The sequence below is a fragment of the Beggiatoa leptomitoformis genome, assembly GCF_001305575.3.
In the GTDB taxonomy this organism is placed as follows: domain Bacteria; phylum Pseudomonadota; class Gammaproteobacteria; order Beggiatoales; family Beggiatoaceae; genus Beggiatoa; species Beggiatoa leptomitoformis.
Genome location: NZ_CP012373.2, coordinates 3,171,934 through 3,229,604, shown reverse-complemented (window position 1 = coordinate 3,229,604; position 57,671 = coordinate 3,171,934). Strand labels below are relative to the sequence as shown.

Here is a 57,671-nt window from a genome sequence, read left to right as displayed (position 1 = left end):
CCTAGTAATGGAATACTGGATTGATGCACTTGGCACAACCATTTTGCGGTTAGCTCGCTCCAACGCTCGCGGTCTGTCACCATTGCAGGAGAGCCTGTGACTAAAACACCAGCTACGTCATCTAATTCATCAGGTAAGGGTTCGCCTTCGAACACTTCAACAATTTCTATATGATCAGGGCTAAATCCTAAGCATTGAATAAACCACTGGTCAAAGTCACCACGCCGTTTAATAAGGGCTGGGAACGTTTTACCTGTTTTAACAAGAAATAATTTTTTCATGACGGCTACGCTCGCGTTTATGAATAAAACCTAGCTTTATTGAATACGCGTTATTATAAAAGCCTGTGCAGTAAAAGATGAATCCTTTAATAGAAATCCTAAGTCTGATACGGGTAATCTGTTGTTAAGCAGCAACACTGTGAAGTGTATGCGGTGTAGGACGCGCCCGGTCAACAAAGTGTTTCATATAGCGGTCTTGTAAATTGTCTAAATCCAAAAAAATAAACACATCTGCAACCTTAAAATCTGCATCCCAGTAAGGCTCACCACAAATTTGCGCACCCAGTCGTAAATAGGCTTTGAGTAAAGAAGGAATATCTAGGTTAAAAGTGTCTTCTACTGTTTTACGCAGTGGAATTTTGGGGGTTACACGTAATTGGTCGTCACTGAAGTAGCGTTCACGAAAGCGGTCAAATAAGCTGTGATGGTCGGCTGTTGGCATTGGAATACTGGCGCATCCCATTAAATAATCAAACCCTTCTTCTACCATAAAGCGGGCAAGTCCAGACCAGAGCAGGGTAATAACGCCCCCCGTGCGATAGTCAGGATGTACACAAGTCCGCCCAATTTCCATAAACCGTCCTTCTCGCTGAAGAACTCGCGACAAATCAAATTCAGATTCGGAGTAAAACCCACCCGCAAGTCGTGCTTGTTCACTAGTTAGAATACGTGTGCAACCAACCACTTGATGCGTATCTGATTCACGAACCAATACGTGCTGACAATAATCATCAAATATATCAATATCATAACCAGATAGGCTGGTGTTAAGTGTCGCGCCCATTTCTTCAGAAAACACTTGATAACGCAAGGCTTGGGCTTGTCTAACTTCAGTTTTATCGGTAGTAATAGAGACATAGCATTTTTGCTTGTCATAAACACCGCGTACAATCGTGCTACTTGTATTCATACCAGAACCCTGTTGATGTGCTGTGGATTCTTTACAGTAACAAGGCAGAATTGCACTGTTTTTACAACAAGATGACAAGAGAATGAAAGTTTTATGAGGGGTTAATGACAATTAAAAATGGCGGGGTTGGTTGGTATCACGCTGTTCTCTCTCTAAATCTTTATTTATCCAGTATTAGCCTATTTTTTAGGCACACAGCATTTTAATATCCTGTGTGCCTGTTGGTTCTGAAAAAGCATATTCAGACGTGGTTATTTTTCTGTCGCTGAGGTTAATTCAAATAACCAATTGTCTGTGTTTAATCGCATCATATCTGCTTTATATGTAACCGTTTTTCCGTCTTGATCTAATACATCTACAGCAGGAATCATTAAATAATTATTGTCATAAACGGCGCGGTCAGCGCGTGGGTGTTCTGAGCCTAGTTGCCCCCGAATTTCACCGTAAAATGCGTTTGTAACGGTATGAACATTAAAATATAACAAGCCTTTACGTGCTAAGGCTTCTAAGCCTGCAATGGTATAGACTTGACCTACTTGTCCAATATCATTAGGGCAACCTTCGGGTAATGGTAAGGTAAAAGATTGTCCTAATTCTGGCGGTGGCGGTGCTTGTGTTACAAATACAATATCTTTATTAGTGAGTTTCATGGATAACTTGCCATTAACGACTTTTGTTGCAACGTCTCCAAAATGAATAATATAAGGGCCTAATACGTTGGGCGAACCACAATGTATATGTATTGCCGTTAATTGGCTGGCATCCAAATTATTAATTGTTAGCTCTACCTGTGCATAGCTGAGGTTTTGGACAAAACTGACAGTGCCTTGACCGCTTGCCTGTGAACCATTCGCCTCACCCAATTCTTGTTTTGGGCTTAAATTAGCCGTGTAATGGGTAAAACTATCTGTTCCAAAAGAAATGCTACTTGCTGTTGGTGCTGATTTGTATTGTGTGAGTGGGTAAAGTTGCCCACGCATTTCCCCATAAAATGGGTTAGTCACCGTATGCAGATTGAAATAGAGCAGGCCTTTTTTTGCCAAGGCTTCTAAACCTGCAATCGTATATACCTGACCTAGTTGCCCGTAGTCATTCGGACACCCTTCAGGTAAAGGAAGTGTAAAAGATTCTCCTGCATTTGGCGCGGGCGGTGGCATGGTAACAAACACAATATGTTCATTTGTCAGCGTTGCCGCAAAATGTCCATTAACAATCGTATCTGTAAAATTACCAAACACCGACAAATCTGCAATGATAGGACCAAGCACATTAGGTGAACCACAATGGATATGAAAAGCGGTAATTTGATTGACATCAACGTCTTTAATAAAAACATCTAATTTCGCAGTGCTAAGATCATCTGCAAAACTCAATCGACCATAACCTTGTGCGGGTGAGTTATTTTCCTCCCCCAACTCTTGTTCCGCACTTAAAAAAGCTTCGTATTCCGTAAATGTATTTACACCAAAAACAGCTTGTTGTGAGAAAACAGCCGATGTCCATAAAAACAGACTCGTCGTCAGCAGTAAAAAACTGTGGATAACTTTTTTCATTTTAATTAAGCTCCTACACGCATTTTACATGATTGAGGTAAAGTCGCAGCTAACCAGTTAATCGTTAAAATAGCCTGCTCAGTTTAATCGTAGCAAAATTGCAAAGAAAAATAAGCAGAGCTATTAAAAAATTCTTAAATAAATCCATTGATTAATTCAACGGAAAAGCCAGTTGAATGCAACATCCGCCTAGTGAGGCAGAATTTGTGATTTTAATATTGCCATGATGCTTATCCATGCAGACTTTGACAGAAAGGAGTCCTAAACCAGAACCATTATTCTTAGTGGTAAAAAAGGGTTCAAAGACTTTTTGACGTAAGTTCTCAGGAATACCGGTGCCGTTGTCATGCACTTCTATGAGTAATTGCTGATGGGTTAATGCCGTTTTAAATAGGATAACGCCTTCAGGATGTTGAATGGCATCCGCTGCATTAATAATTAAGTTAATTAACGCCTGTTTGATAAGATTTACATCAACTAAAACTTGTGGCAATTGCATGGGTTCTAGGCGCACCGTGCATTTTTTCACCCGCTGATGATGCTTCGTTAGTCCTATGATTTCTTCAATAAAATTATTAATATCAATCAATGTAACGTCTCGTTGTAATGTCTCTTGTTCAACACTCACCAATGACGTGGATAAATTCATCAAGGCTTGTAACCCTACTTCTACGCTATTCAGTAATTGCTGTTGTTTGTCCGTGATATTTAAACTGGGTGACTCTTTAATCAGTTCAATCGCTCCTGACATGGAAAAGAGATAATTATTCATATCATGTGCAACAGAAGCCGCAAAAATGCCTGCTGTCGCACGACGTTCTGATTGAATTAACAAATTTTGTTGGTGCAATATTTGATTTTGGTACTCTTCAATGCGTTTGAGTGTTAATAGCAAAATGACAGAAATAAATAAGGTCGTGACAAAAACAAAAACCGTTCCTTTCCATTGTTCTATAGACGTTAATTCTTGAATAGAAAAGGCAAAGTGTGAAGCAATTTCACTGGATAACCAGATATATAACAAGCAATAAAGTAAATAGAGCGATGCAAAAGCAAATGTATATAAATAGGGGTTAAACAAGGAGGATGATTTAACTTCTTCGCTTATCGGAGAGAGAAAAAAAGACATGATGGATATCCTTTATACGTTATTAATACTACGAATAGATTTATTAACTGAATATTTTTCAAGGTAAATCGCCCTCTCAGATTCCTATCACACTGCATTCTTATCTTAGAATTTGGCAGGATAAACATACTAATAATAAATGTTCCTTAATATTACGCATTTTTAAAAACCAATCATCTTGTTCTATTAAATACCATCCTATTCTTAACAAAATCATTTTGTAACCATACGTTACCGTCATCGTTTTGTAAAATAGAGCGTGCATAATTTTTCCATCATTAATCTGGTTAGAAAAAATGATTACCTCTGTTCCCAATCAACAACACTATTGAAATAATTAGTTAGGCTCATGATATTGTCATTATAGTTGAGCGTTATACTAGGATATAAAGGTTAAGCAAACAATTATTCATTATCGATGCTTACTGAATATTTCATTAATGGTGAATGAGATTGAGAATAGACGATTATAATACGGCTGTATTAATAGATTCAGCGTGTTGGCAACAGCAAACACGTCTATCGCTGCCCACAGTGACCCTAAAACAAGGTGTACCAAACCCTTTAGGTCATTTTCAAACCTTATATTTATTGCAAGGCGATTTTATTCACGTCGATAATCCGCCCTGTTTACAGATAACGGATAATCTGCCAACACCCGTTTGTACATTACAACCCGAACAAGCGCATACGTTGCGTATTTTTCATCTTAACGATTTACATCATGAATTGCGTTCAACTCATCAACAACAGGGGGATACGCGACGTTTTTCACAAATAGTGAAATATGTTAATACCGCACGCGCAATGGCGGGTAAAACCGAAGATGTTTTGTTTATCTCCGCAGGAGATGACCATATAGGCAATCCCTTCGACGAATTATTAGGGGCGGATACTAACAGTTTCCAACTCAGTGCTGCTTATCATGTTTATTCAGCCGCAGGCATGGATGCCTGTGCGATTGGTAATCATGAATTAGACCGAGGGTCGGCATTACTGGCAAAAGCCATCGAACAAGATGCGCGTTTTCCCGTATTGTCAGCAAATTTATATGGTTCATGCTATTTACAAGCGCAACATTATCATCCAGCCATTATTGGCGTTACAAAAAAGGGATTGCGCGTAGGCATTATCGGGCTTACAACGGTTGTTGCGACTCGTTTAGGCACGGCGGATGACCCCCGTTTTTATGCACAAGATGTATTGATAACGTTAAAAAAAGTATTACCCGTGCTTGCACCCCATGCGGATGTAATTTTACTGTTATCTCACGTGGGATATAACGGTGCTGTAGGAGGGGTAGTTAGACATCTATTGGCATGTGGTGATGTTGATATTGCGCAAGCCGCAACCGCCTTATTAACACACAAACCGATTATTTTAATCGGTGGACATACGCATACCTTATTAAATACAGACCATTTAAACAGTTATCATCATCAAATACCTATTGTGCAAGCAGGGGCTTATGGCAGTCATTTAGGGGAAGTCGCCATTACCCTGCAACCAAGGGTAACAGGTATAAAACCCACAATAACAGCCTGTTTACACTCAATAAAACCACATGATGATACGGCAAGAACACAAGCAGACTACAATCCCGCGTTATACGAGCAAGAAACCGATGTAGATAGCGTATTTGAAGAAAATATCATGCGTCCCTTGTATGCAAAGCTACAAGATAAACTTGAAGAAGTAATTGGTTATGCAGGTGATTTAGCAGATTTATGCACAGAAAACATCATACAGGAACGTTATCGTGGACAACTTGCCATTGCTAACTTTATGAATGATGCCATTGTTGCGCGAAGCCTTCACTTTCCACCCCGCTTAGATGGTTCGCAACAAGTAGATTTTGCTGCATTTAATGCGTCGGGTGTCTGTCAGGGGATAAAGCCTGCCCACCCGATTACCTTTGATGATTGGTATAAAGTTATGCCCTTTGCCGACTTAATTGTTGTTGTGACCATGACAGGCGCGCAAATTAGACAATTATTAATCAGCAATGCACAACGTTTAGTCCGCCCTGAACAACAAGTAACAAAAAATGATTTAGTAGGATATGCCGTTTCTTATGGGTTTTTACATTTTTCCCGCCAAGTGCGTTACCAAATCGTACTAGGCGATACAGCAGCAGATGCAACGGCACAAGCGATTTATATACAAGGTAAACCCATAGAAACAGTCTTAGAAAAAAACTTTCATGTTGCATTTGGCGATTTTGTCGCCTTGCGGGGCGCAGGTGGAGAATATTGGAAAGGACAAACAACTAAAAATCATCGTCCTGCCATTGGCTTTGATGTCACAGCATTAGCAAAAGAAGAAACAGGATTGGTTTATCACAACGAAATAATTAAATTTATTCGTGAATATGGCGTAGTAGATAGCTTATCGGGAGTCGTTAAAGATGAACGACTAGAAATTATCTAAAACAAATAACCAGCAGATTAAGGAGTAAAACATGCAGGCCTCAACAGACTATCAGAGGAGTTTTTTAGAAAAACTAAGAAAAAGAACTTGGGGAAAAGACATTTACACCCCAGCGATTGGTGAGTGGTTCATAGAAGTAGAAGAATCAACGACCGAAGGACAAAAACCACTCGCCTTTAAAAAAATCACCGCAATCCAAGAGAACCAAATTTTTTGCGGGGAAGAACGTTATTGGACTCAACATCATGGCAAGGCAGGCAAAAAAATTGGCGACAGCCCTAACAAATGCATTGTTTTAACCATGATTACTGCTGAGTTATTAGAACAATTTGCCGCCAATCTACAACAAACTCAAAAAACCGAAACGCTCCAAGATAACTTACGCCTGCAAATTTTGAGCTTAAGCCAAACTATGTATAATCAAACGGTTAATGGTCAATTCAGCACCAAACTGTTTTCTGACGTTGTCGACCAATTGATGACCCTACGCGACAAGCTAAAAGACGCAGAAAACCCCAAAATTTTTTAATGCGCTGATTATCCTTTAACAACATCATTAAAGTCAGGTATTTCTAGCCATACGCTTCGTAATGCGTCGGCTAGTTTATCTGCTTTGGTAGAAGACTCACCAACCATCACGCACCACTTATCCTCTTCAGGTATAAACTGCACAGCAAAAGATTTCCCTGTTCTTTTTAAATACTTACGTAGGTTTTTATCCAAATTCATTTCATTTTCTCCTGTTATAAGCCATGTATCATATTGCAATCAAACTGTTTCAAAGCCATTCCATTTAGAGATGCGTTATAAAGACGCAATAACGTTTAACAAGGTAAACATACCAATTATCAATAAAATCATAAAGAAATAGGCTTTTAATAATTCACTTTGACTTTTCATCTTTCACCCACTTGCGTTATAACAGCATAATTCAATGACAAGCTGTATTATCCCTACTCGGACATGACAAGAAGATGACAAGCTGATGACAACGGTCAGCACAAATTTATTTGCATTTACATAGCAATGCGAATAAATTCGCACCTACACGATGAATTTTAGATTAAAATTCAACCAGACTTCATCTCTTTTAACCATCACGCATAACCCCATAAGCCCAAACAGCGCGACACAAAGTCATAAGCTTAACGCGATATTGTGTAAACAGTTTGACAACAGGCTTGATTAACCCATCATGATTAACAAATAAACTTCTTTTACTCCCAGAGGATTGTATGCGAGCGTTTTTCCTTTTTACCCTACTACTGGTTTCTAATGCACCCACTTTTGCGACCGAACAAAACAACGGCAACGTTACCGTTGGACATGGTATGTCCATGTATGGCGATTTAAAATATCCCCCTAACTTTAAGCATTTTGAATACGCTAATCCTGACGCGCCCAAAGGGGGAACGGTACGTTTAGCCGATATAGGCACATACGACAGTTTTAACCCATTTATCATAAAAGGCATTCCACCAGCAGGTATTGGTGGTTTATTTGAAACCCTAACAGTTAATAGCGATGATGAAGCCTTTTCTGTTTATGGACTCATTGCTGAAACGATTGAAGTTCCTGAAGATAGAACATGGGTCGCCTATCAATTACGCTCGATTGCCCGCTTTCATGATGGAACACCGATTACCCCTGAAGATGTAATTTTTTCTTTTGAAATTCTTAAAGAAAAGGGCAATCCGTTTTACCGTTCCTACTACGAAAATGTCACTAAAGTAGAAAAGGTCGACGAACACAAGGTTAAATTCACCTTTATCAATGGTACAAATAAAGAGCTTCCCCTGATTATGGGACAACTCCCCATTCTTTCAAAAGCCTATTGGAGTACTCGCGAGTTTGACAAAACCACACTTGAAGCCCCTTTAGGGAGCGGTGCTTATAAAATTGACACATTTGAAGCAGGGCGTTTCGTCGTTTACAAACGAGTACCCGATTACTGGGGGGCGAATTTACCCGTTAATTTAGGACAAGAAAATTTTGATACCATTCGCTACGACTATTACCGCGATAGTACCGTTGCATTACAAGCCTTTAAAGCAGGGGAATATGATTTCCGTTCTGAATCCACCGCAAAAGATTGGGCGACTGCTTACGACTTCCCCGCTGTAAAAACAGGCTTAGTTATTAAAGAAGAAATTACTCACGAAATCCCCACAGGCATGCAAGCCTTTTTCTTCAATACCCGCCGTCCCCTATTTGCAGACCCCAAAGTCCGTGAAGCAATCGGCTATTTATTTGATTTTGAATGGTCAAATAAAAACCTGTTTTACAATGCTTATACCCGCACCGACAGTTTTTTTTCCAACTCAGAACTTGCCGCGCATAACCTCCCCAGTGCAGAAGAACAGGCGATTTTAGAACCGTTTAAAAACAAAATTCCCGAACATATTTTTACAACGGCTTATCAACCCCCAAGTAGTGATGGCTCAGGCAATATCCGCGATAACATTCGCAAAGCACTTGGACTATTAACCGACGCAGGATGGGAATTTAAACAAAACCGTTTAGTCAATAAAACAACGGGTAAACCGTTTGATTTTGAAATTTTACTAGACAGCCCTGCTTTTGAAAGAATTTCCCTACCGTTTGCCAAAAACTTAGAACGGGTAGGCATTAAAGCGACCATCCGCACAGTAGATTCCAGCCAATACAAAAACCGTTTAGATGATTTTGATTTTGATATGATTGTTGCCGTTGTTGGACAATCGCTTTCTCCCGGTAATGAACAACGCGATTATTGGGGTTCAAACAAGGCAGATATTAAAGGCACACGCAACTACGCAGGGATTAAAGACCCTGTTATCGATGCACTCATAGAACAAGTGATTGCAGCCCCAGACAGGGCAAGCCTTATTGCACACACCCGCGCATTAGACCGTGTTTTACTCTCAGGCTATTACGTAATTCCACACTGGCACATTCGCACATTTCGCGTGGCATATTGGAACAAATTCATGCACCCAAACATTGCCCCAAAATATGGACTAGGATTTAATACTTGGTGGATTGATAAAGAAAAAGCGCAACAATTGGATGCAAAACGCGGGAAATAGTCGGGTGAGCATTACCCATAAATCCTGAGAATTCTGATTCAGACAGCAGTAGGGTGGGCAGTGCCACCCTATGCAACTTTCAATATCTTTATTTAACAGGTATATATGTACCCTGCATTGATAATAATCCCAAATCAATAACCGCAATTTCTGCTAAATCTTTTAGTGCAAAGTTAGGCGCGATAAATTCAAATAAACCCGATTCGTGATGAATCCCTTGTGGGTCAACAATCTCGTTTTGCGTCCGTCCAGTGCCACGAAAATGTTCAAAAATACTTAGTTTCTGTTCTAATAATTCCCGATACGCCCAATCTGCCCCGCCTGTTGCTTTAATTTCTTGATAAGACGCGGTTTTTAACCGCTCCTTGCCTATTTCAGGATAACCTAACACAAAAGATTTATTTGCATCACTACGGAAAAAGAAACCGTTGGGGGAAAAGTCACCTTCGCTCTTTTTGTTTGCGTCAACCGTTGCATCCGTGGCGAATCGTTGAAAAACAGTAAAAAGATTATCCCATGTAGGAATAATCACAGTTTTACGCCATTCTGCGGGTAGTTCACCATTCAACACTTCAGATTGTGTGATTTCGTCAGGAAAACGAAAGACTATCGCAACCATCGGTACATCCCGTTGCCAATGAATAATATCTTCTGCTTCGTAACCAATATCTAAGTAAATATCTAACAGCGATTTGCCATAAATCCCGTCTGGTGTGGTAACAAAAGCAATGGGTTTAGTGCTTAAAATTGCGCTGTTTAACAATTGGTTATTTGCATCCAACACGTATTTACGTGGGGCAATGCGTGTGTAATAACGTGTCTGTTGTGTCAATTGTTCATAAGGCACGCTGGGGCGGTCAATTTTTTGCGCTTCGGTTACAACGCTTTGTAATTCTGTGGATAATTTATCCATCGCAGGATATAACAACGCACGTTGTTCTGCATAAACCGTTTGTCCTGTTCCGTAACTAATAAAGCACAGTAGTAGTAAAACACGTTTTAGCATTATAAAACTCCTTATAGTGTATCTAACCATTTAATAAAACTTGTATTTAATCACTGGCTGCACCAGCAACGTGATTTTACAGTGCTAACCAGATTTGTGAAATAGGACAAGTTCAATAGGAGGCTTAAAGTTGGATAAATCTCCCTGTGGATAACTTAAAAAAATTATTTATAAATAGTGAATTAGCTTTTTTACATTCCTTTCTCTATTCCTTCGCAATATATCAATCAGTATCCCTGTGGATAACTCAGAATTTAAATTTAATATCATTAAGTTAAGTGGTAAAAACTTATTTGTTGTTTAGCTACTTTTATGTTTTTTGTTGTTTTTTTGCCTACTTTTTAGCGTTTAGCTGTTAGTAACTTGTTAGTAACTTGTGGATAACCTGTTAGTAACTTGTGGATAACTTCGATAAATAAATGGTTCTACAGAGTTATTCTAGGGATGTTCAAGCAGTTATCAACAAAGTTACTAACAGGATAACTATTTAAATATAAATAAAAATTCTGAGTTATCCACAGTTTTTTATGACATAACTATTACAATAAAATCTATTTAAACAAATTAAAGATTAAAGAAGGGAATCTGTGGAAATCTTTGGAACAGGTATTTAAGGACTGATAAAAACCGAATGGCTGAGAGAGGAACAAAGCGGGGATAAAAAATAATAGTGAAGCAAATATTTTTCACTTTTTTACTTATGTCATAATATTGCGGATATATTGTTGTTTACTTAGACGGTCTGGGAACTGAACGCTGCATGTCATTTTCTTTTCATAACTTATTATTTATATTTAGTATCAATGTGATGTGTTTTATCAGTGCTTGCGCCCCCCAACCGCCTGCGCCATCACAGGGTCATTTAAACAACACCAGTTTGCCTAAGACCAAAGCGAATATTCCGCCCCCCGTGATTCAAACCCCTCCCCTACCACCACCACAGCCTGTACAGCCCTTAGAAACTTATTCAGTAACCGTTGATAGTGTGCCTGTAGAAAAGCTCCTGCTTGCCCTTGCTAGAGATGCTAATTTGAATATCGACATTCATCCCGGTATTGAAGGTATTGTTTCTTTAAATGCACTAGACCAAACCTTGCCACAACTGTTGGAACGTATTTCACAACAAGTGAGTTTGCGTTATGAAATTTCAGAAGACCGTGTATTAATCGTCAGACCTGATAAACCTGAGTTACGGACGTATAAAATTAGTTACGTCAATATGAGCCGTGAATCCACCAGTGAAACCGCTATTTCAACGCAAGTTGCTAGTACAGGCACGGTTGCTGTTGGAAAAGGGGGTACGACTATTACGTCAGGCAATAATTCCATTTCTAGCATTAAAAATGTATCTAACAATAATTTTTGGAAAACGTTACAAGAAAATGTGTCTAATTTATTAAACGATAAGGAAAGTACAGGCGCGGAGAAAAATGGCAATGTGACGATTAACCCTGAAACAGGCATTTTGACGGTGCGGGCAACCTATAAGCAGCATGAAGACATTCAACGTTTTTTAGATGACGTGATGAATAGCGCGCAACGACAAGTATTAATCGAAGCGACTATTGCAGAAGTGACTTTAAATAATCAATATCAAGCAGGGGTTGATTGGCAACGAATCAATGGTAATTTCAGCTATGCGCAACAACTCCTCGCGGGCAATTTGGCACAACCCCCCGCGTATAGTTTCACTTATAGCAATCCTGATAGTGGAACTGGGAATATTTCTGCTACGGTCAAAATGTTGGAAGAGTTTGGCACAGTAAAAGTACTTTCCAGTCCAAAACTCATGGTGCTGAATAATCAATCGGCTATTTTAAAAGTGGTTGATAATCGGGTTTATTTTACGGTTGACGTAACGATTAGCGATACAGATACACGTTCACGCACGGCTTATTCTACAGCGATTAACACCGTCCCCGTTGGATTAGTCATGAATGTTACCCCACAAATCAGTGAGATAGGACAAGTTACGCTGAATGTACACCCGACTATTTCACGGATTATTGGTTTTGTAAACGACCCTAACCCAGAGTTAGCGAGCGCAGGTATAACCAGCCAAGTTCCTGAAATTCAAGTACGGGAAATTGAATCGATTTTAAGGGTTAATAATGGTGATGTAGCGATTATTGGCGGTTTAATGCAAGATACGACAGAACAAGGTAAAATGGGCTTACCCGTCTTGTCCAATCTGCCATTGGTGGGCGATGCGTTTAGCTATCGCAATGATGAATATAATAAAACGGAATTGATTATTTTCTTACGTCCTGTTGTGGTAAAACAAGCCAGTTTAAATGGCGATTTGTCAGAATATCAACACTATCTACCCGATACAATGCCCGATAAAAACCGCGCTACGGGATTAACAGGGCATTAGGCAAACTTAATAAAGTAACGTAACGGATACCATCCCCCTAAGCAATGTTATCCGTCATGTATCACAAATTGATTAACCCCTGAAAATGCCATTTTCTAATAATTACTGTCCTACCCGCACTTCCCCATTTCGCAACGCCTGAATCACTTGCTCACGTTCCCCAACGGCCATAACCTGTCCGTTATCCACCACAATCAGCCGCTCAACCAACGATAACAAGGACTGGCGATGTGTGACAAGGATTAAGGTTTTATCCGCTAAATAGGGCGATAAACGCGCTTTTAACGCCTCCTCCGTACTGCTATCCATTGCGTTGCTTGGTTCATCCAATAATAAAATCGGTGGATTTAACAAAAACGCACGTGCCAAAACAATCGCTTGACGCTGTCCACCTGATAAACCCTCGCCCCGTTCACCAACGCGCATATCAAAACCCAAGGGATGACGATTAACAAAGTCAGTCACCCCCGCCAAGGTTGCGGCACGCAATACCTGCGCGTCATCCGCATACGGCGCGCCAAGGACAATATTATCGCGCACAGTGCCATAAAATAAGGTTGGGTCTTGCGCGACATAGCCCATATTACGGCGTAAATCTTCAGGGTCTATTTGTCGACTATCCACCCCATCTACTAAAATACTACCTGATTCAGGTGGATATAAGCTAAGTAATAACTTTGCAATCGTACTTTTTCCCGAACCAATGCGTCCAATAATGCCAACCCGTTCACCTGCTTGAATACCAAAAGAAACCGCTTGCAAAACCGTTTGTGCTTGTTGTGGATAACTAAACGCCACCTGTTTAAATTCAATATTTCCCTGCAACAGGGGACGATGTACAAAAGGATGATTTAATGGTCGTTCTAACGGCATCCGCATCAAGCGGTCTAATGATTTAAATGCTTGTAACGACTGATGATAACGGGTGATTAAACTGACTACCTGCGCCATTGGGGCTAATGCACGTCCTGTAAGAATTGTCGCCGCGATTAATGTTCCCGTTGTAATTTCCTTATCCGCAATTAAATAAACCCCATAGACCACTACAATAACGCTAGTGAGTTGTTGAATAAAAACTGAAAAATTAACGGATAACGCCGATAAATATCGTACTTTCAACCCACCTTGTGCTAACTGCGCCATTAACAATTCCCAACGGCGTTGCATATTGCCTTCCGCCCGCACGGTTTTGAGCGTTTCCAATCCACTTAAGGTTTCCACCAACACCGCTTGTTTTTGCGCGCTTGCCTGCGTGGTTTGCTGAATAACTTTACGTAAAGGCAACTGTAGTAATAAGCTAAATAGAATAATCAAGGGTATAGCAAATAAAGGCAATAAAGCCAATGCGGGATGTAATAAGCCCCAAATTGCAACCACAAACAGCAACGCGAAAGGCAAATCAATAACCGCTGTTAATGTTGCGGAAGTAAAAAAATCTCGGAAAGATTCAAATTCATGTAACTGATTGGCAAAAGCACCAACAGAGGTTGGATGCGCACTTCGTTGTGAGCCTAACACTTGCTCAAAAACGCGACTCGATAACACAATATCTGCACGTTTACCAGCAACATCAATAAAATACCCGCGTAAACTGCGCATTAAAAAATCAAATACAAACACAATCAACATACCAATCGCCAAAACCCATAATGTTTCTAAAGCATTATTCGGTACAACGCGGTCGTACACATTCATAACGAATAAAGGCGAAGCCAAGGCGAATAAATTAATCAGCAACGACGCTAACAATACTTCGGTATAAAGTCCCCATGATTGCCATAATGTTCCCCAAAACCAACTTCTTGGGCGCGGTGCATGTTCTGCCTCTGCCGTGCGTTGGTCAAAAGCATAAACAGGGCGCGCAAATAGCACCGACCCGCTATAGTTTTTCGCCAATTCACTCAGTTCTATTTCACTACTGCCTTCACCAACCGCAGGAAAGATGACTTGTACACGTTTTTTACCCACCTGTTTGAGTAAAATGCACGCTTGCCCGTCAGTAAGCAGTAACACCGCAGGCAAATACAATGCACTTATGCTGGCTAAGGGTTGCGCGGCTAAACGGGCGGACAATCCTGCTCGCTCAGCCGAACGGATAAACGTTGCAGGGGAAAATTGATTGTTTTCTAAGGGTAATCCTGCCCGCAGTGCATCCGCTGAAAAAGGCTTGTTATTCAACTTGGTTAATATCACTAAACAGGCAAGCAAAGGGTCATCAAGTAATGTATCAGAGGACATGAGAATGGTTGTTTTCTATGCGATAAAGTGATGCAGTCATTAAGTCACAAAAAGAAAAGAAAGGATATGGCTTAATATCGTCGCAACACGGTGAGGAAATGATAAATATCTGTTATTACTCAACGGTTTTTAATACTTTTTCTACCGCTGCAATTCTTTCCTGACACGCTTTATAAGCCTTACTGGCTTCTTCAACTAAGGGAATTAATTGGTCTATATCTAAGGCTTCTTCTTGGCGCATGGTCTCTGCGATGGTTTTTAGCTTGTTATAATTGCGCTGATAATCTGTGGATTTTTTGGCTGCCATGGTTTTAAGCCTCTACGTGTTCTTGTAAAACTGCATAAGCCGTTTTTATGACATCAACGGTTGCAGCAACATCATGGGTACGCACGATTTTTGCGCCTTTGCTAATCGCTAACACTGCCAGTGCTAAACTGCCATAAAGCCGTTCAGCAACGGGTTTATGCAATACCGTTCCCAGTAAAGATTTTCGCGATACACCAATTAAAACAGGATAGCCCAATGCCGTTAATTGTTCTAAACGATTCATTAATTGCAAATTGTGTTCAGGGGTTTTACCAAAGCCAAAACCGGGGTCTAACCAAATACGGTCTTGCGTGATACCCGCTTGTAAACAGGCTTGTACACGGGTTTGTAAAAAGTCGCAGACTTCGCGGCTCACATCGGTATAAGTGGGATTTATTTGCATGGTTTGTGGCGTGCCTTGTTTGTGCATTAAACACACGGTGATATGGGGCGATGCGGCAACAGTTTGTAAACTACCTTCTTCACCTAATGCAGCAATATCATTAATAATATGCACCCCTGCATTTATTGCGGCACGCATTACGCCTGCTTTATAAGTATCAACAGAGACTTGTACGGGCAATTCTGCTAAGACTTTTTCTATAATGGGCATAACACGGTCTAATTCTGCCTGTTCAGCGACGGGCTGCGCGTTTGGTCTGGTTGATTCTCCGCCAATATCAATTATTTGCGCGCCTTCTTTTACCAAACGTTCGGCGTGTTGTAAGGCGATATCTTGGGCGGTAAATTTGCCACCATCGGAGAAAGAATCGGGGGTGAGGTTTAAAATACCCATCACGAGCGGGGCGGTTAGGGGAACGGTGGTTTGTGTCATAATGGGCATATTCGAGCGTTAGTTTCAGTTATTAAAGTCACATTCATCAAAAAAGTTATCTTCTCTATGAGCCAGCCAAGTGCTTTTCCACAACCGCGTAAACGGTTTGGACAGAATTTTTTACATGATGCGTCGGTTATTGCACGCATTATTCAAGCGTTCGCACCGCAACCCAAACAGCAGATTGTAGAAATAGGGGCGGGACGTGGTGCATTAACATTGCCATTGTTAGAATTGTTAGGGCAATTAAGCGTTGTTGAAATAGATCGGGATTTAGCCACGTTATTGCAACAGACCTGTGCGCCATTAGGGAAATTAACTTTATATCAAGCGGACGCGCTAAAGTTTGATTTTGGACAACTCGCACAGGCAGGTCAATCATTACGGATTATTGGCAATCTACCCTACAACATTTCTACGCCATTGTTATTTCACCTATTAGAATTTACACCCTGCATCAGTGACATGTTATTTATGTTACAAAAAGAAGTGGTTGACCGTATGACAGCAGCCCCTGATACGGCGAATTATGGGCGATTATCCGTAGCGTTACAGTATCGTTGTCAGGTGGAAAAATTATTTGATGTAGGGTCGGGTGCATTTACGCCCGCGCCGAAAGTAGAATCGAGCATTGTACAATTAATTCCTTATCAAACATTGCCCTGCCCTGCAAATGATGAAGCCGTTTTTCAGCGTGTGATTACCAGCGCGTTTGCACAACGACGGAAAACATTACGAAATAATTTAAAAAATCTCCTATCTGATACACAAATTCAGCAAATGGGTATAGACCCACAAACCCGTGCGGAAACGCTAGATGTAGCAGATTTTGTACGCTTAGCGAATTGTTTGTCTGAATCAGGATTAACCGAATTAAAAGACCAGAAAACAACAAAAGTATGACGTTTACGTATTCTCTTGTGTTGGTGTTGTATTTTATTAAAAAGATTACATTATGTAAGACGTACCATATTATGCAGACGCGTATTTTATCCCTCCTTTCTCAGGAAACCGTGAGATGACCCCTCCATTATCTTCTGATATTCAGAAATTGTTGTCGGCTTGTCACCACGACCCGTTTGCCGTGTTAGGACGACATGTAAACGGAAAAAATTGCATGGTGCGAGTCCTACTTCCCCATGCCGAGCAGGTACGATTTTTACATGCGCCCCTATCCCTACAGCGAATAGGCAATACCGACATATTTGAATGGCACGGACAAGCAACAGAAGTACCTGATAATTATCAGATTCAATGGAGCGACCAATACGGCATTCACCAACGTTATGACCCTTATTGTTTTCCCCCGCAACTCACCGAGTTTGATTTGCATTTATTTAATGAAGGAAAACATCGCCATGCGTATCAATTTCTAGGTGCGCATCAACATCAAATTAACACTATAGACGGTATATTATTTGCCGTTTGGGCCCCTAATGCCGAGCGTGTGAGCGTGGTTGGCGAGTTTAATCAATGGGATGGGCGCATACACCCCATGCGAGTACGCGGAAGTAGCGGTGTTTGGGAACTTTTTATTCCTAATCTGGCGACCTGCAATCTTTATAAATTCGAAATCCGACAACGGGCGACGGGTAATATATTTATTAAGTCAGACCCTTACGCACAAGGCTGTGAAAATCGTCCGCACACCGCCAACTATGTAGTGCCTAATTCACAACACGAATGGCAAGACGCAAATTGGCTGGCTAACCGCGCACAGAGCCAATGGTCGCACCGCCCAATGAGTATTTATGAAGTCCATTTAGGCTCGTGGCAACGAAATGAAGCAGGCAAATTTTTAAATTATCGAGAATTAGCCCATCGTTTAGTCGCATACATTGAACGCTTAGGCTTCACACACATAGAATTATTACCTATTGCCGAACACCCCTACGATCCTTCGTGGGGTTATCAAGTGACGGGATTTTACGCACCAACTAGCCGTTTTGGTTCACCCGATGATTTTCGCTATTTTATTGATTATTGTCATCAACATAACATTGGTGTATTACTCGATTGGGTTCCCGGACATTTTCCTAAAGACGCGCACGGACTAGCACGATTTGATGGAACGGCACTTTATGAACATCCTGACCCACGCAAGGGCGAGCATAAAGAATGGGGAACGTATGTTTTTAATTACGCACGCCTTGAAGTTCGCAGTTTTTTAATCTCTAACGCATTATATTGGTTAAAAATTTTTCATATAGATGGATTACGGGTTGATGCGGTTGCCTCCATGTTATATTTGGATTATTCGCGTAAAGCGGGTGAATGGTTGCCAAATCAATATGGTGGACACGAAAATATAGAAGCTATTTCCTTTCTCCAAGAATTAAATAGCGTGGTACAAGCAGAATGCGCAGGCAGTTTAATGATTGCTGAAGAATCGACCAGTTGGGCGCAAGTCACTCGTCCAAGCTCAAATGGCTTAGGATTCAGTATGAAATGGAATATGGGCTGGATGCACGACACCGCTATCTATTTTAGAGAAGACCAACAACATCGTCGTTATCATCATCAACTACTCACTTTTGGTATGTTGTACGCATTTAGTGAAAACTTTGTCCTACCCTTTTCCCACGATGAAGTTGTACACGGCAAAGGTTCATTACTGAATAAAATGCCGGGAGATACATGGCAAAAATTTGCTAATTTACGGTTATTATTTACCTATTTATGGACATATTCGGGTAAAAAACTATTATTTATGGGCTGTGAATTTGGGCAAGAACGCGAATGGAGTGAAGAACGGGCATTAGACTGGGAATTATTAGATAAGCCTAATCATCAAGGAATACAAAATATTGTAAAAGATTTGAACCAACTTTACTGTCAACAACCTGCACTACATCAGTTTGATTTTGAAGGACAAGGATTTACATGGATTGATTGTAGTGATAATAAACAATCGGTGATTGCTTTCAAGCGTCGTGCGGGTGCAGAAGAATTGCTCATCCTTTTCAATTTCACGGCTACACCGCGTTATAACTATCGTATAGGCGTGCAACAATTGGGCGTGTATCACGAAATTTTCAATTCAGATTCCTATCATTATCAAGGCAGTAATATGGGAAATGACGCGATAACCGCAGATAATCAAACGTGGAAAGAATACCCATATAGCGTATCTTTAACATTACCGCCATTAGCGGGGATTATTTTACAGTTAAAGACAAGTTAATTACGGATTTAAAGAGAAAATAAATGATTATTACAATTGAAAATTTTGGGGTGATTAAACACTTTCAATTCGATACGGAAAAGGATTTATATCTATTGTTTGGTAAAAATAGCATGGGCAAATCTTATGCTATTTCTTTAGTTTATTTAATTTTTAAGAATATTAAGCTATTGAATTTTGAATTTAAAATAAAGGAGTCAAGTAAAGAATTAGACGAATGGGGGTATTATAAAAATGAAATGGAAAAAACGCTAATTGAGCTGTTTGAAAAATTTATAAAAACGTTATCAACTTCGTTGGAAAATACTTTTTCTAGCATAGAAAACTTACAAAATAAATTTACAGAAAAATCACCATAACAGGAGTAGCGTTTTTGCTACTTTTGGGAATAGAGAAAAAAGCTAATCAGAATAAAGCAATACAACTTGTTATTTTGAATTTGGAACTCAACAACGATGCGGTTAAGCGGTTCGCAAAAAAACTTCGTGCCACTGAGAATATTCGAGAAAAGGTCTATTCTCATAGGATAGATTTAGTTCGCAACTTTTTTAAGGAATTAGATTCTATTAATGATGTTTATTATTTACCTGCTTCACGGTCAGGTTTATATCAAGCACTTAATGCTTTTGGAGCAATTTTTGCGGAACTTGCAAAGAATCGCAGTTTTACGTCAAAACCAATCAGCATACCTGCTATTTCTGAGCCTGTAGCAGATTACTTTTTGCATTTATCTAATATTACGTCGCGTAAGTCTAACCATGATTTGCAATCTTATATAGAAGAAATTGAAAAAGAAATTCTACAAGGAAGCGTTGAATTTAATAGTGAAACAAAACACTTGTTGTTCACACTCAGTAATTTACCTCTAGTCTTAGATTTATCTGTAACTTCCTCTATGGTTTCAGAAATATCCCCAATTGTTGCTTACTTAAAATATATTCTGTCCACAAACAAGAAACAAAAACCATTAATTTTTATTGAAGAACCCGAAGCACATTTACATCCTGAAAACCAAGTGAAATTGATGGCGGTCTTTGCACGATTGGTTAAAGACAATAAAATCAAATTAGTTGCTACATCACATAGCAATTATATTTTTAACAAAGCCAGTAATTTAGTTATTGACAATAAAATTGACAGGGGAAAATTTGTTGCTGTTTTATTTGCTAATACATCAGAAGGAAGTGAAACAAGAGCGTTAGAAACTGATGAATATGGAATAGAAGACGATAATTTTATCGACACAGCAGAAAGTCTTTATACAGAAAAAATGGCATTATTTGATAAATTAAATGCGCAATAATATGTTTGATGCCATTCATAATAATACTGAGTTATCTCATATAGCTAACGCAACTTAAAAAGCAGCTTAATGTAGGGTGGAATAGCGTAGCGTATTCCACCATAAAACGCCAAAAATAGCTGAGTTTATGCAGAAAGCTTGCACTGTTGTGGAATACGGCTTGCGCCTATTCCACCCTACAATAATCATTTTAAAGTGCGTTAGCTATAGAACCACACCCCGCTTTATTAACCATAAACCCTTGTTAAATTTATCGGTCGCTGTTAAAACGATGGCGTAAAAATCAACGGGCGACTGGGTTTTTCTTTTTCATCCTCCTGTTTTTTCTCTTCTTTCTGTGTTTGCTGTTCGGCTAAACGACGGCGAATATCCGTTTGCAATGTTAATAAGGTCGCGTTGTTTGCTTGCGCGGTCAGCCCTTTTTCAACCAGTGCTAATCCCTCTTGTAACGCTGCTTTTTCCACTCGTTCTTGTGCTAGTTGTGCATAACGATTGGCTATTTGTGTTAATCCTGTTAAGGCTTGGGTGTTTTTTTCGTCTAATAATAATACGTTGTGATAAATATAAATGGCGGTTTCTAATTGCCCTGCTTTAATTTGTTGTGTGGCGGTTTTTAAAAGCGTTTGTAGGGGATTATCCGTGCTTGAATTGGAGGGGAGCGGGGTTGTCGCGGGGGGTTCTGTTGTTGGAACGGGTGGCGGTGTTGGTTTGTTGGTGGGGAGTAGGTATTGTTGAGCCAGCGCGAGTAAATTGGGATGTGTGGGGAGTACTTTTAAACCTTTTTCAATCAGATGTGCGCGTTTTTCAGGCTGGCGTTCTGCACGCGCCATGCGTTCGTATTGTTCAGCAATACGTAATAATCCTGCTTTGGCTTGGGCTTGTTCGGGGTCTAAGATTAAAATTTGTTGATAACTGTTGTAAGCATTATCATCTATTGGTTCAGTGAGTTGTAGCGCGTTTATTTGTTGTTCTGCTTGTGCTAAAAGGGTTTGAATACGTGATTCTCGCGCTAAGGTTTTTTGTAGGGTTAAGAGGTTTTGATGTGTGGGAAAATACGTTAATCCTTGTTGTACAATGGTTAATTCATCAGTCAGTGTGGTTTGACGTTTAGCAAGGTTTACATATTCATCAGCCAGTTGGCTTAATCCTGCTTGTGCTTGGGGATTGCTTGAGTCTAATTGTAGTATTTGTTGATAAGTTTGATAGGCTTCTACCAGTTGGGCTAGTTCTAGTTCATGGGTGGCTTTGTTTAATAAATCAGCTAATTGTGTTTGTTGGTTTTGTTCTTGAATTAGTTGCGATAGTGTGTGTTCTAAATTAACGAGTTCTGTTTGTTGGGGTAATAAACTTAATCCTTGTTGTATTATTTTTAGACTATTTGATAAATCCCCCTTGTTTTTCAGTAGAATAGCTTGTTGCTGGTAGATTGCTGCGAGTTGTTTTAGTCCTTGTTGCGCGGCTTGGTTGCTGGGGTCTAGGCGTAAAATTTGTTGATAAGTTTCATAAACATTATTGCCTGCTGGGCTTGTTAGTTGTTGCGTTTGCCATTGTTGTTGTGCGGTATTGAGTAGTTTGTCTATGGGTGCGGTAAAGGGGCGAAAATAACTAATACTGGTAATGATAATAATGAGTAGGAATAGAACACTAGACCAAATAAAGCGTTGATGTTTAGATGCGGTGGTTTCATCGTTATGCGGGGTGGTGAGTGGGGCAAACGGTTCACCGAGTAGGGCAGCTTTAAAATCAGCAACGCTTTGAAAGCGGTTTTCTAGGCGTACTGCAAGGGCTTTTTCAATGGTTTGGCTCAAAAAGGGGGGAATATTTAAGCCTGCAATGTCGGTGAGGGAAATTAAGGATTCTTCACAAAATCGGTCGGTCGCGGCGGGGGGTAACATGCCACTGAGCAGTTGGTAGAGTAATGCACCACAGGCATAGATATCTGTCCATGCACCAATTTTCCCGCGTCCTGAATATTGTTCTAAAGGTGAATAGCCGTGTTTAAGGACTAAATCTAAACTACGACTGTGTTCGCCCATGATGTGGCGCGCCGCGCCAAAGTCTATGAGAATAGGTACGCCTGTTTTAAGGAGCAGAATGTTGTGTAAGGATATATCACGATGATAAATATGTTTATCGTGAACCACGCTTAATGCGTCTAAGATGGGTAAAATAATATTTAAGGTTTGTTCTGTAGTGATTTTACCACCATTTTTGTCTAAAAAAACGGCTAAATTGTCGCCATCAAGAAAATCCATCACCATATAGCCTGTTTGATTTTCTTCAAAAAAATTACTGACGCGGACGATGTGAGGATGATCAAATTTTGCTAAGTTGCGGGCTTCATCAATAAATAAAGCTAATCCTTGTTGAAAGGCTTGGTCTTGATTTTTGAGCGGAACGATGGTGGACTCCGCAGAGGCACGGCTAGCAAGAGAAGCGGGTAAATATTCTTTAATGGCAACCCGCTTTTGTAACCAGCAATCTATACCAATATAGGTAACGCCAAATCCGCCTTGTCCTAGGGGTTTGCCAACAATATATTGATTTTTTAACAGCGTCTTTGGTTTCAGGTATAATGGATGATCTTTATGTGTTAATGCATTGTAACCACAAGCGAGACAAACCTCTGCTTGTCCCTTGTCGAGCATACAGTTGATGCACAATGTATCTAGCAGGGTTGTGGTAATGACAGTCGGCATTGTTGTTGGTAAAGTCATGGTAAGTAAAACAAAGTTATACCGTATAATATTAGATGTATAAAATATAAATCAAACAAAAAGTTATGTATTGGCGCAGTGCAAAAACAATATAGATTATTGTTGATTTAGTCTTGAATTACCAAGTTTATTTTTGGCTTGTTGTGTAAATTTAGTGTTTTAAAGACAATGTGACCACTGTGCAAGTTTTTCAAATCTAACCCGCATCTAACATCGGTTTTGGATGCTTATAATCGTGAGCAATAATGCTTGCATTAATTCTTATCATTCATCAATCAGCAAAAATAATAAATAATTATGTTTAATATACTGGTTTTACATGGTCCGAATTTAAACTTGCTAGGCGAGCGTGAGCCTAAACATTACGGACGTGCGACGCTTGTCGATATTAATCAAGCCTTACAAAACATGGCACAAGCGCATCGTTTAACAACGTTTCAAAGTAATGCGGAATATCAATTGATTGAACGTATTCACGCTGCACGGCATGAAAATATTGATTTTATTATTATTAACCCCGCCGCTTTTACCCACACCAGCGTTGCTCTGCGTGATGCATTAGCAGCCGTCGCAATACCTTTTATTGAAGTGCATTTGTCTAATGTACATGCACGTGAGCCTTTTCGCCAACACTCCTATTTTTCTGATTTGGCAGTGGGGGTTATTTCAGGACTTGGCGCACAAGGTTATATGCTTGCCTTACAAGCGGCATTCACTCTGTTGCGCGATAAAAATGAGCAGGTGAGTGTGTAACACATTCATTCTGTTACTATCCTATTTCTGCCCATTATGCTACGGCATGGTAAAACCCGCCCGCGCCTCTGGAAACAAATGTTTAGAGAATATTTATGCCAATGGACATTCGTAAAGTAAAAAAACTAATTGAATTGTTGGAGTCTTCCAATATTGCCGAGATTGAAATTCGGGAGGGGGAAGAATCCGTTAGAATCAGCCGTTATGGCACACAACCGCAACAAATGCCTATTTATGGGTATCCACAACCTTATCCAGCACCACAACCTAGCGTAAATCCAGCGACAACATCTACGCCGTCAGATGTATCTGCAACGCCACAAATCACGGGGCATGTTGTCACCTCTCCAATGGTTGGCACGTTCTACCGCGCAGCTTCTCCTGCTAGCAAGCCTTTTCTTGAAGAAGGACAACGGGTTTCTGTCGGTGACACGTTAGCGATTATTGAAGCGATGAAAATTCTCAATCAAATTACCTCCGATTATGCGGGCGTGGTTCGCAAAGTCTTGGTGGAAAATGGCTCGCCTGTAGAATATGGTGAACCCTTATTTATCATTGATTAAACTAATATATGGACAGTCCCCCGCTTCTCGCGTTTTCTAACACGCAAGGGGGACACGCTGGCAGTTATTCATCATCACACCCACCTTTGCTGTGTCAAAATTAACTCAACCAGCACCACCATTCCAACTGTAGAGATTTAAAGAGGAATATTACATGCTGTCGAAAGTCGTTATCGCTAACCGTGGTGAAATTGCACTACGAATTTTACGTGCTTGTCGGGAAATGGGAATTCGCACGGTAGCGATACATTCCTCTGTTGACCGTGAGCTAAAACATGTCCGTTTGGCGGATGAATCTGTCTGCATAGGCCCGCCCCCCTCTGGACAAAGTTATTTAAATATTCCCGCCGTTATTAGTGCCGCAGAAGTTACGGATGCAGTTGCTATTCATCCCGGATATGGTTTTTTATCTGAAAATGCGGATTTTGCAGAACAGGTTGAAAAAAGTGGTTTTATTTTTATTGGTCCACGCCCTGATACGATCCGTTTAATGGGTGATAAAGTGTCCGCGATTGCTGCCATGAAAGCTGCAGGTGTGCCTTGTGTCCCGGGGTCTGATGGCGTATTAACGGAGGATATGGAGCAGAATTTTCGGATTGCCCGCGAGATAGGCTATCCTGTGATTATTAAAGCGGCGGGCGGTGGCGGCGGGCGAGGAATGCGCGTTGTACATAGTGAGGCGGCGTTACACAATGCGATAACGCTCACTTGCAATGAAGCGGGGGCGGCTTTTGGTAATGATAAAGTTTATATGGAAAAATTCTTGGAAAATCCTCGTCATATAGAGTTCCAAGTATTAGCTGATGAACATGGACACGCGATTCATTTAGGCGAGCGTGATTGTTCTATGCAACGTCGTCATCAAAAAGTGTTAGAAGAGGCCCCAGCACCGGGGTTGCCCAGAAATTTACGCAATAAAATTGGTGAACGTTGCGCACAAGCCTGCCGTGAAATTGGTTATCGGGGGGCTGGGACATTTGAATTTTTATATGAAAATGGCGAGTTTTATTTCATTGAAATGAATACACGGGTACAAGTAGAACACCCTGTTACAGAGATGATTACGGGCATTGATATTGTTAAAGAACAATTGCATATTGCCGCAGGCGAGCCGTTACGTTATCAGCAAAAAGATATTCGTTTTACAGGTCATGCGATTGAATGCCGTGTTAATGCTGAAGACCCTAATAATTTTATGCCGTCTCCCGGATTGGTTAATCGTTATCATGCTCCCGGTGGGCCAGGTATTCGGGTTGATACGCATTTATACAGTGGGTATCGCGTGCCACCTTATTATGATTCTTTGATTGGTAAGTTGATTGCGCATGGGGAAAGCCGTGAATCAGCCATTGCGCGTTTATCTACCGCGTTAGATGAAATGGTCGTGGATGGCATTAAGACCAATATTCCCTTGCATCAATCTTTATTAAAAGATGCCTCTTTTCAAAAGGGTGGAACAAGTATTCACTATTTAGAAAAGAAATTGGGGTTGATGTAGAAAGTCTTTTTTTATACGGATATCACCACATTAAGCGGTGTTATCCGTTAAAAAAAGCGGTCTGAATCAGTATTAAAAAGCATTAATTTTCCGTTTGATTATTCTGTTTCAGACAAGGGCAAGAAGTTTAATGCGTTAATAAGATGCGTAATAATGCAAACATTTCATTAGGAATGCCTGTTAAATACGATAATTGTACATACAGAAAAATAACCGCTGGAAATACAATGTATCCCAACGCACCTATAAACAATAATCCCAATAAAATAAATAGCCCAAACGGTTCTGAACGTCCAAAGGGAATAGCAAAACGCAAGGGCAATAAACTGTGTAATACGCGCCCCCCGTCCAAAGGCAGAATTGGCACGAGATTTAATAACGCCAACACAGAATTAATAAACATGCCCGCCCCGCCCATGTAAAATAAAAATAAGGCATAGGGTACGCTATCTGCTAATACCCAGCCGATTTTTGCAATAACCACCCAAAACAACGCCATTAGTAGGTTAGATAAAGGCCCTGCTGCGGCAACAAACGCCATATCACGACGTGGGTTATGCAGTTGGTGCCAATTAACAGGTACAGGCTTTGCCCATCCAAACATAAACCCGCTGAGAAGTAACATTGCAATAGGTAATATAATAGTTCCTATTAAATCAATATGTTTAATTGGATTTAGTGTAATGCGTCCTAAGCGTTTTGCGGTGTCATCGCCTAACTTGTTTGCTGCCCAGCCGTGTGCTGCCTCATGTACAGTAATGGCAAACAGAATAGGAATTATCCAAATAGAAACTTGTTGTAATGTGGTCAGTGGAGTCATAGTCGCGGTTTAGTTGGCATCGTCAGTGTCAAACATGTCAATAGAGCCTTTACCGCGTCGTAAGACGACAGGAGGGTCTTCAATCAGGTCGATAATTGTTGTGGGTTCAAAGCCGCAATTACCGCCATCTACGATTAAATCTACATGTTTATCTAGCAGTTGTAATATTTGTTCGGGGTCAGTTTCAGGCATTTCTGCTTGAGGCATGATAAGTGTTGAGCTGATAATCGGCTCGCCTAGGGTTTCTAAAATAGCGAGTGTTATTTTATTGTCTGGCACACGCAAGCCTATCGTTTTACGTTTTGGATGTTGTAAACGACGTGGCACTTCATGCGTTGCTTTGAGCAAAAAAGTATATGCGCCCGGGGTGAGTGATTTCATTAAACGAAAAGCACTGTTTTCAACTTTTGCATACGTCGCAATTTCGGATAAATCCCGACAAACTAAGGTAAAATTGTGGTCTTTATCTGCATTACGAATACGACGAATCCGTTCCATTGCGTCCTTGTCACCCATACAGCAGCCTAAGGCGTAACAGGAATCTGTTGGGTAAACCACAACCTCACCATTACGAATGGCTGTTGCTACTTGGGAAATAAAACGCGGTTGTGGATTTTGTGGATGTATAGATAAAAATAAACTCATAACTTATTGTGCTTCCATATCTAGGGCTTGTAATTCGCTTACCCGACTTGCTGTTAAATCCTTTTTTGCCGTTAGCATGGCAATATCCTCTTCTGCAATACCTTTATAAGCTCCTGTAGAAATGAGTAATTTTGCGTTCGTGTCCCGAAAAACGAGCCACGCACGTTGCGCCGCTTTTAAACGTTCCTGTTTGTCAGCATCAAATTTATCATTGAGTTTTTGATAAATTACATTCAGGGCTTGGTCAGCTACATTATATTCATAATCCGCACAAGAAAGGCGTTGGCTTGGGGTTTGTGCTTGCTGACATTCATAATGTTTGAGAAAACCCACATCGTAGGTGGTGAGCAGTTTTTGCAAATTTTGAAAGAAAAGGGTTTGTGTGTCATCTATATGACGGCGTATCCAAAAAAGGACTGCATTTTTTACGATATTCCCCTCATACAAATTGTTACTGCTCAAAGCAGCAAAATCATAATATTTATCCGCGTAATAATCAGGCAGACTTTTACTTTTTAATAAGCCCAAATAAGTTGTTTTTTCTTGTGTTAGAAAATTAGGTTGCGCTTGTAATTCTTTATAAACAACAAAATAAGTCCGTGCTAAAGGAGCGATATAGGTATCATACAAGGGTTGCAAACGCATTTGAGTTGCTTTGTCATCGCTGGTTAAAATAAGCATATTACCAAGCCATTCGACAAACGCAGGATTGTAATAACCAAAACTTTCCTTATTTTTCAAATCTAGCGTTGTCTCTGTGTGTGGTCCTTGCACAAAAATTGCCTTACCAAATAACTTGTGTAAATCGTCATAACCTAAAAATGTTTTCGCATGACAATAAAAACTTAAGATACCGCCATTAGGAAAGTAATCGTATAAATCAGCACACTGATTTGTGGTTTTATCCAAATTATTCCATACATTCTTTACGACACTATCCCCTTCTGCCGCCCGTAAAGCGCAACTGGATAAAAGCAATGCGTAAAAACTTAAACGAATGGGTAGTAACAGGAATTTTTTCATGCTCATTGTCCTATCTATTTGTGTAACTTCATAAATCTTTGTGTATTATAAGCTAAAGCAGTATCACTATTGTATGTGTTCGTTAGCTATTCAATCAGATTAGCAAGTGATAAAGTGTGGCACAAAATATATATTTTGCTTTTTTGAACGCAAATTTACGCTATTTTGTTCATTTAATCTGTTTAATATATAAATATTATTTTTGATTTCGCGTTTGGAAAGTTTGATTCAAACCAACTGTAAACTGCAAAACCGTTTTATCCTTGCTCGTACTGCCCCGATTTAAACCACCTTGCTTACCATGAGATATGTCATGAACTCTCCGTACCAACCATTTTGGGTAATAACATACTTTGCTGTTTTGTTCGGTTTGCTTTGGAGTTTGCCAACAATTGCAATTCAGCCTGAAAGCAATCTTAATTCTCAAGAAAGACGGGAGTTGCCTGATTTTTCCGCCCCTGATACGGCAGTGACTCCCATAACACCCGTATTGCCACCCTTACCAGCACTCCCCCCTTATCTGATGATGAACCGTTATCTGCTGTTCCCAGTGTATTTGTAAAACAATTTGTTTTTGTTGGTAATACTGTATTTAGTCAAACGGATTTAACCGAGATAGTACAAACCTATCAAAACCGTAAAATCAGTGCTGAAGAATTGCAAGAAGCAAAAAACCGCATTACACGCCACTACATAGATAATGGCTACATCAATTCTGGTGCGATTATCCCCGACCAACCCGTTAAAGGAGGTATTATTACGTTGCAAGTGATTGAAGGACAACTCAGCCAAGTTAATATCACAGGCAATAATTATACAAACGAAGCCTACTTACGCAGTCGTTTAGAAAACAATGTCGGTGAAGTACTTAATATTAATGAGCTACAAAGAAAGTTACAATTATTACAACAAAATCAACTAATCAAACGGGTAAATGCTGAGCTAGGACCGGGTGTCCATTTAGGTGAGGGGGTTTTAAACGTTAAAGTAGAAGAAAATCGTCCTTATAGCCTAGGGCTTACCTTTAATAACCACCGCTCGCCAAGTATTGGTTCATATCGGGGAGAAATCGATGTTCAACATTTAAATATAACAGGACACGGAGACCAATTTTATGCCCGTTATGGTTTAACCGAAGGGCTAGACGATTGGGCGATTAACTATAAATTACCGATTAATCGCGCTGATACAACGCTAAGTTTTAGTGCAGAACAAAGTGACTCAAGCGTTATAGAAGACCCTTTTGCACAATTGTTAGTTAAAAGTGAGGCTGATACTTATAGCGTAACATTAAGCCATCCATTTTATCGTGTTGCAAACCAAGAATTTACGCTTGGATTACGGTTAGAAAAACGCAGTAGTCAAACCTATTTACTGGACCAAGGTTTCTCTTTCTCTCCCGGTGTGCGTGATGGCGAGAGCAAAATTACAGTTATCCGTTTTTCTCAAGATTGGTTAGACCGCAGTCGTGTTCACGTCATTGCTGCCCGTTCTAGCTTTAATGTGGGTATTGACGCGCTTGATGCAACTATCAATGAAGATGGTTCGCCCGATGGTAAATTTTTTACGTGGTTAGGACAGTTTCAATATGTGCGTCGTTTAGATTTCTTTGAAACCCCTTTACTGAAAGACAGCCAAGTATTGTTACGGACAGATTTACAATATGCGCATAATGAACTACTACCATTAGAAAAATTTTCAGTGGGGGGGGCATCAACCGTTCGGGGTTATCGAGAAAATCAATTAACCCGCGATAATGGTTTTGTTGCCTCAGTAGAATGGCGATTACCCTTGATGAGTTTACGCATCCCTAAAGTGAGCCATGAACCTGATGATGGTTTATTACAACTCGCGCCCTTTTTTGACTATGGACGTGCTTGGAATACAGGAAGTTCTACCCCCGACCCCAGAGATATTTCTAGCGTGGGATTGGGTTTACGATGGTCTCCTAGCCAAAAAATAAGAACAGAAGTGTATTGGGGTTATGCCTTGCGTAATGTTACAGGTGGCGAAGAATATGATTTGCAAGATGACGGTGTGCATTTTGAACTAAGTATGCGCTATTAACCTAATCTTGAACGTCTTCTACTGACAAGGATTGTTTTACGCGCCATTATGAAGAAGATAACAAGATAAGGAATGAATCATCTGTTATCTTCTCTGATTTTCTAAACGGGCTAAAACGCGATGAATCTTCACGACACCAGCTACAAACTGCTCTTTTCCTATCCCGAAATGGTTAAAGACCTACTCACAGGCTTTGTACATGAAAAATGGGTAGAAAATGTCGATTTCAACACCTTAGAACCCTACAAAACCGACTTTATCAGCGAGAAATTCCACAGTCGCAATGATGACCTGATTTGGCGCGTTCGTTATCAAGAAAATTGGCTATACATCTACATCATCCTAGAATTTCAATCCTCTATTGATGATTTTATGGCAATTCGCCTGTGGGTTTACATCGGCTTACTCTATCAACATCTGATAAAAACCGAAAAACTCAATCGTCATGACAAACTCCCCCCCGTTTTGCCTTTAGTTCTCTACAATGGCAATCAACGCTGGAATGCCCCAATTTCACTAGACAGTTTGATTCATCCCGCACCTGAAGGATTAGCACAATATCGTCCACAACTACACTACTTACTCATAGACGAATTAGCGTATCAAGATGCGGAACTATCACCCTTAAAAAACCTTGTTGCGGCATTATTTCGCATGGAAAATAGCCGAAATCACGAACAAGCAGATACTATAATAGTAGAAGTCATCAAAGCCTTAGCGGACTGGTTAGACTCCCCCGAACAAGCAGGATTAAAACGGGCATTTGTAGCATGGTTAAAACAAATTTATTTACCGCGCCATTTACCCAATACCCCGATGCCTGTTATTAATGAATTAGAAGAGGTTAGAATTATGTTAGAAGAACGTGTGCAACAATGGTATGCCGAAGGAATGCAAATAGGTGTACAACAAGGATTGCAGCAAGGTGAATATTTTGGGTTACAACGTGGCAGGCAAGAAGAAAAACAACGGGATATTTTAATGATATTAGAAATCCGTTTTGGTGAGTTACCACTTAGTCTTGTCGAGCAAGTAAAAAGTATGACGGAGATGAATTTACTAGAAACCTGTTTAAAACAAGCCGTATTAGCTGAATCATTAACCGTTTTTTGTGAGCAATGGGCGAAAACGAATTAACATACTTTACCTATACAATGCCTATTCCCATGCGTCAGCGTGGGAATGTCTATCACATCATGCAGGTGTTATTTAAAAACCTCGTCTATTTGCATGTTATCTAGCATATCAAGATGCAGAACTATCGCCCTTAAAAAACCCTGTTGCGGCATTATTTCGCATGGAAAATAGCCAACATCATGAACAAGCAGGATTAAAACGGGCATTTGTAGCATGGTTAAAACAAATTGGTAGTGCTAAAGAAGCAGTGATTTGTTATAATCATTAATGAAAAAAATAGTAGCCCCGATGTGATTTTCTATCTTCTTGGAGAAAGATAAGGTTTTCCTCACTAAACGACTGACACGCTGTCTTAACGTATTATTAAATCGCTCTATATGATTGGTCAGCCCCGTCTCCTTCCCTACCGCTTTATGCCGTTTACTCGGTAGAACTTTCTGGTACGCTTCCCAGAAGTCGGTGTAACAGACTGCACATTGCCGATATACCGCTGGGAGTGAGTCCCAGAGTGCTTGCGCTCCCTCCGCATCTCGCTTTCCAAAGGCAATCCCGACAACCTCTCGTGAGTCTCTATCTAACGCTAACCATACCCACACTTTCTGGCGACGCTGCCCAACAAATGACCACATCTCATCGCATTCTAAGCGCAACTGTCCTTTTTTTTAACCGCTTGTTCTAGTCTTTGTTGCGCATACAAACCATTGACATAATGTTGTAGCCATGTGCCTGAGATTCCCGTAACACGGGCTATTCCTCTTAACGAGAGTTTTTCTTTTAATAGCTTGTCCACCTGTGCCCACGTCTCTTGGCTTATGTATTTCTTGGTGGGTTGTTCTACAAATCTCCGTCCGCATTCGCGACATTTGTAGTTTTGTGTCCCTGTGCGGGTTTTTCCGTATTTCACGATGTGTGTCGCTTTACAGCTTGGGCAGGTTAGCATTTTAGGGACTCTTCTCTTTCTTCTGTTTTCTTATTTTAATATCACTTTCTCTTTAGCACTACCAACAAATTTATTTACCGCGCCATTTACCCAATACCCCGATGCCTGTTATTAATGAATTAGAAGAGGTTAGAATTATGTTAGAAGAACGCGTGCAACAATGGTATGCCGAAGGAATGCAAATAGGTGTACAACAAGGCTTGCAACAAGGTTTACAACAGGGTGAATATTTTGGGTTACAACGTGGCAGGCAAGAAGAAAAACAACGGGATATTTTAATGATATTAGAAACCCGTTTTGGCGAGTTACCACTTAGTCTTGTCGAACAAGTAAAAAGTATGACGGAGATGAATTTACTAGAAACCTGTTTAAAACAAGCCGTATTAGTTGAATCATTAACTGTTTTTTGTGAGCAATGGGTGACTTTGCCCGTTGCTTCTCGTCCCTTAGTGGCGTGTTATGTTGATTTGGAAAATGCTTATAAATAATAAAAAACTATTTAAGGATACTCCCCCATTTATGGGGGATTTAGGGGAAATCTGCGTTATCCTTTAAATTCCAACCCAGCTAAAAATGACGGAAAAAATCGCTTCTGCAAACATTACCAAAAAAATGGCGTGTACGACGCTAATAGTCACTTGTCGCCCAACACTATCCGCGCCCCCTTGTGTTTGAAACCCCTGATAGCAGCCCACAATTGCAATAATCACTGCATACACAACAGTTTTACCAATCCCGATTAAATAATGATAAATCGGCACGGCTTGTGGTAAACGTTCAATAAAATCGCTAAAACTCACATCCAGCGCAAGTTGCGCAATCAACATACCACCGAGTAATCCCATAATATCGGCATACGCGGTTAATAAAGGCAAAGCAATCACCAATGCAATAATTTTAGGGATAACCAATAAATCTAAAGGGGAAATGCCCAACGTACGCAACGCATCAATTTCGCTAGTAACCCGCATTGTGCCAATTTGTGCGGCATAAGCCGAACCACTACGCCCTGCGACCATAATGGCCGTGAGCAAAGGCGACAAAACGCGTAATAACGTAACCCCAACCAAATTTACAACCAGAATATTCGCCCCGTAAATTTTTAATTGTTGCCCGCCTTGATAAGCAATGACAATTCCCATTAGAAACGACATCAGCCCCACAATGGGTAATGCAGTAACACCCGAATTATAAAGCGTTGAAAAAACCGCCTGCCAACGGATACGATATGGCAATAACAGCGCGTGCCACATACAGATAGTCACTTCCCCAACAAAGGCAAGAAAATGATAGACTTCTTCTACAGCACGCCATACTTGTCGTCCGATGTATTCTAAAAATAAAACTTGTTCAACAGTTGGTGTAACGATTTTATCTTGAATATGTTGTGTTGTTAGGCTGAGTAGTTTTTGTTGTTCGGGATGAAAATTTGCAAATTCAACGATTTTTCCCGTCGTACTTAATTGCGCTTGTAAACGACACAATAACCATGCGCCTGCTGTATCCAAATTTTGTATGGCTTGCCCATCTATGGTCACTTGTGACAATGTTGGCAATGTTAATTTACTCAACGTTGTTTCTAGTTTTCCAAGTCCATTTAATGTCCAATCACCTTGACACTGAAGGGTTTCCCCCGTCAAAGTGATGTTTGCTGTGGTCACTTCTTCAGGCATCATCATAATGGCTTTAACTGTTGAAAAAAGTGAATAACTCGTTTGTCAACAATGACATCACTCGCACGTACAGGTTTGCGTAACACCAAGCCATCAAGCGTGCGACAACGGCTTAGCGCAACGTATAATTGCCCATGTGCAAATGCACCCCGTCCTAATTCAATAACCGCGTTATCAAAGGTTTTTCCCTGACTTTTATGAATGGTCATTGCCCATGCTAAGCGTAATGGATATTGTGTAAACGAGCCAATCACGGCCGTTGTGAGTCGTGCTGTACTCGCATCATACTCGTATTTTAAAATCTCCCATTTTACGGGTTCAACTTGATAAATTTCGCCGTCCGTTGTTTCCACCTGCACTAAGTGCGCATTTACCTGTTTTACCCGTCCTAACGTGCCATTTACCCAGCGTTGGTCAACATCATTTTTTACAAACATCACCTGCGCGCCCACTTTTAACGTTAGCTCTATATCCGCAGGCGTATTGTGTGCTTCAAATTCTCCCGTTAGTTTTCCTAGAAAAACATACGCGGGCGTAGTCAACTTTTCTAACTGGACGAGGTTAATATCCATAGCTAACTTATTTGTTGTGCATAAAGTGATGTAATACGCATCATCTGGCACTTCAAACAGGGGTTGATGACGTGTATTGAGTAACATTAATTCGGTTGATGTGATTTGATTATGACGAATAGCATTTAATAATTGCGTAAAATTTTGTTCTTGTTGACGATAAATTTTTTCTAATGCAATGAGTGTGATATCTAAAATATCCATCACATTTGCGCTAAAGAAAAAAGGGCTGTTATAAACCGTATTAAATAATTCCTCTTCTTGCGCAGCGACAACAGGTGGCAATTGAAACAAATCCCCAATAAACACCATCTGCACACCGCCAAAGGGTTGCAAACTATCGCGCCCATTCAGGCGCATAAATTGGTCGATAACATCTAATAAATCTGCTCTAACCATTGAAATTTCATCAATTACCAAAGTATCAATAGATTGATACAAAGCGCGACGTTTACCAGAAACGGGTTTTACTTCGCTAGGATGAATCGGGCGAGAAGGTAAGCGGAAAAAAGAATGTAAAGTTGAACCATCAACATTTAAGGCAGCAACCCCCGTTGGTGCAAGAACGACTATTTTTTTACGGGTATGCGCGCGAAAATGGGTTAATAACGTAGATTTTCCCGTTCCTGCCTTACCTGTTAAAAAAACAGACAAACTGGTATTTTCTAACAAATGTAAGGCGTGTTGAAATTCGGGTGTTATTTCTAAAGATGGCGGTATTGGCATAGGTGCGCTCTGGTGCTAACAGTGTTTAACTGTTCATTTTATACGATTTAAGCGTGCGGGTAGTGCTAAAGCAATTAGGATAGGATTTTTAGAACTACCTGCTTGAAAGATAAAAGTATTAAAGGTAATTTTTAAAAATATCCCAAATACCACCGCGTCAAGCCGTGTTATCCGTTTTAAAAACAGTCTGAATCAAAATTACCAGAATTTAAAAACAAGAAAAATGTTTTTCAAAAATAACAGACTTTTGGCTAAAGTAGCTTATATAGCAATGTGTTATCGTTTAACTTATTTTTGTAAACCGTCTAATGTGCTTCATCCCAATTATTTCCTACCCCTATCTCTACCAACAATGGCACACGCAATATTGCAACAGAACACATTAATTGCCGAATCGTTTCACAAGCGGCCTCAATAAAATCATCAGCCACTTCAAAAACTAATTCATCATGAACTTGCATAATCATTTTTACACGCGCGGGATTTTCCACTGTCCACGTATGCAAGGCTATCATGGCTTTTTTAATAATATCGGCGGCAGTTCCTTGCATGGGCGCGTTAATCGCGGTGCGTTCAGCGTATTGACGGCGTTGATGATTGCGTGCATTGATTTCAGGTAAATATAAACGTCGTCCGAATACCGTTTCTACATAACCCTGCTCATGCGCTTGGGCTTGCGTCTCTTCCATGTATTTTTTAACATCAGGATAGCGAGCAAAATAGGCATCGATATAACTTTGGGCTTCTGTGCGTCCAATTTCTAATTGTTTGCCCAGACCAAACGCAGACATGCCATAAATCAAACCGAAATTAATCGCTTTTGCATTGCGTCGTTGTGTGGTGCTGACATCGGCTAAGGGTACGCCAAATACCTCTGCTGCCGTTGCGCGGTGAATATCTTCACCCAAACTAAAGGCTTTTAATAAGCCTGCATCTTGAGACAAATGCGCCATAATCCGCAATTCAATTTGTGAATAATCCGCTGCGACAATTTTAAATCCTTTGGGTGCGACAAAGGCTTGACGAATACGGCGACCTTCAAGCGTGCGAATGGGGATATTTTGCAAATTGGGTTCAGTTGAAGATAACCGCCCTGTCGTTGTTACGGCTTGCTGATAAGATGTATGCACACGCCCTGTGCGTGCTTTAATTTGTTGCGGTAGCGCGTCGGTATAAGTTGATTTTAATTTGCTTAAGGTGCGGTGTTCTAAAATCAGCGCGGGAAAGGGATAATCATGTGCTAATTCTTGCAGCACAGATTCAGCGGTAGAGGGTTGTCCTTTTGGGGTTTTTTCTAAAATGGGCAAATTGAATTTTTCGAATAAAATGGTTTGTAATTGTTTAGGCGAATTAAGATTAAAGACCATGCCTGCTTGTTCATGCGCTTGGATTTCTAGGGTTTGTAAACGGCTGGCGAGTTCGTTACTTTGTGCATAAAGCTTGTCTGCATCTATCATTACGCCGTTGCGTTCCATTTGTAATAAAACAGGAATTAAGGGCATTTCTATGTCGGTGAATACCGCTTGTAAACTGGGGGTGGTTTGTAAATCTGCCCATAATTTGCGATGTAATTGCCATGTCACATCTGCATCTTCTGCCGCGTAATCCGTTGCAATTTCTAAAGAAACTTGGTTAAAACGTAATTGTTTTGCTCCTTTGCCCGCTACTTCTTCAAAAGTCGTGGTTTTAATATTGAGATGTGCGAGGGCTAGAGAATCCATATCGTGCGGGCGCGTGCTGTCTAGCACATAAGATTCTAATAAGCTATCGTAAGCAATGCCTTGTAATTGAATGTTATTATTTGCCAAAATGTGCGCGTCAAATTTAATATTTTGTCCAATTTTGCCAATGGTTGGGTTTTCTAGTAATGGTTTGCAAAGTTGTAATACTCGTTCACGGCTGAGTTGTGGTGGCGCGCCCATGTAGTCGTGTGCGACAGGAATATAAATTGCCTCATCCGCTTGTAACGCAAACGATAGTCCAACTAATTGGGCTTGTAGATAATCTAATCCATCGGTTTCTGTATCAAATGCAAAAGTGGTGACTTGGGCTAACCGCTTAAGCCATGTTTGTAATTCAGTTTCTGTTAAAATGCACTGATAATGCCTATCGCGCGTAATCGGGGCGGTTGCAGCAATCAGTGTTGCTTCTGTGGGTAGTTCGTGTAACCAGTTTTTAAATTCTAATGTTTGATAAATCTGACGTAAGCTTGTGTTATCACTGGTTTTGAGTGTTAATGTTTGTGGCGTTTCGCTGAGAGGGACATCACAACGTATGGTTATTAATGCTTTCGTTAGGGGTAAATAATGCAATGCAGCGCGTAGATTTTCGCCGACTTTGCCTTTAATTTGCGCGCTATTTGCAATAATAGTGTCCAACGACGTGTATTGTTCTAGCCATTTTGCCGCTGTTTTTTCGCCGACTTTATCCACACCGCGCACATTATCTACTTTATCACCAACCAAACTTAAAAAATCAATGATTTGTGCAGGTGTCACCCCAAATTTTTCTTTTACCCCTTGCGGGTCTAAGCGGGTGTTATTCATCGTATTAATTAAGGTAATATGTTCATTCACTAGCTGTGCTAAGTCTTTATCACCTGTAAAAATTAATACTTCCATGCCTGCTTTTTCTGCTTGTTGTGCCAATGTTCCAATCACATCATCGGCTTCTACCCCCGCTACCGATAACAGTGGAAAACCCAGTGCTTGCACAATTTGATGAATAACTGCAATTTGTTCGACTAACTCGGGCGGCATGGGTGGGCGGGTGGCTTTATAATCAGCAGATAATTCATGGCGAAAGGTATCGCCTTTTGCGTCAAAAATCACGGCGGCATGGGTTGGTTGATATTCTTTTAATAAATTCCGTAACATGTTTGTAACCCCATATACTGCCCCTGTCGGCATTCCTTCCGAGTTATTTAAGGATGGCATCGCATGAAAGGCGCGGTATAAGTAGGAAGAACCGTCGACGAGAATAAGCGTATTTTGGGTTGTCATAGAAATAACTGTCGTTACGTTTTTATAAGGGTGTTCGAAGTATAAGGGAAAAGAGTGTCTGAATCAGGATTTTCAGGCGTATCCGTATTGACAGAATTTAAAGATAGGAAAAACTGTGGTTGCAAAAGTTGTACGGATAACACAGTGTTGAGTGGTGGTATCCGTTTTTAAAACTTACTCCATAGACAAGGGAACAGGTATTGAGTTTTCCAATGTTTGTCCTGCTTCTTTCCAACCATCAGTTCCTTCGGGATACCAATAAATGCGGGTGTATCCCATGGTTAAAGCCCGTTTACTCGCGTTCCATGACATCCAGCAATCGACGATACAGTAAAATACAATAGGGTGGTTTTTATTCCCTTGCGTAGCTTTCGCTAAATTATCGCTAAAATAGGCTTGCATCTGTGAATTTATTATTCCATATCCAACATTGGGCAACCAAAGGCTATGCGGTAAATTTGCACGGGGTTCACTTAGTAGCCATGCGCCATCAAAGAGGGCGGATTCAGCTCGATAAGTCACGGCGAGTACATCAACTAATAAAACAGGTTCTTGTTGTAAAAGTTTAATCAGTTCTGCGGTGGTAATTGTCGTCGCGCCTGCGAGCAATCGTGGTGTGGGGGCGCGATAGTTATCCATGCGATAATCTGCTGACCAAACGGAAATAGGTTGTAGTAGTAACAACCAGACTAAAGGGTTGTAAAATAGCCATCCACGGCGAGGATAAGGCTTGTTATGCGACTTGATAAAAGCTATTTTTAAAGTCAATATGTAAATATTATTCACATTTCACCCCGAAATTTAATAGAAAACTATGGGCAAACAAACACCGCTGTACGCAAAACATTTACAAGCTAACGCTAAAATTGTCGATTTTAGCGGTTGGGATATGCCGTTACATTATGGTTCACAACTTAATGAACATCATCAAGTACGCCAATATGCAGGTGTTTTTGATGTGTCTCACATGGCCGTTGTGGATTTAATGGGTCAGCGCGTTACGGAGTTTTTGCGCTATTTATTAGCAAATGATGTCGCCCGTTTAAAAATCATCGGTAAGGCGTTATATACCTGTATGTTGAATGAACAGGGCGGTATTTTAGATGATTTGATTGTTTATAAACAAACGGATACTCAATATCGCATGGTTGTCAATGCAGGTACACGCGATAAAGATTTATGCTGGATTCGTCAGCACGCGCAAGCCTTTGGTGTGCAGGTTGTGGAACGTGTCGATTTAGCCATGTTAGCGATTCAAGGGCCACAAGCCCGCGAGATAACCCGCACACTATTGCCAACAGCGTTGCAAGAAAGTGCAATGGCATTAGGCGTTTTTCAGGCTTGTTGGAATGCCGAAACATTTGTTGCACGCACTGGTTATACGGGTGAAGATGGATTTGAAGTGATTTTGCCCGCCCAAGCCGCGCCCGCGTTTTGGGATGGTTTGCTTGCACAAGGGGTAAAACCCATAGGATTGGGCGCGCGTGATACCTTGCGCTTAGAAGCAGGTATGAATTTATATGGCGTGGATATGGATGAAAATTATACCCCGTTAGAATCAGGCTTAACATGGACAGTTGCATGGCTACCTGATAATCGTGATTTTATCGGACGTGCTGCCCTACAAGCGCAATTAGACGCGGGTGAGCATTATGTCACCGTTGGTTTAGTTCTAAAAGCGAAAGGGGTTTTACGTTCCCATCAAACGGTACATGTGCAAGGGGTGGGAGAAGGACAAATTACCAGCGGTACGTTTTCACCAACACTGGGGTTTTCCGTCGCGCTAGCACGGCTACCCGCTGGTGTTTATGAAGCAGTGACGGTTGCTATTCGTAATAAACAATTGCCTGCACAAGTGGTTAAACCGCCTTTTGTGCGTAATGGTAAAGCCTTAATTGAACTTCCTAATTTTATTGATTAAATGATAAAGGAGAGCGGTATATGAGCGAAATTCTGGACGATTTAAAATATGCATCCAGTCATGAGTGGGTCAGAATAGAAAATGATGTTGCTATTATTGGTATTACTGACCACGCACAACAATTATTAGGGGATTTGGTTTTTATTGAATTACCCGAAATTGGACAGCCTGTTGATGCGGGTGATGAATGTGCAGTTGTAGAATCGGTAAAAGCCGCTTCTGACGTGTATAGCCCAGTGGGTGGTGAAGTGATTGCAGTAAATGCCAGTTTAGTGGATGAACCTGAACTGGTTAATAAAAGTCCCTATTATGACGGTTGGCTGTTTAAAGTCCGCTTAAGCGATGGTGATGCAGGGCTAGATGATTTATTAAGTGCAGAAGAATACTCAGAAAATCTTGAAGCTGAACACTAACGCATTACAGCATTTTTGTGTTTAACCGTTATCAAGCGCGTCGTCAGTTGTCATCGGTTAAACACAATATCATTTTCTTATCACCTATCGCTCCATTCACCCATTCATTGAACCCACAATGCCCTACATTCCGCATACACAAGATGATATAGACGCAATGTTAGCTACCATTGGTATCGGTAGCATAGAAGCGTTATTTGATGAAATCCCGCCCGCCTTACGTTGCGCTCAATTAGACCAATTACCGCCACGTCTAACAGAAATGGAAATTGCACAACTGATGCGTCAACGCGCCACACAAGATGGCAACGCATTATGCTTTATCGGGGCGGGTGCTTATGAGCATCATATTCCCGCAGCGGTTTGGGAAATTACCACCCGTGGCGAATTCTATTCTGCCTACACCCCTTATCAAGCAGAAGCCAGTCAAGGCACTTTACAATTACTTTACGAATATCAAACAATGATGACCCGTTTAACGGGTATGGATGCGTCCAACGCCTCGTTATACGATGGTGCGAGTGCGCTGGCTGAAGCCATTTTAATGGCCGTTCGTTTAACAAAATCCGCTAAAGCGAACACCGTTTTACTTCCCGCAACCGTTCATCCTATTTATCGCCAAGTTATTCAAACACTGGTTAAAAACCAAGGGATTATCTTACAAGAAATTCCCTATAATCCCAGTACAGGCACAATAGACACCAATCAGTTACCACAGGTTACTGAAGAAATCGCCGCACTGGTTATTCCCCAACCCAATTTTTTTGGCATGTTAGAAGCCGTTGACAAGCTCACTGATTGGGCAAAAGCCAATAAATTACTGGTTATTGCACAAGTTAATCCCTTAACGCTTGCCGTTCTTTCCTCGCCTGACACATGGGGTGAACAAGGGGCTGACATTGTTTGTGGTGAGGGACAACCCTTAGGTATTCCACTTGCATCGGGTGGCCCTTATTTTGGGTTCTTATGTTGTAAAAAAGACTATGTCCGCCAAATGCCCGGACGGATTATTGGGCGCACGCTAGACGTTGACGGTAAAGAGGGTTTTGTACTGACCTTGCAAGCGCGTGAACAACACATTCGCCGTTCTAAAGCCACCTCGAATATTTGTACCAATCAAGGCTTAATGGTCACTGCAGCCACCATTTATCTATCAATTATGGGGGCAGAAGGCTTAGAACGTACTGCACTAGCCTGTCATGCAAATACGCACCAACTCGTAGCACGTTTAAACCGTATTCAAGGCGTAACCCCTGTTTTTACAGGGCATTACTTTCATGAACAGGTATTACGATTAAACAAACCCGTTGCAGAAGTTTTACGCGCATTAGCCGCGCAAGGCATTTGGGGAGGGTATGATGTCAGTCATTACTATCCCGAATTGTCCCATTGTTTATCCGTCTGCGCGACAGAAACCCGTACAGTCGACGATATTGAATTCTATGCGACAACGTTGGAAAAAATATTGGCGAGCTGAAGTAAGTCAGGATTTTCCCCTCAATCCCCCGTAAAAGGGGGAAGTTTTATCAGCGGGTTAGGAATAAGTTTCGCTATTTGTTTTAAATAGACAACTTGCGCTAGGTGAATAACTCCCCTGCTTTTACCTGAAAGTGCAAGGTTTGTACTTTATTACGCAAGGTTTCACGGTCTGCATAATAATTTGTAAATGCGTTATCGGCTGTTAATAAATGATAACGCACAGCAACCCCCTCACTGCTCACTTCCATCACAGCAACCCCATTTGCATCACTATTCGCGTAACGAATCATTGGATTCGCCCTTTGTAGAAGTAAATCAATAGCGGCTGTAATGGCTGTAACATTGGTTAAACCAATTTCTGTTGCTTGATTAGCAGCGAGGCTAGAAAATGTACCTGATGAAACAGATGTACCTGTAAACTCAAAGGTTCTTTCGCCATGTTGAGAAACATAACTTGCATGAATATCGCCAGCAATACTCACCGTATTAGGAACACTATCTAACAATTGCAATAACGCCGCTTTTTTATTCACAAAACCATCCCATTGGTCAACATTAAAATAAAATAAATGTCGAAAAGCGGTTGGTAAACTATCTAAAAGTGCAACAAACTCAGTGGGCAATCCCGCCGTATTGGCTAAATCTAATAATAAACTGGTGAAAGAAACAGAACTCCCCACTACCCGCCAAGTTTGAGTAGAATTTAACAACGCATTAGTCAGCCATGTTTCTTGCGTTTGTCCAAAACCATTTTGTCCGCTATCACCAGACCCCATTAAATATTGATAGTTAGCATATAAATCATAGGATTGCTTAACAACCAAATACCGCGAACCCAGCGAACTAAACAGCGATTGTTTACCCAAGGCTAGATATGATAAACCCCGATTCATACTGGCTAACTGGGCGGTCTCAAAAACGGCTAGCGGGCTGCTAGTGGTTTGGTTATAGGCTTGAATAAAGCTATTGACCACCGTTGCATCCAAATTTCCCCGAATAACATTAACCGCTCGTTGTTGCGCATCGGTTGTAAGAATCCCTTCGGCAATATAAGCTTGTGTTACAACTGCAATTAATACCATTTTTAACGAGGCAAACTCTGCATTGTCAATATTAATATAGGGCAAAAATGAAGCGCGAACAGCTTGAAAATCTAACCCTTGTCCATTGATTAATTGACTTAATGTTGCCTCATCCAGCACAACCGTTGCGGGAAACGCATCTTCCCGAATTAAATGGTCAGGACGATAACTGCGATAATCCGTCATGATTAAATGCAGATGTTTTCCAAAATAAAAATCACGATAAATTCGATTATTTGGATATAAAGTTGCATCGTTCACACCGATTGCACCTTCGATAACCTCATCCAAATCAACGGGCATATATTCCAGCCATGCCCGTTCTGCGTTCTGCCGACGACTAACGGATAACTCACTTTTACGTTCATCAAACGTTGTTGCTGTCGCGCCCCAACAATCATCTGCAAACTCATGGTCATCCCAAATAGGAATCATTGGGATAGATTCATGTATTTCTTGCAATAACGAATCACTGCGATAAGTTCGATACAACTGGCGATAATTATCTAAAGAGGCGGCTAAATAATACGGACTGCCATTACTTGCATAAGCAGTGATTACATTCGCTTGGTCGTCAAATTGAATAACGCGCGTTCCGCTAACATTCTGAAAGCTAGGGTCACCTGTACTTTCATATACATAATCACCCAAATGAATAAAAAAATCGGCTTGCTCATCCAATAACTTAATATAAGGATTGTAATAACGCCCGATATAATCCTGACAACTGACAAACCCAAATTTAACTGCAACATCCGTAGTGATTGCGGGGGCTGTTTTTGTTTTTGCTGTTTTGGTGGTGAGATATTCCCCATTTTTTAAATACAAAAAACGGTAGTAATACGTTGTCGCGGGATTTAAATGAATGACTTTGATTTTGACACAATGGTCATGGTTTGCTTGCGCATTAACAGTTGTATCAACTAGTTTTTTAGAAAAATCAATGGCTGTGGCAACTTGTAGGCGTAATGTAAAATCACTATTGGCTGATTCCGCCAACCGTGTCCATAACACCACACTATTTGTCTTTGGGTCACCAGAAGCCAGCGATTGCGGAAAATAATCGGATGCAATGCGTGATGGGGTTTCACTGTCATCATTACAGCCCACTAACTGGCTTCCCACCGTCCACACGCCCGCACTAACAACTAATGTGCGTAAAAATTGACGACGATTATATGCACCCATAATAGTTTCCTCACCGTTATATAAAAAAACAATAAATATAATGGGCTATGGTAAGCAACTTTTATGAACGCACTGTGTCAATTTGTTTATGAAGGGTTTAAAACAGGAGAAATTAAAAGTTATAGAATCCATTGAAGTGGAAGATGAATAATCCAGAAGTAACGTTATAAAAAATAGGATATCTCATATTATTAATGAGATATCCTATTTCAATAACACACTCAAATAGATTTAACGCGCTTGAATACCTGATACATCAAAACGCAAATCAGACTCATGTCCTGTCAATTCAATGTTAAGCATACTGCTATCATTATCGATACGCAGACAAGGAATATCGACGGTATTTTGTGCTGAATGGTAGGTGGCAACGCAATCGCTATCGGTAACAACACGATACAATCCGCTATCTTGTACCCCAACAAAGAGAATTTCAGGATGGTGTGGATTGATGACCATAGAGCGAATATTGGGTTGTGATATAACGTCGGTTGATAATTCTGTCCAAGTTTTCCCCCCATTCGCGCTACGATATAAACCTGTGCGCGCGCCTAAATAAACAATTTCTGGATTATGGGGGTCAATCACAATATTATCGGCTGCAATATGATGAATAGTCTCCCATGTTTCTCCCCCATCAGTACTTTTGCTAACACGCGGTTCATATTCTCTAGGCGGGTTATAGTGTTCTTCACTAACATAAAGTGTATTTGGATGATGCGGGTCAACAGCAATGGGTAAATTTGCACCAAGTAGGGTGGAATAAAAGTTAGCTTTTAATACCCAAGTTTGTCCTTGATCGATACTTTTATGAAGTTCATAAGCACGAACACCACCACTGAAGGGTGTATCATTAGTACTCAGATAAAGGGTATTAGGATTTTGTGGATTCACGGCGAGAAATGATGGCGAATATGGAGAAGGTGAGGCGTTTTCCCAGTTATCACCACCATCAACACTTTTGAGAAAACCATAATTTAAAAAATAAAGAATATTAGGATTATAAGGATTGATTCTTAATTGAATCAAGTAACCCGTATTTTCATATTTTTTTACCCAAGAGATACCATTATCCTCAGATTTAAAGACACGAACTGTTGAATCATCGCGGGTTGTTAGATAGATAATAGCCGTATTTTGTGGGTTAATAACGATACCATTAATTACCCCTTCAACATTTGCCGTTTCTAGCTGTTCCCAATGTTCCCCACCGTCTTTACTCTGATAAAGTAAGTCAGCATCCGTAAAATAGAGCGTATTCGGATTATGCGGAGAGATAGCAATCGTATCGTTTTCCCCAAATCCACCGCGACCACTTGCGACACGTTCCCATTGTGTGGCGTAAACCGTATTGGAAAAAACTAATAAATAAAGCAAGATAAAAAAGTTTTTCATTGTGGCATCCTTAATTAAACTCACTTAGCAATTAATCAAGCTGTTCTAATCGGATAACTGATTTCTTTTAAGTACCGTTATGAGAACCGCATTTAAAAAATCATCAGAAGAGGCGTTATAAGCTTCTTTGATGGTATGTGGTGTAAATTCTTTTCCTTCAAAGGAACAGGAAACAGGATTTTCTCTGTTTAAAGTCAAGTGGTGCATGGGTGTTTTTGTTCCATAGACATTCCCTTTTGGTGCTTTTGACAAAAAGAAAAGACTAGTCTGTCCTTTCGCATCACTCGAACTGTATTCAGTGGTTATTTGGGGTTGAAACACGCGATAAATAATTGGTTGTTGAGATAATTCTTCCTTATTCTTACCTACGATAAGTTTTTCAACCGTGATTTCGTAATCAACGTATGGCATACCCAGCGGTATTGGGGTTAGTTTATCTAACGCTGCGAGTGAGCTTGCATTATTTTGATGACCATAAAAAACACCTTTTGTCAGTACCTTCCCAATTTGTCCAACGACAATTAAATCATAGGAGTCAACAAGTTACTGAATATTGCTTGGCATTTTACCCAATTGATATATGTAGGCACAACTGCTAGACAATCTTTGGAAAAGATGCCTATCAACAGTAGTGTAAATAGCTTGTTTTTAAAATCTTTATATTTACTCTTTATATATTAAGCACTTAAAATACAATAGGTATCATAGTGTAAAAAAACAACAAAAGCAATTCATTAGTGAAAGATATTTGTTTGAATAGTCACGCAAAAGTAGATGATGATGTAATCTAGCATTAACATGTCCCCTCACAATAATTATTAATTGTTTGACTTCTGTATCCAAAAGATAATTCCTACAATTGGTGTTGATTATTTCTATATAAAATAAAGGATATATCATATAATTAACGATATATCCTATTTTAATAACACGCTCAACTAGATTTAACGCGCTTGAATGCCCGATACATCAAAGTGCAAATCAGATTCACGTCCAGTCAACTCGACATTCAATACATTGTTATCATTATCGATACGCAGACAAGGAATATCGACGGTATTTTGTGCTGAATGGTAGGTGGCAACGCAATCACTATCGGTAACAACACGATACAATCCGCTATCTTGTACCCCGACAAAGAGAATTTCAGGATGGTGTGGATTGATGACCATAGAGCGAATATTGGGTTGTGATATAACGTCGGTTGATAATTCTGTCCAAGTTTTCCCCCCATTCGCGCTACGGTATAAACCTGTTCGTGCCCCTGAATAAACAATTTCTGGATTATGAGGGTCAATTACAATATTGTCGGTTGCAATATTATGAATAACCTCCCATGTCTCCCCCCCATCAGTACTTTTGCGAACACGAGGTTCATAGTACGGCTCACCAATATAAAGTGTATTTGGATGATGTGGATCAACCGCAATGGGTAAATTTGTATCAAATATACCTGACATTAATCTCGTTTTTAATACCCAAGTTTGTCCTTGGTCAATACTCTTATAAAATCCAACGGCAAAACCAATGCCGTCCAAAAGACTATCAGCAGTACTCAGATAAAGCGTATTGGGATTTTGCGGATCAATGGCGAGAAATGATGAGATAAACCGGTAACTTGACGCAGCTCTTTCCCAATTATCACCACCATCAACACTTTTAAGGAAAGGAGAATGATAAGAGGAAAAAAGAGTAGGACGATCATCAAGAAGATAAAGGATATCAGGATGATAAGGATTTATTCTTAACTGAATCAGTTGACTTGTGTTCTCATGCTTTTTTACCCAAGAGATGCCATTATCCTCAGATTTAAAGACACGTACGGTGGATGTTGAATTATCCACGGTTGTTAGGTAAATAATAGCCGTATTTTGTGGATTAATAACGATACCATTAATTACCCCTTCAACATTTGCCGTTTCTAACTGCTCCCAATGTTCCCCACCGTCTTTACTCTGATAAAGCAAGTCAGCATCGGTGAAATAGAGCGTATTTGGATTATGCGGAGAAATGGCAATCGTATCGTTTTCCCCAAATCCACCGCGACCACTTGCGACACGTTCCCATTGTGTGGCGTAAACCGTATTGGAAAAAACTAATAAATAAAGCAAGATAAAAAAGTTTTTCATTGTGGCATCCTTATGAATCAAGATATTAGAATGCCTTTATAATTAAACTAAATTAAGCCATTAATCAAGCTATATTAATCTGATTTTCTGCATTATTTTTTATTCTTGCGGGTTAAAAAACAAAGGGCGAATAAAATTCGCCCTTTTTATTTACGGTACTAACACTGTATTTTGTGGCTCTGGTGAGCGTTCAGGATAATCTAAGGTGTAATGTAACCCACGACTTTCTTTACGTAATAGCGCAGAGCGGATAATTAAATCGGCGACAACGACTAAATTCCGTAACTCAATTAAGTCATTGCTTATGCGGAAATTACTGTAATATTCATGAATTTCATTTTGTAGTAAATCCACGCGCCGTTTTGCCCGTTCTAACCGTTTTGTAGTGCGGACGATACCGACGTAATCCCACATAAACCGTCGTAATTCATCCCAGTTGTGCGAAACGACAACCTCTTCATCCGAATCTGTGACACGGCTTTCATCCCAACTAGGAACGGCAGGTGGTGCAGAAACATTTTCAAGTTGCGCCAAAATATCTTGGCTTGCACTGTGTCCGAAAACTAAACATTCTAGTAATGAATTACTTGCCATACGGTTTGCGCCGTGCAAGCCTGTAAATGCGGATTCTCCAATGCAATATAAACCTGCAATATCGGTGTGTCCGTGACGGTCGGTTACAACGCCACCGCAGGTGTAATGCGCAGCAGGAACAATGGGGATGGGTTGATTTGCCATGTCGTAGCCTAGTTCTAGGCAACGGTGATAAATATTCGGGAAGTGGGAAACAATAAATTGTTCGGATTTGTGGGTAATGTCTAAAAATACGTAATCACTGCCGATGCGTTTCATTTCATGGTCAATCGCACGGGCGACAATGTCGCGGGGGGCGAGTTCGGCACGGGGGTCAAAGCGGTGCATGAAGGGTGTGCCGTCAGGGAGAAGTAAACGTCCCCCTTCTCCGCGCACCGCTTCACTGATTAAAAATGATTTGGCTTCGGGGTGAAATAAGCAGGTTGGGTGAAATTGGATAAACTCCATGTTGCCCACGCGACAACCTGCCCGCCATGCCATTGCAATGCCATCGCCTGTCGCAACATCAGGATTGCTGGTGTATAGATAAACTTTACCCGCGCCCCCTGTGGCAAGCACGACAAAACGCGCACGCATTGCAATGATTTCATTGGTATCACGATTAAGAACGTATGCCCCTAGACAGCGGTTTGTTTCAAGCCCTAATTTTTTGCCTGTAATGAGGTCAATAGTGATGTGACGTTCTAGCAGGCGAATGTTGGGATGGGCAGCCGCTTTTGCTGTGAGGGTGGTAACAACGGCTTTTCCTGTTGCATCATCAACATGAATTACGCGACGGTGGCTATGTCCGCCTTCGCGGGTGAGATGGTAGGTTAGTTGTCCATCAATATTAGATTCTTGGGTAAAAGGGACACCTTGTTTAATTAACCAAGCGATGCGGTCTGGCCCTTCTGCAACGGTAAAATGGACAATATCACGGTCGCACAGTCCGGCCCCTGCATTTAAGGTGTCTTCTACATGGGAGTTAAGGGAGTCATCTTCCCCTAAAACAACGGAAATCCCCCCTTGTGCATATTGGGTACTGCCTGAGTCTATAGCGGCTTTAGACAGCACGGCAACACGTGCATGGTCAGCAAGTTCTAACGCGAGGCTTAAACCTGCCGCTCCGCTGCCAATTACTAATACATCATATTCAGCCTGTTGGGTCATAATATCTTGGAATTCTTCAGTAATCTTAAGCTATGTAGAATACAAAATGGTGTCATTATTATTTGAATGACATGGTAAAAAGATTAACATAAATTTCAGGTTTTTAATTGCGTTGCCTGTGGGTTTTTATTGGGCGTGTTGGGCGGCGATATATAGTAAACGCACTATAAAAAATACAGAGGGTTAGCAGTCCTCACAGGATTGCTAACCCTGAATTTAAATCACTTTATGGCGCGTTTGCTATATTTCGGCAAGATGGATGGTAATAATTTTATTTATCAAGTTTTTACCATCCATTTTTGCGGAGGTGTTACCACTCTTTTCCTGTCGTGGGTTGTTGTTGCTGGCTGTATTGATACTGGAATTTGCGCCGTAATAAACCGCTGGGGTCGTCTGGAATACGTCTTAACCATTGTTCTTGCGCGGTTTGTTCTTCTGTCATTGGTTTTGTTTCGTCAACATTCGCTTGTGCCGTCTCTTTGTTTTTCTCTGGGTCTGTGGCGGGTTTTTCTGCTTTTTCACTCGGTTGTGGTGCAGGTTTCTCTTCCGCTTTTTTCAGGTCTTCTTTTTTATCAGCAGGTTGATTTTTGGCTTGTTGTTCGTCTTTAGATGAATCGGCAGGTTTATCTTGTGAGTCAGCATGTTGTTGTGCAGCATCTTTGTTATTCTGCTGTTTATCATCTTGTTGTTGCGCGTTTTGTTGCTGTTGGTCTTGTTGATTCTGTTGATTCTGTTGATTCTGCTGATTTTGGGCGTTTTTGTCGTCCTTATCGTTTTTTTGTTTATCTTCTTTGTTTTCTTTGTCTTTTTTATCTTTGTCTTTGTCTTGTTGTTTATCTTGTTTCTTGTCTTCTTGCTTTTGTTGTTCTAGTAATTGTTCAACTTTTTCCTTGTTATAACGGGCATCTTCATGGTTTGGGTTTTGGGCTAAGGCTTGTTTGTAAGCCTCGATAGCTTCAGGGTATTTGCCAAGTTTTGTCAGTGCGTTGCCTTTGTTATATAGGCTGTCAGGGGTGTTTAAACCTGATAGGGTTTGTAGTGCTTGTTCATATTGTCCTGCTTTGTAGCTGGCAGCGGCTTTCCATGCGGGGTCATTAAATAGGGTCGCGGCGGTTTTTGCGTCGCCTGCTTGTAGGGCTTGGCTGGCTTGTTGGTCTGGAGTTGCCCAGAGTTGTTGCCATAGGCTTGGGGATTCTGTGGTATTTTCTTCTGCGTGTGCAGGGGGGGGATTTGTGATGGAGAGCAGTGTAATTAGTATAATAAAAACAAAATGTCCGCGTTTAAAGGCGAGTGCCGCAATGGGGAGTACAAGGAGGAGTAGGTATGTGCCTAGTTCATACCAGCGTTCAACGTGTAGTTGTGTTGCTTGTCGGGATTCTAGTTTTTTATCGTATTGTTGGTTTAAGAGGGCAAATAGCGCGTTAGTATCTACATCGCTAATACTTAAGTGTTGGTAAATGCCACCGCCTTGATTGCTGAGTTGCATTAGAGTGGTTTCGTTGAGTGTGGGAATGACAATTGCCCCTTGTGAGTCTTTTAAAAAGCCACTGTCTGCAATGGGAATGGGCGCACCTTGGGAAGTGCCTACACCAAAGATGGAGAGTTGATAGCCTGCTTGGGTTAGTTTTTGTACAGTATTGGGGGTTTGGTTTGTTTCTGCTTCATCGGTGATGAGTAGAATTTGTCCGTTTTTTATCCCTGCTTGTTGTAGCAGTTCCATGGCTTTTTGTAGGGCTAAATCGGTTCGCCCCCCTTGTACGGGCATTATATCTGGGGTCAGTGCGGGGAGTTGTGACAGTATTGTTTCTTTGTCATCAGTTAATGGGGTGACGACAAAGGCGGAGCCTGCAAAAACCAGTAATGCGGTTTGTCCTGTTTGTCGTCGGTTGAGAATGTCGGCAATTTTATAGCGGGCGCGTTCTAAACGGCTGGGTTTTATATCTTCTGCATTCATTGAGCGCGATAAATCAAGGGCGATGACTAAAGCAGATTGTTCACGAAAAACGGGTTGGGGTAGGCGTTCTATTGTCGGTCCTGCTAAGGCAAGAATCGCAAGCGTTCCTGCAATGGCGATGAGAAACGTCGCAGGGGTTGGTGTTGGGTCTTGGTCTTGTCGTAGCAAAATATGTGGGAGTAGTTGCGGGTCACAAATGTTTGCCCATTGACCATTTTGTCTGCGCCGTTTTAGCCAAAAATAAAAGAGGATGATGAAGGGTAAAAATGCGAGTAATGCCGTAGGGCGTAAAAAGTGAAAGTCTGTCCAGTTCATCATAATTATGTGAAGTAATCTGTATTGAATGAATATTTGCTTGTGTGAAAAATAGGGGAAAGAATCTTGCTCGGGGTTATTAAAATAGAAGTAATCCAAAGCTGTTTCTGTTTGTTTACTAAGATACAACGATTAGCTAGCGCAAATTATTATATTTTTGTAAGGTTATATCTCATTGTAATGGATAATCAATATCATGAAAGATGCACAATACAAAGGCACTTTGTTAATTGTGGATGATGTGCCTGCTAATGTAGCGATGTTGTTCGATTTTTTAAATGAAGCTGGTTTTAAAGTGTTGGTTGCGCAAGCGGGATTACGGGCCATTCAAAAAGCGAATTATGCAAAACCCGATTTAATTTTGTTGGATGTGATGATGCCCGATATTAACGGCTTTGAGGTGTGTCGAATCATTAAATCACAAGAAGCAACGCAGGATATTCCCATCATTTTTATGACAGCATTGACGGAAACGCCTAATAAAGTGAAAGGATTTGAAGTGGGTGCGGCTGATTACATTACAAAACCAATTCAACAAGAGGAAGTGTTGGCACGCATTAATACGCATTTAAAATTACATCGTCTGCAAAAACAGTTACAAACCTATGCCAGTGAATTAGAAAGGCGTAATCAAGAAGTTGAGGCATTTGCTCGCACTGTTGCGCATGATTTAAAAAATCCTTTAAGTGGCGTTATTCATTTAAGTGAGCGTTTGGTTAAAGATTATGATACCCCACCTGTGTTTAAACCACTGACTGAAAAATCAATTAATTATCTTAGGCTCATCAGTCAAGCGGGTGAGCAGATGTCCGATATTATTGATGCGTTACTGCTGCTTGCAGGGATTTCTACCCGTCAACAAATAGAAATTAAACCATTAGATATGCAGGCTATTTTAACCGAAGTCACGCAACAGCATTTAGCCCAGATGATAGACCGCTATGCGGGAGAATTACATTTTCCCACAGAACCTTATCCGCTTGTCACAGGATACGCACCTTGGATAGAACAAGTTTGGGTTAATTATCTGAGTAATGGTTTAAAATACGGAGGAAGTCCGCCAAAATTACAGATTGGATTTCAACAAAATGCGGATGAAATCCGTTTTTGGGTACAAGACAATGGCGCAGGCATTTCATCCGAAGCACAAGAAAAACTTTTCACCCCATTTACCCGTTTACATGAAGAACGCACGGATGGACACGGATTAGGATTATCCATCGTTCGGCAAATTATGGAGAAATTACAAGGGAGTGCATGGGTAGAAAGCGAGTTAGGACACGGTTCGCGTTTTTATTTTGCCTTACCGCGTTATCAAGAATAGCTATTGCTTTACAACACATACTGTAAAATTGGTGCATGTTCAGGATATTGCACCATTAAAAACGACTGAAAAACGGTAAAACTGGGCAACGTTGGGGAAAAAAATAAATGTGCAGGACAGGTACAATCAGATGCACCAAAACGGGGAAAGGGCAAAGTCATCCCCTGCGACTGATTTAACAAACTTGCCCATTGATGTTCACGCCGTTTTGCATCATGACTGCACCAAATGCTTAACAAAGATAGTTGTTGACGTAAATAATCAATATGCCAATGTGGATGAAGGCTTATTTTTTGATGATGTGAGACCCTTGCTTGAACACCACCCCGCCCAAAGGCACTCCCAACATACAAATAAAATCCTTTAGTAATAGATACAAGCCCCATTTTTCCCACACAACAGGAATGTGCTGAGTTTGCTTTTAAAATGAGGATATACGTCCCTGTTTGTTTACTGATATGTTGCATATAGACACTTTTTTTCTGAAAAATTATCAAAAAGTACAGTTTTTTTAGATGTAATCCCAATATAATGATTGCTCAGCTTGTTAAAAAACGGATAGAACTTACATTATGACAAGCCATTTTACGCATACGATTTAACATGCTTGAATAAACAATTCTTTACTTTAAATAAGTTCTAACTGATTGATAATGACCATCCTCGAATAGGAGAAAGTGTATGAAAGGCGACAAGAAAATCATTGAACACCTTAATAAAATCCTCAGAAACGAACTGACTGCAATTAATCAATATTTTCTCCATGCCCGCATGTACGAAAATTTTGGTTTGAACAGCTTGGGTAAATACACCTTCAAGGAATCTATTGATGAGATGGAACATGCGGATAAGCTCATTAAACGCATCCTGTTTTTAGAAGGTCTGCCCAATCTACAGGACTTGGGAAAATTGATGATTGGGGAAAACCCCAAAGAAATGTTGGAATGCGACCTGAAACTTGAACAGAAAGCGCACCCTGATTTAGTTGAAGCCATTGCCTGTTGCGAAGAAAAACAAGATTACGTCTCCCGCGAATTACTTGATGATATTTTAGAAAGCGAAGAAGAACACATCGACTGGTTAGAAACTCAACTGGGTTTAATTGAACAAGTCGGTATTCAAAACTACCTGCAAGAACAAATGGGTTCTGATGGTAAAAGTTAATGCGTTATAGTTAGACGCTGGTTTTATCAAGGCGGATTTATCCGCCTTTTTTATTGTCTTGAATACAAGTAAATTTTTGAGTATGCGACTATCTGAATTAGCGTTTTTAGGATTGACAGACAAACAGAATTATCAACGCAGTTATTTTTATTCCGCTTAGGTCTAAAAGCACTGATTTAGCACTAATTTTTTATTTTAAAACGCGGCGAATTCTGATTGTATGTAACTTCTTGCAGACAATCCTTATAACCGTTCGGCAATCCGTAAAACAGCACTTCGCGCCCGTGGATTTTCTGCAACTTCGGCATCACTAGGATGCACGGCTTTGCCTACTAAACGCACGGTCGGATTAAGCATACTTGCAGGAATTGGGAAATTTGGTGGATACGGGTCACCTTTCGCCTCATCACGAAAAAAGCGTTTCACAATGCGGTCTTCTAAAGAATGAAAACTGATAACGGCTAACCGTCCTCCTTGTGCTAATACCGCAAGTGCTTGTGGTAAAACGCTTTCAATTTGTGCTAACTCTTGATTTGTAAAAATGCGTAACCCTTGAAAAGAACGGGTTGCAGGGTGTCTATCCACTTCCCACGCGGGATGCGCTGTGCGAATAATTTCAGCTAATTGACAAGTATGCGTCAGCGGTTTTTGTGTACGCGCGCTAACAATTGCCTTTGCAATACGCCGTGCATGGCGTTCTTCTCCATACGTTTTTAATACGGTGGCAATATCTTGCTCTGTTGCCCGAGCTAACCACTCGCTTACAGGTTCGCCCGTGCTAGTGTCCATACGCATATCCAATGCCCCATCGCGCATAAAACTGAAGCCTCGTTCAGGTGTATCTAATTGAGGAGAGGACACGCCTAAATCTAATAAAATCCCATTAATTTTTCCTTGTAATTGATAGGCTTCTACTATTTTTTGTAAGTGCATAAATGGCGTATGTTCAATGATAAAACGGGGGTCTGCTTGGTGTAATGCTTGCCCAACGGTGATAGCTTCAGGGTCTTGGTCTAGGGCAAATAACCGCCCTTGTGCGTTTAAACGCGCTAATATTGCTTGACTATGCCCACCCCGTCCGAAAGTGCCGTCAATGTAAATACCATCAGCTTGAATATTAAGTCCATCTAACACTTCATTTAATAAAACGGGACGGTGTTCTGTGGTCACGCAAGAATGCTCCTGAAAAAAAGTTTTTTATGGCGGATAAAACATCTAAAACTATTGTTTATGATTAATTCAAGTTACTGTAGAACCCGTTATGCAACTGGCTGACGGAAAAAACCAGAAATAAAGACGTGTTGTGGATAATTTTGTGTCTATTCTAAAGGAAAAGTTAGCCTTAATTATGTGAGGAGAAGAGCATCTTAAATGACGTGGTTGATAAGACAAGCGGGTTTTCTGTTAATTGACCAAGGCATATTGACGTTTCGGTTTTATCTTGTACGACTCCAGTTAGAATCAGTGCCTATCAATTTCTTGCCAAAAATCCGCTAGTGAATCAATTTTTGTTTGAAAAAGTTTAAACAATAATTGATTTAATTCATCAGGATTTAATTGATACAAACGGGCTTGCTGATTCTCTGTTAATTGACCAAAGCGTATTTCTAATAAACGCATTAATGTTTCCGCTTTGCCCTGTACAATTCCTTGCGTAATCCCTTGCGTAATCCCTTGTGTAATCCCCTGTGTAATTCCTTGTCTAACTCCTTGAACAATCCCCGCTTCAAGTCCTTCCGTCTTTCCCAGTAAAAAAGACCGTTGACGTTCTTTGTCCATTGCATGTTCTAACATGGTTCTTGCCTCCAGTTTGTCATGGTAAATGGTTTCTAATGTCTGATAATCACTTAATTCTCGTTTGTTATATACAACTAATTGTATAAACCAGTTGAGAAATAATGAAGCCGCTTCTTTATCGGTTTTATCTTCAAATAATGCTAACACTTGCGATTTGAGTAATTCCATATCATGCGGATAAGTCTCTGCTAGGAATAAAGTGGAGACTAAATTCTGAATCTGTAGCAGTCGTTCTTGTGGATATTCATTTTCAGCAATTTTGAAGTAACGAAAGTCGGGAGTGTAGGCTTTTAATAAATCAGGATGTGCTAAGAGGTTTTGTAGCTCTGTTGCGGCTGTCCAGCGTTTATTCCCGCTGTAAAGAACAATTGGAAATATTGGCGGTAGTTTTTTTACAGGGGGGCGACTTTCTGCATAATCTAGCCAGAAGCTACAGAGATAGTGTAGAACGCGCAATGCCATAAACCAAACGACGGAAGATTGAAATTCTAGGAGAACGTATATGTAGGCTTCTTGTTGTTTAAATTTTACTTTGTAAATTAAGTCGCTTTCGGTTTCTTTGTAGTGGTCGGTAATAAAGGATTTGTCTAGGCGTTCACAAGTTTCAAAGTCTATGTCTTGTACCCAAGGTTCTGGTACGAAAGATTCTAGTAGTTGGCGAAAAAAGACTTTGTTGGAAAATAGCTTCTTGTAGCCTTTGTCGTGCAGCGTCGGCATTCTTTTGTTGTTTAAAGGTTTTAAGTAGGTTTTATAGAAAATGGCTCGCATGGTATATAACGAGCCATTGTTGTATAACTAGTTTTATTAGCAGGTTATTTTACGTATTCGTATTTGCCGTCTTTCCATTCGTAAAATACATAACCGGGGGCGTTTACATCACCTTTTGTATTGAAACTGATGTCACCTAAAACGGTTTTGAAGGTTTCAGCACGTAAAGCGGCTTCTACTTTCTTCGCATCAGTGCTACCTACTTTTTCTACGGCTTGCGCCCATGCTTGTACGGCACCGTA

48 protein-coding genes (2 of these 48 only partly in view) are annotated in these 57,671 nt (G+C 40.6%); 20 read left to right on the top strand and 28 right to left on the bottom strand.

Annotated features, from left to right (window positions below; all coding sequences use genetic code 11):
• From AL038_RS13570 to AL038_RS13555, 4 genes are all read right to left on the bottom strand, one after another.
• On the bottom strand, window positions 1-281 hold the 5' portion of the coding sequence (locus AL038_RS13570; protein ID WP_062153671.1) for a glutamine amidotransferase. The gene continues 442 nt to the left of window position 1, outside the view; the window shows 281 of its 723 coding nt (coding positions 1-281); its start codon is at window positions 279-281; the stop codon falls past the left edge of the window.
• Window positions 282-405: 124 nt separating this feature from the next.
• Window positions 406-1,191 (bottom strand): GNAT family N-acetyltransferase, encoded by a 786-nt coding sequence (locus AL038_RS13565; protein ID WP_062153669.1) that lies wholly within the window; start codon window positions 1,189-1,191, stop codon window positions 406-408.
• A 251-nt stretch (window positions 1,192-1,442) separates the two neighbouring features.
• Window positions 1,443-2,744, bottom strand: a complete 1,302-nt coding sequence (locus tag AL038_RS13560) for a CHRD domain-containing protein (protein ID WP_062153667.1) — start codon at window positions 2,742-2,744, stop codon at window positions 1,443-1,445.
• Between the two features lie 151 nt (window positions 2,745-2,895).
• Window positions 2,896-3,873, bottom strand: a complete 978-nt coding sequence (locus AL038_RS13555; RefSeq protein ID WP_062153665.1) for a sensor histidine kinase — start codon at window positions 3,871-3,873, stop codon at window positions 2,896-2,898.
• A 453-nt stretch (window positions 3,874-4,326) separates the two neighbouring features.
• Between AL038_RS13555 and AL038_RS13550 the strand changes: the two genes are divergently transcribed.
• The gene (locus AL038_RS13550; protein ID WP_062153663.1) at window positions 4,327-6,303 is read left to right on the top strand and encodes a bifunctional metallophosphatase/5'-nucleotidase; all 1,977 of its coding nucleotides are present in this window, start codon (window positions 4,327-4,329) and stop codon (window positions 6,301-6,303) included.
• 31 nt (window positions 6,304-6,334) lie between these two features.
• The gene (locus tag AL038_RS13545) at window positions 6,335-6,832 is read left to right on the top strand and encodes a hypothetical protein (protein WP_062153661.1); all 498 of its coding nucleotides are present in this window, start codon (window positions 6,335-6,337) and stop codon (window positions 6,830-6,832) included.
• A gap of 8 nt (window positions 6,833-6,840) precedes the next feature.
• Here the strand turns inward: AL038_RS13545 and AL038_RS13540 are convergent, their stop codons facing one another.
• Entirely contained in the window at window positions 6,841-7,032 is a 192-nt protein-coding gene (locus AL038_RS13540) for a hypothetical protein (protein WP_062153659.1), read from the bottom strand.
• 506 nt (window positions 7,033-7,538) lie between these two features.
• Between AL038_RS13540 and AL038_RS13535 the strand changes: the two genes are divergently transcribed.
• On the top strand, window positions 7,539-9,371 hold the full coding sequence (locus AL038_RS13535) for an extracellular solute-binding protein (protein ID WP_062153657.1): 1,833 nt from the start codon (window positions 7,539-7,541) through the stop codon (window positions 9,369-9,371).
• Between the two features lie 88 nt (window positions 9,372-9,459).
• On the opposite strand, the gene AL038_RS13530 is transcribed toward AL038_RS13535, so the two are convergent.
• Window positions 9,460-10,377: a hypothetical protein gene (locus AL038_RS13530; RefSeq protein WP_062153655.1), complete on the bottom strand. Its 918-nt coding sequence runs from the start codon at window positions 10,375-10,377 to the stop codon at window positions 9,460-9,462.
• 760 nt (window positions 10,378-11,137) lie between these two features.
• Between AL038_RS13530 and mshL the strand changes: the two genes are divergently transcribed.
• Entirely contained in the window at window positions 11,138-12,754 is a 1,617-nt protein-coding gene (gene mshL / locus AL038_RS13525) for a pilus (MSHA type) biogenesis protein MshL (RefSeq protein WP_062153653.1), read from the top strand.
• Between the two features lie 102 nt (window positions 12,755-12,856).
• Here mshL and AL038_RS13520 read toward each other — a convergent pair whose 3' ends face one another.
• From AL038_RS13520 to folP, 3 genes are all read right to left on the bottom strand, one after another.
• Window positions 12,857-14,992 carry a type I secretion system permease/ATPase gene (locus AL038_RS13520; protein ID WP_062153651.1) on the bottom strand — a complete coding sequence of 712 codons (2,136 nt, stop codon included), beginning with the start codon at window positions 14,990-14,992 and terminating at the stop codon, window positions 12,857-12,859.
• Between the two features lie 115 nt (window positions 14,993-15,107).
• Window positions 15,108-15,299 carry an exodeoxyribonuclease VII small subunit gene (gene xseB, locus AL038_RS13515; RefSeq protein ID WP_062153649.1) on the bottom strand — a complete coding sequence of 64 codons (192 nt, stop codon included), beginning with the start codon at window positions 15,297-15,299 and terminating at the stop codon, window positions 15,108-15,110.
• Between the two features lie 4 nt (window positions 15,300-15,303).
• Window positions 15,304-16,143, bottom strand: coding sequence for a dihydropteroate synthase (folP, locus tag AL038_RS13510; RefSeq protein ID WP_062153647.1), 840 nt, complete (start codon window positions 16,141-16,143; stop codon window positions 15,304-15,306).
• A gap of 57 nt (window positions 16,144-16,200) precedes the next feature.
• Between folP and rsmA the strand changes: the two genes are divergently transcribed.
• The 4 genes from rsmA to AL038_RS13490 all read left to right on the top strand — a co-directional run bounded on the left by rsmA (window position 16,201) and on the right by AL038_RS13490 (window position 20,621).
• Window positions 16,201-17,037 (top strand): 16S rRNA (adenine(1518)-N(6)/adenine(1519)-N(6))-dimethyltransferase RsmA, encoded by an 837-nt coding sequence (gene rsmA, locus AL038_RS13505; RefSeq protein WP_062153645.1) that lies wholly within the window; start codon window positions 16,201-16,203, stop codon window positions 17,035-17,037.
• Between the two features lie 115 nt (window positions 17,038-17,152).
• The gene (gene glgB, locus AL038_RS13500) at window positions 17,153-19,318 is read left to right on the top strand and encodes a 1,4-alpha-glucan branching protein GlgB (protein ID WP_062153643.1); all 2,166 of its coding nucleotides are present in this window, start codon (window positions 17,153-17,155) and stop codon (window positions 19,316-19,318) included.
• A 23-nt stretch (window positions 19,319-19,341) separates the two neighbouring features.
• A complete protein-coding gene (locus tag AL038_RS13495; RefSeq protein WP_062153642.1) occupies window positions 19,342-19,677 on the top strand; it encodes an AAA family ATPase in 336 nt (111 codons plus the stop codon).
• Between the two features lie 14 nt (window positions 19,678-19,691).
• Window positions 19,692-20,621: an AAA family ATPase gene (locus AL038_RS13490; RefSeq protein ID WP_062153640.1), complete on the top strand. Its 930-nt coding sequence runs from the start codon at window positions 19,692-19,694 to the stop codon at window positions 20,619-20,621.
• A gap of 263 nt (window positions 20,622-20,884) precedes the next feature.
• On the opposite strand, the gene AL038_RS13485 is transcribed toward AL038_RS13490, so the two are convergent.
• Complete coding sequence (locus AL038_RS13485) at window positions 20,885-23,338, bottom strand: serine/threonine-protein kinase (protein ID WP_062153638.1); 2,454 nt, start codon at window positions 23,336-23,338, stop codon at window positions 20,885-20,887.
• Window positions 23,339-23,635: 297 nt separating this feature from the next.
• Between AL038_RS13485 and aroQ the strand changes: the two genes are divergently transcribed.
• From aroQ to accC, 3 genes are all read left to right on the top strand, one after another.
• Window positions 23,636-24,091 (top strand): type II 3-dehydroquinate dehydratase, encoded by a 456-nt coding sequence (aroQ, locus tag AL038_RS13480; RefSeq protein ID WP_062153636.1) that lies wholly within the window; start codon window positions 23,636-23,638, stop codon window positions 24,089-24,091.
• A gap of 101 nt (window positions 24,092-24,192) precedes the next feature.
• The gene (accB, locus tag AL038_RS13475; protein ID WP_062155542.1) at window positions 24,193-24,654 is read left to right on the top strand and encodes an acetyl-CoA carboxylase biotin carboxyl carrier protein; all 462 of its coding nucleotides are present in this window, start codon (window positions 24,193-24,195) and stop codon (window positions 24,652-24,654) included.
• Window positions 24,655-24,808: 154 nt separating this feature from the next.
• The gene (gene accC, locus AL038_RS13470) at window positions 24,809-26,152 is read left to right on the top strand and encodes an acetyl-CoA carboxylase biotin carboxylase subunit (RefSeq protein WP_062153634.1); all 1,344 of its coding nucleotides are present in this window, start codon (window positions 24,809-24,811) and stop codon (window positions 26,150-26,152) included.
• A 127-nt stretch (window positions 26,153-26,279) separates the two neighbouring features.
• Here the strand turns inward: accC and AL038_RS13465 are convergent, their stop codons facing one another.
• From AL038_RS13465 to AL038_RS13455, 3 genes are read right to left on the bottom strand one after another with little or no spacing between them, the layout of a single operon-like run.
• Window positions 26,280-26,972, bottom strand: coding sequence for a site-2 protease family protein (locus tag AL038_RS13465; protein WP_062153632.1), 693 nt, complete (start codon window positions 26,970-26,972; stop codon window positions 26,280-26,282).
• A 9-nt stretch (window positions 26,973-26,981) separates the two neighbouring features.
• The gene (locus AL038_RS13460) at window positions 26,982-27,617 is read right to left on the bottom strand and encodes an L-threonylcarbamoyladenylate synthase (protein WP_062153630.1); all 636 of its coding nucleotides are present in this window, start codon (window positions 27,615-27,617) and stop codon (window positions 26,982-26,984) included.
• Between the two features lie 3 nt (window positions 27,618-27,620).
• Window positions 27,621-28,640, bottom strand: a complete 1,020-nt coding sequence (locus tag AL038_RS13455) for a lysozyme inhibitor LprI family protein (RefSeq protein ID WP_062153628.1) — start codon at window positions 28,638-28,640, stop codon at window positions 27,621-27,623.
• 313 nt (window positions 28,641-28,953) lie between these two features.
• On the opposite strand from AL038_RS13455, the gene AL038_RS13450 reads away from it, so the two are divergent.
• The 3 genes from AL038_RS13450 to AL038_RS13440 all read left to right on the top strand — a co-directional run bounded on the left by AL038_RS13450 (window position 28,954) and on the right by AL038_RS13440 (window position 31,844).
• Window positions 28,954-29,202: a hypothetical protein gene (locus AL038_RS13450; protein ID WP_145917110.1), complete on the top strand. Its 249-nt coding sequence runs from the start codon at window positions 28,954-28,956 to the stop codon at window positions 29,200-29,202.
• Entirely contained in the window at window positions 29,130-30,707 is a 1,578-nt protein-coding gene (locus AL038_RS13445; RefSeq protein ID WP_066246144.1) for a ShlB/FhaC/HecB family hemolysin secretion/activation protein, read from the top strand. The genes AL038_RS13450 and AL038_RS13445 overlap by 73 nt, the downstream gene beginning before the upstream one ends.
• Window positions 30,708-30,827: 120 nt before the next feature.
• Window positions 30,828-31,844, top strand: coding sequence for an Rpn family recombination-promoting nuclease/putative transposase (locus AL038_RS13440; RefSeq protein ID WP_066246143.1), 1,017 nt, complete (start codon window positions 30,828-30,830; stop codon window positions 31,842-31,844).
• A 236-nt stretch (window positions 31,845-32,080) separates the two neighbouring features.
• Here AL038_RS13440 and AL038_RS13435 read toward each other — a convergent pair.
• Window positions 32,081-32,784, bottom strand: a protein-coding gene (locus AL038_RS13435) for an IS1 family transposase (RefSeq protein ID WP_414635091.1) whose coding sequence is annotated in 2 segments (ribosomal slippage) — window positions 32,081-32,505 and window positions 32,505-32,784 — 705 coding nt in all. Because the reading frame shifts where the segments join, the coding sequence is not laid out codon by codon here.
• A 137-nt stretch (window positions 32,785-32,921) separates the two neighbouring features.
• Between AL038_RS13435 and AL038_RS18820 the strand changes: the two genes are divergently transcribed.
• Window positions 32,922-33,272: a DUF4351 domain-containing protein gene (locus tag AL038_RS18820; RefSeq protein WP_145917109.1), complete on the top strand. Its 351-nt coding sequence runs from the start codon at window positions 32,922-32,924 to the stop codon at window positions 33,270-33,272.
• 63 nt (window positions 33,273-33,335) lie between these two features.
• On the opposite strand, the gene AL038_RS13425 is transcribed toward AL038_RS18820, so the two are convergent.
• The 4 genes from AL038_RS13425 to AL038_RS13410 all read right to left on the bottom strand — a co-directional run bounded on the left by AL038_RS13425 (window position 33,336) and on the right by AL038_RS13410 (window position 39,543).
• Window positions 33,336-34,463, bottom strand: coding sequence for an ABC transporter permease (locus AL038_RS13425; protein WP_236839398.1), 1,128 nt, complete (start codon window positions 34,461-34,463; stop codon window positions 33,336-33,338).
• A complete protein-coding gene (locus tag AL038_RS13420; protein WP_062153618.1) occupies window positions 34,460-35,755 on the bottom strand; it encodes an ATP-dependent DNA helicase in 1,296 nt (431 codons plus the stop codon). Before AL038_RS13420 ends, AL038_RS13425 begins: the two co-directional genes overlap by 4 nt.
• Window positions 35,756-36,060: 305 nt before the next feature.
• Complete coding sequence (polA, locus tag AL038_RS13415; protein ID WP_062153616.1) at window positions 36,061-38,757, bottom strand: DNA polymerase I; 2,697 nt, start codon at window positions 38,755-38,757, stop codon at window positions 36,061-36,063.
• Window positions 38,758-38,931: 174 nt separating this feature from the next.
• A complete protein-coding gene (locus AL038_RS13410) occupies window positions 38,932-39,543 on the bottom strand; it encodes a PQQ-dependent catabolism-associated CXXCW motif protein (protein ID WP_236839396.1) in 612 nt (203 codons plus the stop codon).
• Window positions 39,544-39,571: 28 nt separating this feature from the next.
• Between AL038_RS13410 and gcvT the strand changes: the two genes are divergently transcribed.
• The 3 genes from gcvT to gcvPA all read left to right on the top strand — a co-directional run bounded on the left by gcvT (window position 39,572) and on the right by gcvPA (window position 42,568).
• On the top strand, window positions 39,572-40,678 hold the full coding sequence (gcvT, locus tag AL038_RS13405) for a glycine cleavage system aminomethyltransferase GcvT (RefSeq protein ID WP_062153612.1): 1,107 nt from the start codon (window positions 39,572-39,574) through the stop codon (window positions 40,676-40,678).
• Between the two features lie 20 nt (window positions 40,679-40,698).
• Window positions 40,699-41,091 (top strand): glycine cleavage system protein GcvH, encoded by a 393-nt coding sequence (gcvH, locus tag AL038_RS13400; RefSeq protein WP_062153610.1) that lies wholly within the window; start codon window positions 40,699-40,701, stop codon window positions 41,089-41,091.
• 118 nt (window positions 41,092-41,209) lie between these two features.
• Window positions 41,210-42,568 (top strand): aminomethyl-transferring glycine dehydrogenase subunit GcvPA, encoded by a 1,359-nt coding sequence (gene gcvPA / locus AL038_RS13395; RefSeq protein WP_062153607.1) that lies wholly within the window; start codon window positions 41,210-41,212, stop codon window positions 42,566-42,568.
• Between the two features lie 100 nt (window positions 42,569-42,668).
• Here gcvPA and AL038_RS13390 read toward each other — a convergent pair whose 3' ends face one another.
• The 6 genes from AL038_RS13390 to AL038_RS13365 form a co-directional block, all read right to left on the bottom strand.
• Window positions 42,669-44,840 (bottom strand): alkaline phosphatase D family protein, encoded by a 2,172-nt coding sequence (locus tag AL038_RS13390; protein ID WP_062153605.1) that lies wholly within the window; start codon window positions 44,838-44,840, stop codon window positions 42,669-42,671.
• 231 nt (window positions 44,841-45,071) lie between these two features.
• A complete protein-coding gene (locus tag AL038_RS13385; RefSeq protein WP_062153603.1) occupies window positions 45,072-46,235 on the bottom strand; it encodes a WD40/YVTN/BNR-like repeat-containing protein in 1,164 nt (387 codons plus the stop codon).
• Between the two features lie 45 nt (window positions 46,236-46,280).
• On the bottom strand, window positions 46,281-46,646 hold the full coding sequence (locus AL038_RS13380; protein ID WP_062153601.1) for a hypothetical protein: 366 nt from the start codon (window positions 46,644-46,646) through the stop codon (window positions 46,281-46,283).
• Between the two features lie 533 nt (window positions 46,647-47,179).
• Window positions 47,180-48,364, bottom strand: coding sequence for a WD40/YVTN/BNR-like repeat-containing protein (locus AL038_RS13375; protein ID WP_062153599.1), 1,185 nt, complete (start codon window positions 48,362-48,364; stop codon window positions 47,180-47,182).
• A 150-nt stretch (window positions 48,365-48,514) separates the two neighbouring features.
• A complete protein-coding gene (nadB, locus tag AL038_RS13370; RefSeq protein ID WP_101539178.1) occupies window positions 48,515-50,107 on the bottom strand; it encodes an L-aspartate oxidase in 1,593 nt (530 codons plus the stop codon).
• Window positions 50,108-50,417: 310 nt separating this feature from the next.
• Complete coding sequence (locus tag AL038_RS13365) at window positions 50,418-52,379, bottom strand: VWA domain-containing protein (protein ID WP_062153596.1); 1,962 nt, start codon at window positions 52,377-52,379, stop codon at window positions 50,418-50,420.
• 193 nt (window positions 52,380-52,572) lie between these two features.
• Between AL038_RS13365 and AL038_RS13360 the strand changes: the two genes are divergently transcribed.
• Complete coding sequence (locus AL038_RS13360; RefSeq protein WP_062153595.1) at window positions 52,573-53,700, top strand: sensor histidine kinase; 1,128 nt, start codon at window positions 52,573-52,575, stop codon at window positions 53,698-53,700.
• 8 nt (window positions 53,701-53,708) lie between these two features.
• Here the strand turns inward: AL038_RS13360 and AL038_RS13355 are convergent, their stop codons facing one another.
• Window positions 53,709-54,167: a GIY-YIG nuclease family protein gene (locus AL038_RS13355; protein WP_062153593.1), complete on the bottom strand. Its 459-nt coding sequence runs from the start codon at window positions 54,165-54,167 to the stop codon at window positions 53,709-53,711.
• Between the two features lie 214 nt (window positions 54,168-54,381).
• Between AL038_RS13355 and bfr the strand changes: the two genes are divergently transcribed.
• A complete protein-coding gene (gene bfr, locus AL038_RS13350) occupies window positions 54,382-54,864 on the top strand; it encodes a bacterioferritin (RefSeq protein WP_062153591.1) in 483 nt (160 codons plus the stop codon).
• Window positions 54,865-55,107: 243 nt separating this feature from the next.
• Here bfr and rsmH read toward each other — a convergent pair whose 3' ends face one another.
• The 3 genes from rsmH to AL038_RS13335 form a co-directional block, all read right to left on the bottom strand.
• Entirely contained in the window at window positions 55,108-56,034 is a 927-nt protein-coding gene (rsmH, locus tag AL038_RS13345; RefSeq protein ID WP_062153589.1) for a 16S rRNA (cytosine(1402)-N(4))-methyltransferase RsmH, read from the bottom strand.
• Between the two features lie 291 nt (window positions 56,035-56,325).
• Window positions 56,326-57,429: an Rpn family recombination-promoting nuclease/putative transposase gene (locus tag AL038_RS13340; RefSeq protein ID WP_062153587.1), complete on the bottom strand. Its 1,104-nt coding sequence runs from the start codon at window positions 57,427-57,429 to the stop codon at window positions 56,326-56,328.
• Window positions 57,430-57,473: 44 nt separating this feature from the next.
• A protein-coding gene (locus AL038_RS13335) for a branched-chain amino acid ABC transporter substrate-binding protein (protein WP_062153585.1) crosses the window boundary here: on the bottom strand, window positions 57,474-57,671 show its 3' end. The gene runs 924 nt beyond the window's last position; the window shows 198 of its 1,122 coding nt (coding positions 925-1,122); its start codon lies beyond the right edge, outside the window; its stop codon occupies window positions 57,474-57,476.

What these genes read in the sequence shown, in the direction of transcription:
- AL038_RS13565 (WP_062153669.1), bottom strand. Translation starts at nt 1,191, where the DNA reads ATGAATACAAGTAGCACGATTGTACGCGGTGTTTATGACAAGCAAAAA.
- AL038_RS13560 (WP_062153667.1), bottom strand. Translation starts at nt 2,744, where the DNA reads ATGAAAAAAGTTATCCACAGTTTTTTACTGCTGACGACGAGTCTGTTT.
- AL038_RS13555 (WP_062153665.1), bottom strand. Translation starts at nt 3,873, where the DNA reads ATGTCTTTTTTTCTCTCTCCGATAAGCGAAGAAGTTAAATCATCCTCC.
- AL038_RS13545 (WP_062153661.1), top strand. Translation starts at nt 6,335, where the DNA reads ATGCAGGCCTCAACAGACTATCAGAGGAGTTTTTTAGAAAAACTAAGA.
- AL038_RS13540 (WP_062153659.1), bottom strand. Translation starts at nt 7,032, where the DNA reads ATGAATTTGGATAAAAACCTACGTAAGTATTTAAAAAGAACAGGGAAA.
- AL038_RS13535 (WP_062153657.1), top strand. Translation starts at nt 7,539, where the DNA reads ATGCGAGCGTTTTTCCTTTTTACCCTACTACTGGTTTCTAATGCACCC.
- AL038_RS13530 (WP_062153655.1), bottom strand. Translation starts at nt 10,377, where the DNA reads ATGCTAAAACGTGTTTTACTACTACTGTGCTTTATTAGTTACGGAACA.
- mshL (WP_062153653.1), top strand. Translation starts at nt 11,138, where the DNA reads ATGTCATTTTCTTTTCATAACTTATTATTTATATTTAGTATCAATGTG.
- AL038_RS13520 (WP_062153651.1), bottom strand. Translation starts at nt 14,992, where the DNA reads ATGTCCTCTGATACATTACTTGATGACCCTTTGCTTGCCTGTTTAGTG.
- xseB (WP_062153649.1), bottom strand. Translation starts at nt 15,299, where the DNA reads ATGGCAGCCAAAAAATCCACAGATTATCAGCGCAATTATAACAAGCTA.
- folP (WP_062153647.1), bottom strand. Translation starts at nt 16,143, where the DNA reads ATGCCCATTATGACACAAACCACCGTTCCCCTAACCGCCCCGCTCGTG.
- rsmA (WP_062153645.1), top strand. Translation starts at nt 16,201, where the DNA reads ATGAGCCAGCCAAGTGCTTTTCCACAACCGCGTAAACGGTTTGGACAG.
- glgB (WP_062153643.1), top strand. Translation starts at nt 17,153, where the DNA reads ATGACCCCTCCATTATCTTCTGATATTCAGAAATTGTTGTCGGCTTGT.
- AL038_RS13495 (WP_062153642.1), top strand. Translation starts at nt 19,342, where the DNA reads ATGATTATTACAATTGAAAATTTTGGGGTGATTAAACACTTTCAATTC.
- AL038_RS13485 (WP_062153638.1), bottom strand. Translation starts at nt 23,338, where the DNA reads ATGACTTTACCAACAACAATGCCGACTGTCATTACCACAACCCTGCTA.
- aroQ (WP_062153636.1), top strand. Translation starts at nt 23,636, where the DNA reads ATGTTTAATATACTGGTTTTACATGGTCCGAATTTAAACTTGCTAGGC.
- accB (WP_062155542.1), top strand. Translation starts at nt 24,193, where the DNA reads ATGGACATTCGTAAAGTAAAAAAACTAATTGAATTGTTGGAGTCTTCC.
- accC (WP_062153634.1), top strand. Translation starts at nt 24,809, where the DNA reads ATGCTGTCGAAAGTCGTTATCGCTAACCGTGGTGAAATTGCACTACGA.
- AL038_RS13465 (WP_062153632.1), bottom strand. Translation starts at nt 26,972, where the DNA reads ATGACTCCACTGACCACATTACAACAAGTTTCTATTTGGATAATTCCT.
- AL038_RS13460 (WP_062153630.1), bottom strand. Translation starts at nt 27,617, where the DNA reads ATGAGTTTATTTTTATCTATACATCCACAAAATCCACAACCGCGTTTT.
- AL038_RS13455 (WP_062153628.1), bottom strand. Translation starts at nt 28,640, where the DNA reads ATGAAAAAATTCCTGTTACTACCCATTCGTTTAAGTTTTTACGCATTG.
- AL038_RS13450 (WP_145917110.1), top strand. Translation starts at nt 28,954, where the DNA reads ATGAACTCTCCGTACCAACCATTTTGGGTAATAACATACTTTGCTGTT.
- AL038_RS13440 (WP_066246143.1), top strand. Translation starts at nt 30,828, where the DNA reads ATGAATCTTCACGACACCAGCTACAAACTGCTCTTTTCCTATCCCGAA.
- AL038_RS18820 (WP_145917109.1), top strand. Translation starts at nt 32,922, where the DNA reads ATGTTAGAAGAACGCGTGCAACAATGGTATGCCGAAGGAATGCAAATA.
- AL038_RS13425 (WP_236839398.1), bottom strand. Translation starts at nt 34,463, where the DNA reads ATGATGATGCCTGAAGAAGTGACCACAGCAAACATCACTTTGACGGGG.
- AL038_RS13420 (WP_062153618.1), bottom strand. Translation starts at nt 35,755, where the DNA reads ATGCCAATACCGCCATCTTTAGAAATAACACCCGAATTTCAACACGCC.
- polA (WP_062153616.1), bottom strand. Translation starts at nt 38,757, where the DNA reads ATGACAACCCAAAATACGCTTATTCTCGTCGACGGTTCTTCCTACTTA.
- gcvT (WP_062153612.1), top strand. Translation starts at nt 39,572, where the DNA reads ATGGGCAAACAAACACCGCTGTACGCAAAACATTTACAAGCTAACGCT.
- gcvH (WP_062153610.1), top strand. Translation starts at nt 40,699, where the DNA reads ATGAGCGAAATTCTGGACGATTTAAAATATGCATCCAGTCATGAGTGG.
- gcvPA (WP_062153607.1), top strand. Translation starts at nt 41,210, where the DNA reads ATGCCCTACATTCCGCATACACAAGATGATATAGACGCAATGTTAGCT.
- AL038_RS13390 (WP_062153605.1), bottom strand. Translation starts at nt 44,840, where the DNA reads ATGGGTGCATATAATCGTCGTCAATTTTTACGCACATTAGTTGTTAGT.
- AL038_RS13385 (WP_062153603.1), bottom strand. Translation starts at nt 46,235, where the DNA reads ATGAAAAACTTTTTTATCTTGCTTTATTTATTAGTTTTTTCCAATACG.
- AL038_RS13380 (WP_062153601.1), bottom strand. Translation starts at nt 46,646, where the DNA reads ATGCCATACGTTGATTACGAAATCACGGTTGAAAAACTTATCGTAGGT.
- AL038_RS13375 (WP_062153599.1), bottom strand. Translation starts at nt 48,364, where the DNA reads ATGAAAAACTTTTTTATCTTGCTTTATTTATTAGTTTTTTCCAATACG.
- nadB (WP_101539178.1), bottom strand. Translation starts at nt 50,107, where the DNA reads ATGACCCAACAGGCTGAATATGATGTATTAGTAATTGGCAGCGGAGCG.
- AL038_RS13365 (WP_062153596.1), bottom strand. Translation starts at nt 52,379, where the DNA reads ATGATGAACTGGACAGACTTTCACTTTTTACGCCCTACGGCATTACTC.
- AL038_RS13360 (WP_062153595.1), top strand. Translation starts at nt 52,573, where the DNA reads ATGAAAGATGCACAATACAAAGGCACTTTGTTAATTGTGGATGATGTG.
- AL038_RS13355 (WP_062153593.1), bottom strand. Translation starts at nt 54,167, where the DNA reads ATGCAACATATCAGTAAACAAACAGGGACGTATATCCTCATTTTAAAA.
- bfr (WP_062153591.1), top strand. Translation starts at nt 54,382, where the DNA reads ATGAAAGGCGACAAGAAAATCATTGAACACCTTAATAAAATCCTCAGA.
- AL038_RS13340 (WP_062153587.1), bottom strand. Translation starts at nt 57,429, where the DNA reads ATGCGAGCCATTTTCTATAAAACCTACTTAAAACCTTTAAACAACAAA.